The organism is Alteromonas sp. G4i13 (assembly GCF_054960505.1).
In genome coordinates this window covers 57,672-110,284 of record NZ_JBHNYX010000014.1, presented here as the reverse complement: position 1 = coordinate 110,284, position 52,613 = coordinate 57,672, and the positions used below count along the sequence as shown (strand labels likewise).

41 protein-coding genes (1 of these 41 only partly in view) are annotated in these 52,613 nt (G+C 46.1%); 31 read left to right on the top strand and 10 right to left on the bottom strand.

Annotated features, from left to right (window positions below):
- Window positions 1-61: 61 nt before the first annotated feature.
- The 4 genes from ruvX to ACFI6J_RS09120 form a co-directional block, all read right to left on the bottom strand.
- Window positions 62-493, bottom strand: coding sequence for a Holliday junction resolvase RuvX (gene ruvX / locus ACFI6J_RS09135; protein ID WP_014980071.1), 432 nt, complete (start codon window positions 491-493; stop codon window positions 62-64).
- A complete protein-coding gene (locus ACFI6J_RS09130) occupies window positions 486-1,052 on the bottom strand; it encodes a YqgE/AlgH family protein (RefSeq protein ID WP_014950460.1) in 567 nt (188 codons plus the stop codon). Before ACFI6J_RS09130 ends, ruvX begins: the two co-directional genes overlap by 8 nt.
- Window positions 1,053-1,180: 128 nt before the next feature.
- The gene (gshB, locus tag ACFI6J_RS09125) at window positions 1,181-2,134 is read right to left on the bottom strand and encodes a glutathione synthase (RefSeq protein ID WP_014950459.1); all 954 of its coding nucleotides are present in this window, start codon (window positions 2,132-2,134) and stop codon (window positions 1,181-1,183) included.
- Window positions 2,135-2,272: 138 nt separating this feature from the next.
- Window positions 2,273-3,001: a 16S rRNA (uracil(1498)-N(3))-methyltransferase gene (locus ACFI6J_RS09120; RefSeq protein WP_348671034.1), complete on the bottom strand. Its 729-nt coding sequence runs from the start codon at window positions 2,999-3,001 to the stop codon at window positions 2,273-2,275.
- 908 nt (window positions 3,002-3,909) lie between these two features.
- Here ACFI6J_RS09120 and ACFI6J_RS09115 point away from each other — a divergent pair.
- Complete coding sequence (locus ACFI6J_RS09115) at window positions 3,910-4,752, top strand: mechanosensitive ion channel family protein (RefSeq protein ID WP_014950457.1); 843 nt, start codon at window positions 3,910-3,912, stop codon at window positions 4,750-4,752.
- A 145-nt stretch (window positions 4,753-4,897) separates the two neighbouring features.
- Here ACFI6J_RS09115 and ACFI6J_RS09110 read toward each other — a convergent pair whose 3' ends face one another.
- Window positions 4,898-5,695, bottom strand: a complete 798-nt coding sequence (locus tag ACFI6J_RS09110; RefSeq protein WP_014950456.1) for a M48 family metallopeptidase — start codon at window positions 5,693-5,695, stop codon at window positions 4,898-4,900.
- Between the two features lie 501 nt (window positions 5,696-6,196).
- On the opposite strand from ACFI6J_RS09110, the gene ACFI6J_RS09105 reads away from it, so the two are divergent.
- From ACFI6J_RS09105 to prsR, 4 genes are all read left to right on the top strand, one after another.
- Window positions 6,197-7,999 (top strand): choice-of-anchor I family protein, encoded by a 1,803-nt coding sequence (locus ACFI6J_RS09105; RefSeq protein WP_014950455.1) that lies wholly within the window; start codon window positions 6,197-6,199, stop codon window positions 7,997-7,999.
- Window positions 8,000-8,406: 407 nt separating this feature from the next.
- Window positions 8,407-9,531 (top strand): beta-ketoacyl-ACP synthase III, encoded by a 1,125-nt coding sequence (locus ACFI6J_RS09100; protein WP_348671035.1) that lies wholly within the window; start codon window positions 8,407-8,409, stop codon window positions 9,529-9,531.
- Between the two features lie 146 nt (window positions 9,532-9,677).
- Window positions 9,678-11,729: an XrtA/PEP-CTERM system histidine kinase PrsK gene (prsK, locus tag ACFI6J_RS09095; protein WP_462556196.1), complete on the top strand. Its 2,052-nt coding sequence runs from the start codon at window positions 9,678-9,680 to the stop codon at window positions 11,727-11,729.
- A gap of 75 nt (window positions 11,730-11,804) precedes the next feature.
- On the top strand, window positions 11,805-13,166 hold the full coding sequence (prsR, locus tag ACFI6J_RS09090) for a PEP-CTERM-box response regulator transcription factor (protein ID WP_014950451.1): 1,362 nt from the start codon (window positions 11,805-11,807) through the stop codon (window positions 13,164-13,166).
- A 93-nt stretch (window positions 13,167-13,259) separates the two neighbouring features.
- Here prsR and ACFI6J_RS09085 read toward each other — a convergent pair whose 3' ends face one another.
- From ACFI6J_RS09085 to ACFI6J_RS09070, 4 genes are all read right to left on the bottom strand, one after another.
- Complete coding sequence (locus ACFI6J_RS09085) at window positions 13,260-13,577, bottom strand: GFA family protein (protein ID WP_039227925.1); 318 nt, start codon at window positions 13,575-13,577, stop codon at window positions 13,260-13,262.
- Window positions 13,578-13,595: 18 nt separating this feature from the next.
- A complete protein-coding gene (locus tag ACFI6J_RS09080) occupies window positions 13,596-15,728 on the bottom strand; it encodes a GGDEF domain-containing protein (protein WP_156086819.1) in 2,133 nt (710 codons plus the stop codon).
- 128 nt (window positions 15,729-15,856) lie between these two features.
- The gene (locus ACFI6J_RS09075) at window positions 15,857-16,180 is read right to left on the bottom strand and encodes a hypothetical protein (RefSeq protein ID WP_014950448.1); all 324 of its coding nucleotides are present in this window, start codon (window positions 16,178-16,180) and stop codon (window positions 15,857-15,859) included.
- Window positions 16,140-16,835: an AAA family ATPase gene (locus ACFI6J_RS09070; protein WP_156086818.1), complete on the bottom strand. Its 696-nt coding sequence runs from the start codon at window positions 16,833-16,835 to the stop codon at window positions 16,140-16,142. The genes ACFI6J_RS09075 and ACFI6J_RS09070 overlap by 41 nt, the downstream gene beginning before the upstream one ends.
- A gap of 225 nt (window positions 16,836-17,060) precedes the next feature.
- On the opposite strand from ACFI6J_RS09070, the gene ACFI6J_RS09065 reads away from it, so the two are divergent.
- The 6 genes from ACFI6J_RS09065 to ACFI6J_RS09040 all read left to right on the top strand — a co-directional run bounded on the left by ACFI6J_RS09065 (window position 17,061) and on the right by ACFI6J_RS09040 (window position 26,281).
- Window positions 17,061-17,801: a glutathione peroxidase gene (locus ACFI6J_RS09065; RefSeq protein ID WP_014950446.1), complete on the top strand. Its 741-nt coding sequence runs from the start codon at window positions 17,061-17,063 to the stop codon at window positions 17,799-17,801.
- Window positions 17,802-17,885: 84 nt separating this feature from the next.
- Window positions 17,886-18,971, top strand: coding sequence for an alpha/beta fold hydrolase (locus ACFI6J_RS09060; protein ID WP_348670408.1), 1,086 nt, complete (start codon window positions 17,886-17,888; stop codon window positions 18,969-18,971).
- A 104-nt stretch (window positions 18,972-19,075) separates the two neighbouring features.
- Window positions 19,076-19,489: a hypothetical protein gene (locus tag ACFI6J_RS09055; RefSeq protein WP_231506555.1), complete on the top strand. Its 414-nt coding sequence runs from the start codon at window positions 19,076-19,078 to the stop codon at window positions 19,487-19,489.
- 363 nt (window positions 19,490-19,852) lie between these two features.
- Window positions 19,853-21,274, top strand: coding sequence for a TolC family protein (locus tag ACFI6J_RS09050; protein WP_061486413.1), 1,422 nt, complete (start codon window positions 19,853-19,855; stop codon window positions 21,272-21,274).
- 5 nt (window positions 21,275-21,279) lie between these two features.
- Window positions 21,280-23,025, top strand: coding sequence for an efflux RND transporter periplasmic adaptor subunit (locus tag ACFI6J_RS09045; protein ID WP_348670406.1), 1,746 nt, complete (start codon window positions 21,280-21,282; stop codon window positions 23,023-23,025).
- Window positions 23,018-26,281, top strand: a complete 3,264-nt coding sequence (locus ACFI6J_RS09040) for an efflux RND transporter permease subunit (RefSeq protein ID WP_462556184.1) — start codon at window positions 23,018-23,020, stop codon at window positions 26,279-26,281. Before ACFI6J_RS09045 ends, ACFI6J_RS09040 begins: the two co-directional genes overlap by 8 nt.
- Before the next feature lie 85 nt (window positions 26,282-26,366).
- On the opposite strand, the gene ACFI6J_RS09035 is transcribed toward ACFI6J_RS09040, so the two are convergent.
- Window positions 26,367-27,593 (bottom strand): dipeptidase, encoded by a 1,227-nt coding sequence (locus ACFI6J_RS09035; RefSeq protein WP_348670403.1) that lies wholly within the window; start codon window positions 27,591-27,593, stop codon window positions 26,367-26,369.
- Window positions 27,594-27,985: 392 nt separating this feature from the next.
- Here ACFI6J_RS09035 and ACFI6J_RS09030 point away from each other — a divergent pair, with 392 nt between their 5' ends.
- From ACFI6J_RS09030 to secA, 20 genes are all read left to right on the top strand, one after another.
- Window positions 27,986-28,756 carry a SapC family protein gene (locus ACFI6J_RS09030; protein ID WP_014950439.1) on the top strand — a complete coding sequence of 257 codons (771 nt, stop codon included), beginning with the start codon at window positions 27,986-27,988 and terminating at the stop codon, window positions 28,754-28,756.
- A 158-nt stretch (window positions 28,757-28,914) separates the two neighbouring features.
- Window positions 28,915-29,739 (top strand): putative porin, encoded by an 825-nt coding sequence (locus ACFI6J_RS09025; protein WP_061486408.1) that lies wholly within the window; start codon window positions 28,915-28,917, stop codon window positions 29,737-29,739.
- A 491-nt stretch (window positions 29,740-30,230) separates the two neighbouring features.
- A complete protein-coding gene (mraZ, locus tag ACFI6J_RS09020) occupies window positions 30,231-30,689 on the top strand; it encodes a division/cell wall cluster transcriptional repressor MraZ (protein ID WP_012519465.1) in 459 nt (152 codons plus the stop codon).
- Complete coding sequence (rsmH, locus tag ACFI6J_RS09015) at window positions 30,686-31,627, top strand: 16S rRNA (cytosine(1402)-N(4))-methyltransferase RsmH (RefSeq protein ID WP_014950437.1); 942 nt, start codon at window positions 30,686-30,688, stop codon at window positions 31,625-31,627. The genes mraZ and rsmH overlap by 4 nt, the downstream gene beginning before the upstream one ends.
- Window positions 31,624-31,959: a cell division protein FtsL gene (gene ftsL, locus ACFI6J_RS09010; protein ID WP_131138155.1), complete on the top strand. Its 336-nt coding sequence runs from the start codon at window positions 31,624-31,626 to the stop codon at window positions 31,957-31,959. The genes rsmH and ftsL overlap by 4 nt, the downstream gene beginning before the upstream one ends.
- Complete coding sequence (locus ACFI6J_RS09005; RefSeq protein ID WP_014977227.1) at window positions 31,956-33,731, top strand: peptidoglycan glycosyltransferase FtsI; 1,776 nt, start codon at window positions 31,956-31,958, stop codon at window positions 33,729-33,731. The genes ftsL and ACFI6J_RS09005 overlap by 4 nt, the downstream gene beginning before the upstream one ends.
- A complete protein-coding gene (locus ACFI6J_RS09000; protein WP_462556174.1) occupies window positions 33,721-35,286 on the top strand; it encodes a UDP-N-acetylmuramoyl-L-alanyl-D-glutamate--2,6-diaminopimelate ligase in 1,566 nt (521 codons plus the stop codon). Before ACFI6J_RS09005 ends, ACFI6J_RS09000 begins: the two co-directional genes overlap by 11 nt.
- Window positions 35,283-36,692, top strand: coding sequence for a UDP-N-acetylmuramoyl-tripeptide--D-alanyl-D-alanine ligase (locus tag ACFI6J_RS08995; protein ID WP_014977225.1), 1,410 nt, complete (start codon window positions 35,283-35,285; stop codon window positions 36,690-36,692). The genes ACFI6J_RS09000 and ACFI6J_RS08995 overlap by 4 nt, the downstream gene beginning before the upstream one ends.
- Window positions 36,686-37,768 (top strand): phospho-N-acetylmuramoyl-pentapeptide-transferase, encoded by a 1,083-nt coding sequence (mraY, locus tag ACFI6J_RS08990; protein ID WP_014950432.1) that lies wholly within the window; start codon window positions 36,686-36,688, stop codon window positions 37,766-37,768. Before ACFI6J_RS08995 ends, mraY begins: the two co-directional genes overlap by 7 nt.
- Window positions 37,769-37,789: 21 nt before the next feature.
- Window positions 37,790-39,334, top strand: a complete 1,545-nt coding sequence (gene murD, locus ACFI6J_RS08985; protein WP_462556170.1) for a UDP-N-acetylmuramoyl-L-alanine--D-glutamate ligase — start codon at window positions 37,790-37,792, stop codon at window positions 39,332-39,334.
- Window positions 39,331-40,752, top strand: coding sequence for a cell division protein FtsW (ftsW, locus tag ACFI6J_RS08980; protein WP_039227951.1), 1,422 nt, complete (start codon window positions 39,331-39,333; stop codon window positions 40,750-40,752). The genes murD and ftsW overlap by 4 nt, the downstream gene beginning before the upstream one ends.
- Entirely contained in the window at window positions 40,745-41,863 is a 1,119-nt protein-coding gene (gene murG / locus ACFI6J_RS08975) for an undecaprenyldiphospho-muramoylpentapeptide beta-N-acetylglucosaminyltransferase (protein ID WP_462556167.1), read from the top strand. The genes ftsW and murG overlap by 8 nt, the downstream gene beginning before the upstream one ends.
- Window positions 41,863-43,308: a UDP-N-acetylmuramate--L-alanine ligase gene (gene murC, locus ACFI6J_RS08970; protein WP_014950428.1), complete on the top strand. Its 1,446-nt coding sequence runs from the start codon at window positions 41,863-41,865 to the stop codon at window positions 43,306-43,308. The genes murG and murC overlap by 1 nt, the downstream gene beginning before the upstream one ends.
- Before the next feature lies 1 nt (window position 43,309).
- Window positions 43,310-44,293, top strand: coding sequence for a D-alanine--D-alanine ligase (locus tag ACFI6J_RS08965; protein WP_014950427.1), 984 nt, complete (start codon window positions 43,310-43,312; stop codon window positions 44,291-44,293).
- 2 nt (window positions 44,294-44,295) lie between these two features.
- Complete coding sequence (locus ACFI6J_RS08960) at window positions 44,296-45,066, top strand: cell division protein FtsQ/DivIB (RefSeq protein WP_014977223.1); 771 nt, start codon at window positions 44,296-44,298, stop codon at window positions 45,064-45,066.
- A gap of 7 nt (window positions 45,067-45,073) precedes the next feature.
- Window positions 45,074-46,303 carry a cell division protein FtsA gene (gene ftsA / locus ACFI6J_RS08955; RefSeq protein ID WP_071815699.1) on the top strand — a complete coding sequence of 410 codons (1,230 nt, stop codon included), beginning with the start codon at window positions 45,074-45,076 and terminating at the stop codon, window positions 46,301-46,303.
- Window positions 46,304-46,411: 108 nt separating this feature from the next.
- Window positions 46,412-47,578, top strand: coding sequence for a cell division protein FtsZ (gene ftsZ / locus ACFI6J_RS08950; RefSeq protein ID WP_462556159.1), 1,167 nt, complete (start codon window positions 46,412-46,414; stop codon window positions 47,576-47,578).
- 214 nt (window positions 47,579-47,792) lie between these two features.
- Complete coding sequence (gene lpxC, locus ACFI6J_RS08945) at window positions 47,793-48,704, top strand: UDP-3-O-acyl-N-acetylglucosamine deacetylase (protein ID WP_014980041.1); 912 nt, start codon at window positions 47,793-47,795, stop codon at window positions 48,702-48,704.
- A gap of 208 nt (window positions 48,705-48,912) precedes the next feature.
- On the top strand, window positions 48,913-49,791 hold the full coding sequence (locus tag ACFI6J_RS08940) for a M23 family metallopeptidase (protein ID WP_014950422.1): 879 nt from the start codon (window positions 48,913-48,915) through the stop codon (window positions 49,789-49,791).
- A 181-nt stretch (window positions 49,792-49,972) separates the two neighbouring features.
- Window positions 49,973-52,613, top strand: the 5' portion of a protein-coding gene (gene secA, locus ACFI6J_RS08935) for a preprotein translocase subunit SecA (RefSeq protein WP_462556154.1). It continues 68 nt past the right edge of the window; 2,641 of the gene's 2,709 nt are visible here — the first part of the coding sequence; the start codon lies at window positions 49,973-49,975; its stop codon lies beyond the right edge, outside the window.

Sequence of the window (52,613 nt, the reverse complement as noted above, 5' to 3'; positions counted from 1 at the left end):
CGATTAAAAGGCTTCCATTTAGACCAAAATTCGTACACCAAAGGTCAACAGGCCCTAACAATTATTCGTACTGACTCTCGCTCCAGCTAGCGAATATTACACAGGCCGACACACTATCAACCTTATCTTTAGTCAGTTTCTTATAGCCACCTAACTCAAACAGCATGGCTTTAGCGTCTGTGGTAGTCAGTCGCTCATCACAGGTGTCAACGGCCACTTTAAAACGCCCATGTAGACGGTTTGCAAATTTGCGGGCGCGTTGAGTCATCTCCTGCTCAGTACCATCCATATTAAGCGGTAAACCCACCACCACGATATGCGGTTGCCATTCTTCGTAAAGCTTTTCTATTAACGTCCAGTCAGGAATACCGTCTCGTGCCTTCAGCGCTGCAAGAGGGGAAGCCGTACCGGTAATTTCCTGACCTACCGCCACGCCAATGCTTTTGGTACCAAAATCAAACGCAAGTACCGTACGATTTCCTATATCAGGCATGTCCCGCTCCCGGTGCTAGCTGCCATACATCCACACCGAGTTTATTTACTGTTGCTTGCCATTTCTTGTGCATAGGCGTGTTAAACAGAATTTCTTCGTCAGCTTCGATGGTGAGCCATGCGTTTTCCTGCATTTCCTTCTCAAGCTGACCGGCTGTCCAGCCCGCGTACCCCAAAGCAATCAAAACGTCTTCAGGGCCTTCATCATTGGCAATAGCAGTCAAAATGTCCTTGGAGGTGGTCACCATAACCCCTGGTGCAAGCTTTAAGCTAGATGCCCACTCTCTTTGCGACGAGTGCAGCACAAATCCTCGCTCTTGGCTTACAGGACCGCCAGCCAGCACGATTTGCTCTGCTTTGTCGTCAGACACAGTGAGTTCTTTATCAGTCTGTTCAAGAAGCTGCTTCACGTTCATGGTAGAGGGTTGATTTACTACAATACCCATAGCACCTTCAGCGTTGTGTTCACAAATATAAATGAGTGAGCGAGAAAAATACGGATCGTCCAAACTAGGCATCGCGACCAGAAAATGATTTTGTAGGCTTTTTAATTCCGTCATAGTTTGTCTTTTATCTACTATCTTTTGCTCTGTGAGGGCCTTTACACTATTGAAGCTAAAGGCGCTCTATCCACTCATATTTGCTTTTTACGATACGAACTGCACTGTGTTACCAATACAACCTTACTTTATTTACTGGCTAAGCGCTTTTCAATGGCGTCAAACAGCGCACCCATTATATTAACATCGTAAGCTGCTTCTATTTCTCTTACGCAAGTTGGGCTAGTAATGTTTATTTCAGTAATTTTGCTGCCAATAACATCAAGTCCTACAAATAAAATGTTATTTTCCTTGAGCGTTGGCGCGATGGCTTCGGCTAGGGCGCGGTCAGAATCTGAGATTGGCTGAGGGCGTCCTGTACCGCCAGCGGCTAGGTTACCTCTGGTTTCCCCTTTTGTAGGCAGTCGCGCTAAGCAGTACGGCATGACTTCACCATCAACGATGAGTACGCGCTTATCGCCGTCTTTAATCTCTGGAAGGTACTCTTGTACCATCATGTAGCGCGTGCCTAACTTGGTTAGGGTTTCAATAATAACGCCTAAGTTATTGCCATCAGGCTTCACTCTAAAGATAGACGCGCCACCCATACCGTCTAAGGGTTTGCAAATAATGTCTTGGTGCTTGGCGTGAAACTCACGGATAAGCGCTTGGTTGTTCGTGACTAAGGTATTGGGAATGTGTTCTGGGAAGTACGACGTAAACAGCTTCTCGTTGTAGTCGCGAAGCGCTTGAGGGTTATTTACAACTAGCGCTCCCGCGTCCTGCGCAAGCGACAGCACCTGAGTCGCATACAAAAACTCGCTGTCAAAGGGTGGATCTTTGCGCATGAGTAACACATCAATGTCGCCTAAATGCAAGGTCGACTCGTCTTCAATGGTGTAGAAATCTGTAGCTTGATCCTTGACCGATACGGTTTTACCTAAACCCATAGGCTTACCATTGTCTAAATACAGGTCTTTTAATTCAAAATATACAACCTTTGCACCGCGGCGCTGAGCTTCAAGCATCATCGCAAAGCTTGTATCTTTATGTGGCTTAATGCTCGCGATGGGGTCCATAATTACGCCAACGGTATATTGCATAATGTTTTCACCTTGAATGTTGATAAAATGCCGGCTCAGATGGCCCAGCTGATTGTAATCATATATGGGGGCACACCTGAATTCTTCAAGTTACTGAGCTAGCACTATGCTTGCTATATAGCTGCCTAAAATACTGACTTAGAAGTCGCCGTGCTGAGCTTGAAGAATACTTAGGCTTGTAATTGCCGCTGTCTCGGTGCGCAAAATACGTGGGCCCAAACTTACCGACTGATAACCGTTTTCGTTTGCCTGATGAATTTCTGTTTCAGATAACCCACCTTCAGGGCCAATAAGCAAACGAAAGCCTTGAGCATTATAAGGTTGTCTTGCCAAGCTTTGCTCTGCGCCAGGTGCGAGAACTAATCTTGTGGTATTGGTTGAAGACGACAACCATTGATTAAGACTAACCGGGGCGTTGAGCGCGGGAATAATGTTGCGACCGCTTTGTTCACAGGCGCCAATAATGATCTTCTGCCATTGCTGAATTTTCTTTTCCCAGCGCGACTCGTCGAGTTTAACCGTACAGCGTTCAGTGATGACGGGCGTTATTTCTGATACGCCAAGTTCCACGCTTTTTTGTAGCACGGTATCCATTCTATCGCCTTTAGATACCCCTTGACCTAAGTGCAAATGAAGCGGGGACTCTTTCGCTAGCGATAAACAAGCGTCGGCTTCAACCGTCACTTTTTTTCTTTGAACGCTAATAATTTGCGCACTGTATTCATTGCCGTCGCCATTAAAAAGCACAATAGGGCGATTGGGCTTTATGCGCAGTACCGTCGCGATGTGATGACCGGCGTCTTCAGTTAACTCAAACTCTTGTTCTAACGGGACTGGGTTGGGGTAATAAACTCTTGGTATACGCATAACAAATCAGATGTGTAGTTTTAACGCGTATAATACGTGTGTGGATACAGGTTGCAATGCTGTCGACAACATCGCGTAAGTAAATATGCAAAAACTTACGCAAACGACAGCATGCTGCCTATTTAAGAATCACATGACTCACTCTCTAGGCCGCGGAAGGCGAAGAGTTTCTCGAAGTAGATTTCAACACGTTGGATGAAGACTTCGATTGGGCTGCTGGGCGGTAGTCCGCTCTTGCGTACTTAGTATGTTTTCCTTTATCGGTGCGCAGTGAATATAAAAATAAACACAAAACCACCGAAAACAGGGTTATGAGAAGCAACATGCGTTAATCCTTTACGTGACATAGTTTGCTAAAGCTCCTTCATGAAGTTGCTCAACACACACTGATGAGGCGTAGTGAACAGTCAACTTTCATGAGACTTTAGTCTAAAACTTTGAGGCTAAAAAATCATCAAAAAAAATGTCTTATAACTCGGTAACTTCCAAAAAATGGAAAAAAAACACAAAGCGCATTTAAGCTTCGTGCTGAAGGATGCGCTTGTTGAGTGACAAGCGTGTGACAAGCGAATATAAAGTGTTCATTTTTTGTTTTTTCATTCTAGCGCCTGTGTGCCACCTATACGGCATAGAAACTTGTCGATTTAGAGCCACTAAACCGTCAAACACCCGCCTTGCTTAGATGGCCAGCAAACCGCTGCAAAAATGTACAAGAAAGGACAGTGGATCCTAAAGTAAAACAAATGAACTTCCTCTACTTTTGTATAATGCTAACGCTTTTAAATACCCATGTAGCTTAGACTTTAGAGCAAATTTACTGTGTTTGAGCCCATATTATATTGGTCTTAAATCAAATAGCTGCTACCGTATTTCAGCAATTATCAACTAACCATGACAAGGACCATATTATGGAAGAAAAACTTTCGCTTTTTTCTGCAAGCGATGTTGAAAGGTACATAAACGATTACGCCATCCCGTGGGGGATTAACATTCTGATGGCAATCGCGATTTATGTAATAGGTAGGATCGTAGTTGGTTTCATTTTATCTGTATTTAGACGCCTAATGGCCAAGTCTAAATACGACAACATGCTAGTGGACTTCCTGGAAGCTATCCTTAGCGCCATTCTAATGCTGTTTGTTATTGTCGCTTCGCTTGATCAGCTAGGCGTAGATACAACGTCATTAGTTGCTATATTAGGTGCTGCTGGTTTAGCTATTGGTTTGTCATTGCAAGACTCGCTTAAGAACTTTGCAGCTGGCGTAATGCTTCTGGTTTTCAAACCATTTAAAGCGGGTGATTTTGTCGAAGCTGCAGGTACTGCTGGTTCGATTGTTAAGATTGGTATTTTCACTACAACAATGAACACACCAGACAACAAAGAAATTATTGTTCCAAATGGCAATATTTACGGTGGCAACATCACTAACTATTCAGCAAGAGACACGCGTCGCGTAGACATGGTTGTTGGTATTGGTTACGACGCTGACCTTCTCAAAGCGAAAAGAATTCTTGAAGAAATGGTGGCGGCTGATGAGCGTATTCTTGCAGAGCCAGCGCCTAAAATTGCAGTATCTGAACTGGCGGACAGCAGCGTGAACTTTATTGTTCGTCCATGGGTGAATTCTGCCGATTTCTGGGGTGTTAAATTCGACTTCACTGAAAACGTTAAACTGCGTTTTGATGAAGAGGGTATTTCAATTCCATTCCCACAAATGGATGTACATCTTCACAAAGCAGACAGCGAATAATTTCGTTGGTTTCAAACAAAAAACGCTGCATTTCGCAGCGTTTTTTTTATTCTAAGATTAAGTGCGACGTAACACGCCGCGATTACGAACGTTTTAACTCTCGCTGAGCGGGGTAATGGCCTATGCGGAATAGCATTACATACTTTTAGCGACAGTTCGGGCGGTAAGCAGTAGCTTGATAGTCTGCATAGGCGTTAGGCATGTTCGCTTGTAAATTATCAATTCTGGTTTGAGGTGCTGGGTGAGTCGACAAAAGTTCCATTGGGCGGTTGCCGCCGCTTGCTGCGTCCATGTTTTGCCACAAGTTTACAGATTGTCTTGGGTCAAACCCAGACTTCGCCATTAGCTGAAGACCAATGACATCGGCTTCAGATTCATGAGTTCGGCTAAAAGGAAGTTGGACACCGACTTGAACACCTAATCCGATCGCAGCCATGATGGGACCCGACTGAGGCACTTCATTCGCGGCTAAAACTTGGCCTACCGCCTGACTGCCCATATTTATCAATGTTGACTGCGACATTCTCTCATTACCATGCTCTGCAATAACATGACCTACTTCATGGCCAATGACAGCAGCAAGTTGATGCTGGTTTTCTGCAACGTTGAGCAAGCCTGTATAGACACCAATTTTTCCACCGGGTAGCGCAAATGCGTTAACTTGTTCATCGTCGAATACAACGACTTCCCATTGTCCATTGAATACCGTGGCTGGTACTTGAGCAGTGATGGCATTTGCAACGCATTCTACGTAAGAATTTTGAACCGCTTTATTCGAAATTTTTAATTCTTCTTTCATGCCCGTGAATGCCTGATCACCCATTTGCGCGAGCTGAGTTTCAGAATAGAGCAACACTTGATTTCTACCCGTAGGAGATGTTGCACAGGCTGTTAAAGTAAGCGCTGCGGCAATAACTGCCGAAGCTGTGAATTTCAATTTCATGGTTAATCCTTTTTAATAACTGAATGTTCTCGCTTCGCTCACTTTTGCGCGCTAAAGCACTATCCCATTCAGTTTATACGTCTATTTGGCAATATTAGTATCAGATAGTGCTTATAAATAAAACTATACCTTTGAAAAAGCGAAGCGTGTTCCGCTGTTAAGCTAAACCGTTTTTCCTTACACGCCGAGGGATCTTGAAATATATGCTTACAATTGCATGAGCGAAGTGTGATTACTTTGAGCCTACTGCTCCGTGCTGTCCATATTTAAAGCGGCGTGTGTGCCATCTATTGTTATAGAAAAGTTACGCGCTTTTGCCTATTTAATATTTGTGTCATAAACTGATTCTAATTTATACATAGAAGTTACATAAAATTTCTGGTGTACTAAGGTTAGGGATCCCTGTTTTCTTCCTTCGCTTTGCGAGAACAAGGTGGAAAAATCCTTGGGTTTCTCGAGCCTCATAACGTACGACAAAAATACAAATAAAAAGGAAATCAAATGGCAGTGCGTAATAAGTTTAAATACGGGTTACTTGCATTTTTAGTATCAGCGGCGCTCACGGGATGTGGCCTTGACGGTGACGACGGTGCGCAGGGCGAAACAGGAGCTCAAGGACCTCAGGGTGAACAAGGTGACCCAGGGACAGACGGAAGTGATGGTACCGATGCGTCAATCGGCATTGCAATGGATATCGTTGGTCGTGCTTTCTTAGGCAATCAAACGGCCGCAGAAATTGTTCAGTACCATGCTGAGACCAATACGATTTACGCGACAAACGGCGAGACGAATACAATAGCAGTTATTGATGCCTCTAGCGTAAGCACGGCTACTATGGCTGATCCGATAAACACCACTACGCTAACGCTTACCACTATCGCACTGCCTGCCGATATAAATGGTGTGACTTTAGGTAGCTTAACAAGCATTGCGGTTAGCGGTGACCTTATGGCTGTTGCCGTACCTGCAGACGTTAAAACTGATAACGGTTATGTGTTGTTCTACAACGGGCTAGACAGTTCTGCTCCAGCCTTTTTAGATTCTGTCGAGGTTGGCGCCCTACCGGATATGGTCACTTTTACGCCAGATGGTGGCAAAGTGTTGGTAGCGAACGAGGGTGAGCCTTCTGATGACTACACCATTGACCCTGAAGGTTCTGTTAGCGTCATTAATATTCTTGCAAGTGGTGAGCCAGAAGAAACGGGGACGACCGTTGGCTTTACTGCTCTAAACGGTACTGAAGCAGACTTGATGGCGCAGGGAATGATGTTTCCTAACCCAGCAGGACGCACGATTAACGGCACGGCGATTACCTCAACGGTAGCGAAAGATCTGGAACCAGAATACATCACCGCTACTAACGACGTTGCATACGTTAGTCTTCAGGAAAACAATGGCCTTGCGATTATTGACTTGGAAGAGTTAACGGTAGATGTCGTCGGCCTAGGAACTAAGTCTTGGGCTGGACTTAATATTGATATCCAAGAAAATGATGCGGTGAGTTTTGGTCAGTACACAGGTATTTATGGTGTATACCAGCCTGATACCATTGCTAACTTTACATGGAAGGATGCGACTTTCATTCTTACCGCTAACGAAGGCGATGCCCGTGAGTACTTCTTTGACGCTGCTGATGAGGCGGCATGTACTGCTGCAGGTGGTGTTGATTTTGACGAAGATGATGGCTGTCTAGCTTATACAGACGAAGTTAAAGTAGAAGATCTTACCGCTGCCGCCAACTCTGAATTAGCTATGCTACAGGCGACAGGTGAAGCGGACGACTTACGTGTAACTTCAGCTATGGGTGATGCTGACGGAAACGGCGAGTACGATGCAGCGTACGCTTACGGTGCACGTTCATTCACAATCTGGGATCAAAACGGTTTAGTGGTTTATGACTCGGGTGATGATTTTGAACGTATTACAGCGTCGGTTCATGGGGCGCAGTTCAACAATGGTGACGATGAAAATGCAAGCGACTCGCGCTCAGAGAATAAAGGTCCAGAGCCAGAAGCGTTAACCGTGGGTCAAGTTGGCGATCGCACTTACGCGTTTATCGGCACAGAGCGCATGGGCGGTATTTTCGTATACGACGTTACTAACCCTTATGACGTTCAATTTGCAGAATATGTAATTAACCGTGACCTAACCGAAGGTTTGACAAGCGACGATGTCATTGGTGACTTAGCGCCAGAAAGCCTGGTTTTTGTTAGCGCTGAAGACAGCCCAAGCGGTGTGCCTCTTCTTGTTGTAGGCAACGAAGTTAGCGGCACAGTAACGGTGTGGCAAATCAACCAGCTGTAAGCTCCCGCATTGATTACATGAAACCCCGCTTTGAAGCGGGGTTTTTTATTGGTAGCTTGCCAGACCTTCCCGAAGGGCGAGTTTTAAATGTCCTTACTCTTTGTTGTGTCACCTTGATGTAGAGCCACTATACCTGCGAAAACACGCCATGATTACGAACATTTTAAGTCTCGCTGAGTGGGTAATTATCTATGCGGACTGGTATTAAAAGGAGGAATAGAGCTTTCCTTGCGTTCACAATGGTTACACCGTTTAAGGATTAAGGTAAGCTATAACCCATAAAACGCAGTCGTATTTTTTAAGGTAAATACGATTAGGCTCAATTGCACTGGTATAGATGCGTTTAGGACACAGAGTAACGCAATGCTCAATACCGCCATAGTGCTATCAAATAATAGAGAATGCCTATGTCTCAGCAAGTTGTGATTAGTGGTGTGGGTGTATGGCACCCTAAAGACAGTATAACTAACGAAGAGCTAGTAGATAGCTACAATGCTTACGTAGATGCGTTTAACGAAGAAAATAAAGCGCAAATCGAATCAGGTGATGTAGCAGCAATGCCTTATTCAAGTGCAGAGTTCATCGAAAAAGCATCAGGAATTAAAAGTCGCTACATCTATCAAAAAGAGGGTGCGCTAGACATCACTCGAATGAAGCCTAAGATTGCCCCTCGAGCAGATGACGAACTTTCTCACCAAGCTGAAATTGCCGTCGAAGCAGCCAAGTTAGCTCTGGCATCCGCCAATGTTACGGCCGATGAAATTGATGCTGTGATTGTGTCGTGTGCATACACCCAGCGTGCTTATCCTGCGATTGCAATTGAAGTACAAGAAGCTCTTAATATTGAAGGGTTTGGTTTCGATATGCTAGTTGCTTGTTCTGCAGCAACGTTCGGTATGCATCGCGCCTATGAAATGCTGAGCGCGAAAAATGCGACTCGCGTGTTGGTTATTAACCCTGAGTTGGTCTCACCGCAAATTAACTACGCTGATCGCGACAGTCACTTTATTTTTGGCGATGTGGCTACGGCGACGGTGCTTGAGCTTGCTGAAACCGCCAAAAGTGAGCACGTGTACGACGTGCTAAGCACCAAAGCATTGACGAAATTCTCAAACAATATTCGTTCTAATTTTGGTTACATGACACGTGCCGAAGACGTTGATCCGTATGGACCTGATAAGCTGTTCCATCAAGCGGGTCGCAAAGTTTTCAAGGAAGTGTGTCCATTGGCAGCAGCGCATATTGAAGCGCATTTAGCGAGTCACGACATTACGCCAGAAGGCGTCAAGCGTTGGTGGCTTCACCAAGCTAATATCAATATGAACACCTTGATTTGCAAACGCCTGTTAGGTCGCGATGCTGACCGTACCGAAGCGCCAATTGTGTTAGACGAGTTTGCCAACACTGCTTCTGCGGGTTCTGTGATTGCGTTTGGTTTACACCATGAAGACCTGGTTGCCGGTGACGTGGGAGTACTTTGCTCTTTCGGTGCAGGGTATTCAATTGGCTCACTAGTGATCCGTAAACGATAGTTTTTATCATAGCGCGGGCGATGCCTGCGCACCGTACCTAGCTAAAAACGTTATGTGCTGTATATCGAAGGTTTCAGGGACGTTGCATCAATGCGCCTCCCTGTATTTCATCTCCTAAATAATGATAATAAAGGTGAGATAAAAGGATGATTTCAGATGTAGGCTATGGGTTAAATAGTCTGGCGCACTTAGCCCTTTTATTGCTGTTGTTAACGGTACGCAAACCCGGCGTAGCCAAGCATTTATTGGTATTGGCGACCGCAGCCACCTTTTTATGGTCCACAACCTTAATCACTTCGTTATTTGGACCTATCTCGCTAAGCTGGTTACTCAGTGCTGACGTACTTAAGCAGCTCGCATGGCTACTCTTTTTGGCTGGCTGTATACAGACCAGCTTTAGCAACATCTTCGACGTGCTAAAACGCCCTGTAACGTTAATTATTATTGCCCCCGCACTAGCAGCTTTGCTAGCTCCTTATCTATTGGTAGTAAATCCCGCGTGGAGCTTTCTTGTATTGATCGTGCTGTCATTAGAAGTGCTTGTTCTTCTAGAAGTTGTGTATCGACAGGCGGGGCGTGAGCAGTGGGCGTTTAAACCAATCATTATTTATCTGGGCGCAACCAACCTGTTTGAGTTCGTTACCTATGCAAACGCTACCATGGTTAACCAGGTGGAAATTGGCTACATAGCGGCACGAGGCTATATTTACTTCTTGTTAATGCCCTTACTCGTCATATCGATTCGACGAATTCATCACTGGGGCATTGATATCTTTATCTCGCGGGACGTGGTGTTGCACAGCTCTCTACTCTTAGTGGCGGGCGGTTATCTTTTTGTGATGGCTGTTGTCGGCTATGCCATAAATTATATGGGAGGCAACTGGGGAGCGACGGTTCAAATCATATTGGTTGTGATGTCATTTGCATTGCTCGCCACTGTATTCTTGTCCAACGGCTTTCGCACTAAGATAAAAGTATTTATCACTAAACATTTCTTTGCGAATCAGTTCGACTACCGCGTTGAATGGGTGAAATTAACGCAGTGGTTAACGCGTGCAGGGGATACCTCATCAGATGTTTACCACGCTGGCCTAACAGGAATGCTTAACGCCATTCAATATGAGTCAGGCCTGCTGTTTAAAGTAACGCAGAATGGCTACGAATGCGTGGCTAAGGCATCACCTATTACAAACACTGCGTCAACAGATTCGGAAGAAAACAACGCTACCTGTACAACGTTGGAAACGCTTGCAAGTTACAGCGACAAAAATGGCTGGATCATTGATACGGACGCCTACCTCGTCAAACCATTCGACTACGAAGGGTTAAAGCTAGATAGAGATGCACTAAAAGCATGGGGCTACCAACTCTTCGTGCCTTTCTTAAAAGAGGGGAAGCTGTGGGGATTTGCTGTTCTCGCGTCAGGAGACAATGAAAAAATCACTTTAAATTGGGAAGTGAAAGACTATCTAACCGCCGTTTCTGAGCAAGTAGGCACGTACATGCAGCACCACGAGGCGGCTCAGGTGGTAGCTGAAAACGCCCAGTTTGCGGCGTTCAATCGAATGTCTGCGTTCGTTTTACATGACTTAAAAAATGTACTTGCTCAAGTCGACCTTATTCTTGCCAATGCTCAACAGCATAAACACAACCCTGAATTTATCGAAGACACCTTCGAAACCTTGGAGCATACTAAGGCAAGAATGGAAAAAATGCTCAAACAGCTGACTGATAAGAAGGCCGTTGAAGAAGGTGTAAACTCAGAATTTTTGATTTCGGAGCTGGCCAAAGATGTGGTCAACAACCGCTGTTCAGGTTTACGTCCGCTACCAACAGTTCATGTGCTAAAAGAAACGGCCGTGACGGTTGATAAGGATAAGGTGGCAAACGTGCTTTATCACCTAATCAGCAACGCTCAGCAGGCAACCGCAGATAACGGAGAAGTCGACGTGGTGATTACTGGAAATTCTGACAACAAATCGCAGCTAGTTTTGATAGAAGATACAGGGTCAGGTATGGATAAAGCGTTTATTGAAGAGCGACTATTCAAGCCATTTGATACCACGAAAGGCAATGCTGGTATGGGGATTGGTGCATATGATGCAAAAACATATATCGAGTCTATCGGTGGCAAACTAACTGTTCAAAGTGAACCTGGACGCGGTAGCTGTTTTACGCTGCATTTTCCGATAGGATAGGGTGTATAACTAAAAAGTGGATATTATCAAATCCACTCCCTTTCGATGGATGAAGTAGAATAATAGGATGATGAAATGACCGATACCATTTTGGTAGTAGATGATGATTTAGGTATCCAAAAGCAACTTAAATGGAGTCTTACCGATTACAACGTTGTTTTTGCGGACGATCACACATCTGCCATAGCCCAGCTCCGTCGTTTTGAACCTAAGGTTGTTACCCTAGATTTAGGGCTTCCGCCAGATCCAGCGAATGCGTCGGAAGGTTTACGTATTCTTCACGATATCATTGCGCTAGCGCCTAGAACCAAAGTTATCGTTGTTACAGGTAATAACGATAAACAACACGCATTAAAAGCAATCGATTTTGGGGCATACGATTTTTATCAGAAGCCTATCGATTCAGATACCATCAAATTATTGGTGCACCGTGCGCTTAACCTGTCTAAGTTAGAGCATGAGAATAGCATTCTTGCCCGCACCCGTTCTGGCATGTCCAGAATAGTGGGTAACAGCGAAGCTATTCAAAAAGTGGTACGTCGCGCTGAGAAAATTGCCAATACCGACATAAGCACCCTGTTACTTGGTGAAAGTGGCACAGGTAAAGAAGTTTTCGCGCGCAGTATTCACGAACACAGCCCTAGAAAAGACAAACCTTTCGTTGCTATTAACTGTGCGTCTATCCCAGAGAACTTACTAGAAAGTGAATTGTTCGGTTACGAAAAAGGGGCGTTTACTGGCGCGAACAAAACCACCGTCGGCAAGATAGAAACAGCACAAGGCGGAACACTATTTTTAGATGAAATTGGTGATATGCCCATTGGTCTGCAAGCTAAGATGCTTCGGTTTTTGCAGGAACGCGTGATCGAGCGCGTTGGTGGACGCAATGAAATTCCCGTTGATATACGCGTAATTTGTGCAACACACCGCGATTTACAGGCTATGGTGGCGCAAGAAACATTCAGGGAAGACTTATATTACCGTGTGGGGGAAATGCCGATCATGATCCCTCCATTACGTGAACGAGACCAAGACATTATTTTACTTGCACGTACGTTCTTGAATATTTATCGCGAAGAATTCAAAGCTAAAGCGAAGAGCTTTTCAGAAACTGCAGTTAACGCCATGCTCGCCCATAAATGGCCGGGCAACATTCGAGAAATGCAAAACAAGCTAAAGTCGGCGGTTATTATGGCTGAAGGTACGGTAATTCAACCTGACGATTTAGGCTTGATGCCTGTAGATGCCCATGATGAGCCTGAAACGTTGAATCTGCGTGAAGTGCGAGAAATTGCTGAAAGTCGAGCTATTCGCCGAGCCTATCAAAAAGCAGATAAAAATATGTCGAAAACGGCAGAATTACTTGGCGTCACTCGTCCCACGTTGTATTCGCTCATTGATAAGTATCATATGGAAGACATCAAAAATAGCGACTAGGGTAGACATGACTACCAAACAGGTGAGAAATGTACTTCTCACTTGTTGATATCTGGGCGAACTCGCAGTTCGCCTTTATCCTTGTTTACTCACCTAAAAGACAAACTGGCAGTGAGACTCTGCTAAGACGTCATGACCGCTGAAGGTCACCTCAACCGACACTTGGTTAGAGCCACGCTCAACAAAGATAACGCTCCCACAAATGTTACACACGTGGTGGGTTTCGTCATTAGCCTCGTGTAGTTCCGCTAGCGCTGACGGTGCACAGTCAATAACCAGCTGCTCTTTTTCAATTGTAACGCGCAGTTCACTGGTATCTGAATGGCTTAGCGTTTCGTCATCGGCGTCAAGCTCTCCGATATGATCAATTTCATATTGAATTGCTTGGCAGCTGCAGCTTCCTCTGTACATATCTCTATTCCTCTACTGCTATTTCTCGAGGGTCTCCGGCCATTTGATACTTGCCACGTTGTTGAACGATGTGGCAATTCTCGAACCAGGAAAATTAAACTTCGTATCTAGTGGAGTGGGGTATTCCCTTGGAGTTTTAAGCGTTTCGATTACGCCAACCCATCCATTTCTCCCTGATAATTTGGTGGCATACAGCGCGTAATCGATAACGGCGAATGTGCGTTTCCACGCGGTATCAAAGTCTTCCTCTTTATCTGGAGGAAGCAGCGAAAAGCCAATGCTACAAGTAATATTGATTGGTTTTTCTAAGCCGATATCAAAAGGAGTGTTTGCGACCATTTCTCGGCAGCGCTCGGCAACCTCAGGGAGCTCTTCACGAGTAGATTGGCGACAAACCACCAAAAACTCCTCGCCTCCCCATCGAATAATTAAATCCGTTTGTCTGAACACCTCTTTGAGGACATTGGCAAACGCTGATAGCACTTTATCGCCGGCAATATGCCCATAGTCGTCATTGACGCGCTTAAAGTGGTCGATATCAATAAGTAAGCAAAGTAAGTCTTGTTTCGTCTTTCCTGTACTGGGGCTTTGTTTTGCCGAGAACTGGCTGCGCCTTATTTCACCGGGAAGCTGCGATTCGAGGTAGTGCCTATTGTACAAACCCGTTAACGGATCGCGCAGGCTTACCTCTTCTAGCGTTTTATAGGCTCTTTCCAGTTCTTGATTTTTTTCTTGAAGATTTAGTGTTTGCTGGCGTACTTCTCTGCGCAAAATAATCGTTTGCTGACGTTGTTTGTAGCGGCTCCACACTAAAAACGTCAATAGTAACGCTGCTAATGATATGCTCCAAAAAAGCGTCGTCTGCAGGTTTTCTCGCTCAGCTTGCGCTAACGCCAGCTGCTTGGACTCTTCCAGTTTCTCCAACGTCCTAGATTGCCTCACAAGCTCAATCTCAGCCTGCAGACCTTCAACGGCAGACTTGTTTTCTGAATCAAGTAGTACCTCACGCAGCTGCTGCATAACAGATTGAATATCTAAGGCTTTTTTGAATTCGCCTAGTGATACAAAGGCGCTTAGCTGTAACGAAAGAAAACTAAGTTGTCCTCTAAGGTCTCTATTTTTTCTCGCGTCAATGGTACCCGTGCGGGCCTCTTCTAAGGCTAATTCGAAACTCTGCTCTTTCATATAGGCTTGCGCTAAAGCGAGTCTGCCTTCTTTGACCAATTTTGCCTGGCCCGATGAATCAGCAAATTGCATGGCTTCTTGCAATAACTCTCGCCCTTTAGCCGTATCGCCGTTTTCAACCAATGCTCTTCCCAATAGCATTTCTGCTTCGGCTATGGCCCCTACATCAGAGGTGGATAGCAGGAGTTCAAGACCTTCGTTAATTGCTTTTATCGCTTGGTCTACAGAGCCTGTTTTGAGAGACAGGGCACCAATACGAGTTTTGATCACACCAAGTAATCGGGTTTCCTGTGTTTCCTCGATACTATTGAAAGCGTCTTGGTAGTAGGTATGAGCCAACGTTGCTTGGTTGAGCAAACTGTATATCTCACCGATGCGCAGCAACGTAACACTCATTTCATTGGCCATGTTATTTTCACGAAAATAACGTAGCGCTTGCTTTAACGGCTCCAAAGCGGTTTCAATTTCGCCTTGTTCTTGTTGAATTATGCCTAGCTCAAGGTTCAATTGAGCCTTAAGTAATTCATTACGCTCAATTTGAGCAATAGACATAGCGCGATGCACATAAGTCAATGCAATAGCATAATTTGAAAGGTGTCTTTCTGAGGTAGCTAGTTGTAATAGCGTTGACGCCATTTTGTTTAATTCACCATTTGTGGTGTAGCGCTCTAAGGCGGCATTAAAAATGGCTTTTGACACCTCAAAACGCGATGCGTTTTGAAGTAAGAGTCCCAGGGCAGAAAATGTATCAGCAGGCATTTGCTGCTGTTGTAGCGCTTGCTCTAAAAGCAACAGTGCCTTGCTATCGGCGTCAGCATATTGCTTGGCATTTAAAAGATTCTCGACATCAGCAATCTCCGTATTGAAAAGCTCGAACGCTTCTACCGTTTTTACCTGTGCGCCATGCACAGCAATTAGCAGGGCACACACCAGCACGCGCACGGTGCTAAATCCTTCACGGCCCATTCGATTGTATCTCCTATACACTGTCAGAACATGCTGTCGGTGAGTATCTCAGTAGGCTAACGCCAAGGCAACATCATTATTGTGAAGGATAAAACGAATGAAATACGTATTTGGATTTATACTTTAGTCTAATTTATGCTGTTATTTTCAATCCACTCTCGAATCAGTGCAGACTTGGCTTTACCTGTCTTTTGGGCAATGTTTGCAAGTTTTTCAATACATTGCGGTGTTAACGTAAAGGTAGCATGTCGCATACCTTCTGATTTTGCAGGCTTTCTTATCGGCACAACGCGGTCTGTACGAACGTCTTTTAGATCGTTTTTTGCCGCCGATGGTTGCTTTTTATCCACTTTACCTTGGGCATAAAGCAGCGCATCGTCGATAAAATCTTCTACAGTTCGTAGATTGGGCTTAGCTAACGGCTTCGACTTTTTGAGGTTGAGTAAACTCATAAGCATCCTCCACTTTCCCAGCTAATAGCTCTTCAAACAAGGTTCTTATTTCTGTGGCCGCTTTACCTTCTGGTTCACTCTCAATAACTGACTGCCCCGACTCTTCTGAATCGTCATACATGTTTCTACTGAAGGTAACAGAGTTTAGGACGGGAATACCAAATGAGCGACACACTTCTTTGGCCTCTAGAATACGGTTTGCCAGGCTAGGTAGAGAAGGGCACTGTGTGATAACGAATGCGGCGTTCATTTTCGGGTTAACCATTTTACAGGTAGATAAGATATCTTCCATGTGAGGTACCGTTTTGAGATCGCGACGTTTGGGTCTAAGTGGAATCAGTATATGGTCAGCAACAGCCATTGACGAGCGAAGCGCTAGGTTATCTTGTCCACCACAGTCTATTACAACGTAATCGTAATACTGACGCAGGCTAAGTAATTCGTTACGTATTTTACCGTATAACTGAACACAGTTAATTTCAGCGAGACGAGGGATAGCTTTACGCTCTTGGATCCAGTCTGAGGTCGTTCGCTGCGGGTCACAGTCGACCATTAACACCTTGGCACCTTTTTCAGTGCGAAGATACACTGCAATGTTTTGTGCCAGGCAGCTCTTTCCGCTACCGCCTTTTTCTCCACCAACCAAAATAATCATGGTGATAACCCTCGAATATCGCTTATGTTAAAATACTGAGCGTTACGGTGGGTCGTGAATGGTGTCACGACCGTACCTAACCTCCACTCAAAGCATAGGCAGGCTATCAGCTAGGTTCAGCATCAAAATCGATATTAACGAATGTAAGACAATACCTATTGATTTGTGCAAAAACTCATTCTAGTCTTCTTACTTTATAATTGAGATTACCGATAAGAGGTTGTTATGTCAGAAAGTCGCTTCACTTCCAAAGAAGGCCAAAAAGTACCTAGCGTTTCATTTCCGTGCAGAGAAGGTGAGACGTGGGTAACGAAAACGACAGATGAATTATTTTCTGGCAAAAATGTTGTGGTCTTCTCACTTCCAGGTGCTTTTACACCAACCTGTTCTTCTACCCACCTGCCTCGCTATAACGCTTTAGCGAAAAAGTTTGCGAAACACGGCATTGATGAGATTGTTTGTGTATCGGTAAACGATACTTTTGTTATGAATGCATGGGCCGCAGATCAAGAAGCCGCTAACATAACCGTTATTCCCGACGGTAACGGAGAATTTACCGATGGCATGGGTATGCTAGTCGATAAAGCGGATTTGGGTTTCGGCAAAAGAAGTTGGCGTTACTCGATGCTAGTGAAAGATGGCGTGGTAGACAAAATGTTTATTGAGCCTGATGTAGCTGGCGACCCGTTTGAAGTGTCGGATGCAGATACCATGCTGGCTTACATTGCGCCAGAAGAGCAAACTAACGCGCCTGTTTCTATTATCACAAAACCGGGTTGTCCTTTCTGTGCTAAAGCGAAAAAACTGCTTGATGAAAAAGGCTACGAGTACGAAGAAATCGTGTTGGGTAAAGATGCATCACTAACCAGCTTAACGGCGATTAGCGGTCGTGAGACTGTGCCGCAGGTCTTTATCGGTGGTAAACATATCGGTGGTTCTGACGATCTAGAGGTTTACTTTAGCTAACGTAATATACGTATTAATCGTCACAAGAAACGGGAGCATGGTAAACTGCTCCCGTTTTTTATTAATTATCCGTAGCGGAGAATAATAGTGTCATCGAAGTTTTTTGTAAAAATGCTCATAGGTATTGTTGCGCTTTTAGGTGTAAATATGGCTATAGCCGCAAATTTATCTATACCCGATACGAGCGAAATGAAAAGCAGAAGTTTTTCAGACCTTCAAAATCAGTTCAAAGCATTTTACGAAAAAGAGTGGGGCCAAACCCAGCCGTGTAGAGAAACGGCACTCAATCGTTTTTCGGTATGCAGCAACGTATTGCGCAATGAAGGCAATTCGCCTTTCATGCTGACCAACAAATCAAGCAGCAAGGTGGCAGTGCTTATCCACGGCTTAAGCGACTCACCTTTCTTTATGCGTGAAATCGCCAACATCTTATTTGAACAGGGTTTTACTGTAGTCGTGCCGCTTTTGCCTGGGCATGGTAAACGAGATGCCGATGATGACATGTCTGACTGGGATTTAGCTGAGCGCTGGCAGGGGCATGTTGATGAAGTCATTAAATTGGCTGATAGCATGGGTGATACTTTGCTTATAGGTGGCTTCTCTACAGGTGGTGCGCTGGCGGTTGAACATTATCTGGATAGTGCAGGAAGCGAAGTAAATAATATTGATGGTCTTATGCTATTTTCTGGCGCGCTGGCGCTGTCTGATAATGCTGAAAGTATGTCTCGAATTTGGGGCATTAAACTTTTAGCCAGAATTATTGATGGAACCTATCAAACTCATGGCCCCAACCCTTACAAGTATCCAAATGTGGCAGGTTTAGCAGGGTTGGAATTGATGGATTTAATAAACATCATTCGGGACAAAGTCGAGGAAGGACAGCAAATTGAAGTGCCACTATTTGCCGCTCACTCTCAAGCTGATGTAACCACGCCAATTCGCGGCATAGAGCAGTTAATGGACGCAAGTGAAGGTCCGAATACCTTTTTTGTTATTGATGAGTCTTATGCATTGTGCCACGCAGACTTAGTCGTTAGTCCTCGACTGCTTAAACAAATGAATTTCAATGCAAACATGGTTAATCAGCAAGAAGAGTGTGCGGTACCTAAAGCAAACCCCTTGTTCCCGACCATGAGCTTGATGTTGCAGGATTATTTGTCGCAATTCTAGAAGGTTGGAGCCAGTATGCGCTATAAGTGAGCTTTACTGGCTCTCGACAACAAGCTATTATTTAACCCATATTATCAATGACACAGAAACCCTTTGAGTAGCACTTGAGCAAGTTTCAGTTTGGTTTAGCGCCTAAATGGTATAAAGAATCTAACGTCAATTCGTTAGTTTTTATATTCTTCTTGATGATGTCCCTTGTGTCATCAGGTCGCGCCGTGTCTGTTGAACATACTTTCAACCACACTCATTCTGTATCTGCGATGGCAGAGAATTCTGTTTCGTCTCATGCTTCTCATTCAACTTATTTGTCAGATGCAGAGGGTAACACCTACGCAAAAAACGGTGTAATTAGAAAGCCTGCGGGACCATCCGAATTCTCGAATACACATTGCCAACATCAGGGAATGTCATCGCAAGATGCGGCATTAACTGCAAATAGCAATGCAAACACAATGAGTCAAGTCGGCGATGCAGCGTTTGATAGCGCAAATGAACAACATGCCTTGTTGCAAGGATGAGTGTAACTGTCCTGCCGATCACTGTTTAAATCTAAGCGCAACCGCGCTTTTACAGCCTACTTTCGAGACCGAAGTATTGGTAGCGAGAATGGCGGCCACTGCCCCTGTTTTAGGACAGTGCAAAACCCTTCATTTTGGGCAGTTTCGCCCACCTAAATCACTGCTCACAGCATAGATCTATCTTGCGGATTTGTTTCGCATAGGGATGTATTTTATCTAACGAAGTCCTTACTTCGATTTAAAGTGCCTCTAACCTTTTTATCTCTGTAACGCGTGGCACGCTTTTTTGCTAACTCCCTTTGTCAAAGGCAGCGAAAAGCAGACGAATTCAACACGCATTACGCTTGAAAAGTGATGTTACTCATGAGCATTTATTTGGTATCTAATAAAGAGGGCGTTAGCGCTGGTAGGCCCTGTAGCGCGAGCACAGTGTTTATCGTATTATTCGTGCTGACTTCTTTTCTCCTGTTTATAAAGCCTGCTAAGGCGCAACCGTTAAGCTTAGAACAAGCGCTGCAGCTAGCTATTCAATACGACCCTTTGCTTAAAGGGAATGCGCATCGAAAGGATCGCTTTAATGCAGAAGCTGAAGCGTCATCATATTGGGCAAACCCTCAGGTTTCAGCGTCTGTACAAAACTTGCCTACCGACGGCTTCGCATTTGACCAAGAGCCTATGACGCAATTTAAAGTTGGTTTGAAGCAGCAGTTACCGCGAGGCGATGAAAACCTCTACAGCCGGCAAAAGTATCAGGTTATGGCTGATCAAATGTCCGTAGAGAGCCAAGCGAGAAAGGCGTGGCTTAAACGTGAAGTTACCCTTACTTGGTTAGATTGGGTCTATGCAACACGTCGCATTGGATTATTGGACAAAGAGAAATCATTGCTTACTCAGCTACTCGATTTTACTGACTCCAGATACAGTCAAGGCGTTGGTGCAGCGGCGCAGCAAGACATACTGCAAGTGCGCTTGGCATTGTTGTCACTAGACGACAAATATGTGCAGGCCTACCAGCAAAAAAATGAAGCGAGATCGGCACTTTCAAAATGGTTTGGTGCGCCGCTAGATGACTCTGTAAGCGCACCGCTGGCTCAATCAACGCAAGAATCAACGCCTTCTTATCCAAAGCGTATCGAGCTCGATGCTATCTTAAACGACAGCAACCTCAGCCTTTCTTCGTTCTTAACGGTTATTGAGAGCAGTGAGCCTTTTTCAATACTACAGCATCATCCTGAGGCTATGCTGCTTCAAATTCAGACCCAGATAGAAGCGCAAAATGTGAACATAGCGCGAGAGCAAACTAAGTCTCAGTGGGCATTTGAAGCAAGTTATGGATACAGACAAGACGCGCAAAATGGCGCAAGCCGAGCTGATTTTGTGTCATTGGGTGTTCAAGTAGACCTTCCGTTTTTCAACAAATCTCGTCAAGACGCTTCAATAGCGGCGGCGGCTTCCAAAATGAGTGCGTCTGAAACGGACTTCCGCTTGAAAGTGAACGAGCTTGCCGCGAATGCAGAGGTGCTTAAATCACGCTTGTCAGCGCTAAGTGAGCGCAAAGCGCTTTATGAAACGGCGTTAATTGGTGAAACACAGCAACTTTCTGAAGCTGAACTGACAGCTTATACCACAGACACCGGTGATATTAGTGATGTTGTTAATGCCAATCTCAAGCAAGTACAGGTACAGGATGATTTACTCAAAATCGACATCGAGCGCGCCAGGACACTGGCGTCACTTGCTTATTTGTACCTGCCCACTCACGCCCATTTTTCGAATAAAGAGTAGTTAATATGACATCTTCAACTCCCCCTGCTCCAGATACAAAAAGCACACTATTAAAAGGTTTGCTAATAGGTCTGCTATTTGGCGGCCTGTTAGCGTACGGCTTGGCTTCATTATTATTGCCTGATTCATCAAAACACGGACATGGTGAAAGTGCCCACAGCGGAGTAAACACCCACAGCGACGAAACTGATAACAAAGCCCCTTTATATTGGGTAGCGCCTATGGATGACAGCTATCGCCGTGACAAACCGGGAAAGTCACCGATGGGAATGGACTTGGTGCCCGTATACGCCAATGACGAAGCAACATCTGCGAAAAGTAATGAGCGTACGCCTGGTACCGTAATGATTCCGCCAAATGTACAGCACAATATAGGGGTTAAAGTCGCGCCCGTTACCATAGGAGCACTTCAACAGACCGTAACGGCGGTGGGCAACGTTGCTTACGATGAAGAGAGTATTGTGCACATCCACCCTAGAGTGTCAGGTTGGGTCGACAGGCTTTTCATTAAATCTCAAGGTGAGCAAGTAGAAGAAGGACAGGCACTTTATACCCTGTATTCGCCAGAATTAGTTAGCGCACAAGAAGAATACGTTTTAGCTATTAAGCGAGGAGACGCACGTTTAATTGATGGCGCAGCCGAGCGCCTAAGAACTCTGGGGCTATCAAAAAGCGTTATTGAAGCATTGCAAAAAACTAGACGAGTAACACAAACCGTCACATTTAACGCGCCGCAAAGCGGTGTGGTAGAAGCGCTGAATATCAGGGAAGGATTTTACGTTCAGCCCGGGACAACCTTGATGAGCATTGCACAGCTAGATACGGTGTGGGTGATTGCCGAGGTGCCTGAAAAGTACGCGCAAATTATAGCGCCTCATAATAGCGCTGTGGTTACCCTTGATGAAATGGACCATGCGTCCGGAGCTAAATGGGAAAGCCACGTAGAGTATATTTATCCGTCTTTGTCAGAAACAACGCGAACCCTGAAAGTGCGCATACCGCTAAACAATAACAACCACACGTTAAAGCCCAATATGTTTGCCCACGTTGGAATAAAGCCTACTCAACGCAAGGCGGCATTACTGGTTCCTCGCAGTGCCGTTATTCGCACGACTGAGGGCGCAAAAGTGGTACTCAGTGATGGCGATGGCAACTTTAAGTCGGTACGCGTAACGCTGGGGCAAAGCGATAGTACACATTTTGAAGTCGTCGAAGGCTTGCTGCCAGAGGATGATGTGGTGGTATCAGCACAATTTTTGATTGATTCAGAGTCGTCGAAAAGCAGTGACTTTGAGCGAATGAAAGCGCCCGATCACCAGGCCACGACAACAGGTACAATTGAGGCAATTGAATTGCCAGCTGACACCGAAACGAATGGCGCTTCGAATAACGCAACGTTAGTAATCGCTCGCGGGCCGATTGAAAAATGGGGGCGGGGACCTGCGACAATGTCATTTGCGGTATCAAAGCATATTGACTTATCTCAGTTTAGTGAAGGTGACAACATCATGTTCACCTTTGTGACTGGCGAAGAGTTCACGGTTATTGATATGCGTAAACATAGTGAACATGCAATGGACAAGGGCATGGTGCATGACTCAGGTCACAGTAATCATAAACATGATGCGGGCGAGCGGAAGGGCAATGGAGAACAAAGCGATGCTCACGAGTCGATGGTTCATAAGTCAATGGTTCACAAGTCGGCAGAACAAAAATCGATAAATCATAAGGAGCATATGCACCATGATTGAATCGGTAATTCGCTGGTCGGTAAACAATAGAATACTGGTATTGCTGAGCGCTATTATGCTCAGTATTGCTGGTGTCTGGGCGGTGAAAAACACCCCCGTCGATGCTATCCCTGATTTATCTGATGTCCAAGTTATAGTGAAAGTAAACTATCCCGGTCAGTCGCCGCAAGTGGTGGAAGATCAGGTGACGTTTCCTCTCACCTCTGCGCTAATGTCAGTGCCTGGCGCACAGACGGTGCGAGGGTATTCATTCTTCGGCGATGCCTACGTATATATTATCTTTGATGACGATACAGACATGTACTGGGCTCGAAGCCGTGTTCTGGAATACCTAAGCCAGGCGTCTTCGCAACTTCCAGAAGGCGTGACACCTCAGTTAGGTCCAGATGCGACAGGGGTAGGTTGGGTTTACATTTATGCGTTGGAGAACGATGCTAGTCAGCCAAATGCGCTAGATGCTGGTGAGTTAAGGGCGTTGCAAGACTGGTTCTTGAAGTTTGAGCTTCAGTCAGTTGAAGGCGTATCTGAAGTGGCGTCTATTGGAGGGATGGTTAAACAATACCAAGTTATTGTCGACCCTGAAAAATTACGTGCCTACAACATTCAGCCATCCATGATAGAAATTGCCCTTAAACGGGGTAACCGCGCGTCAGGCGCTTCGGTTATTGAAATGGCCGAGGCAGAGTACATGGTTAGTGCGCAAAGCTACATTCAGGGCATTGACGACATACTGTCGTTGCCTACAGGCGTTATCAAGGACGGCGTTAGCATAACGATTAATGATGTAGCACAAGTGGTAGAAAGCCCGTTGATGCGCCGCGGTATTGCTGAACTAAACGGGAATGGCGAAACCGTGGGTGGCATTATAGTGATGCGCTATGGCGAAAACGCAAAAGCCACTATCGATGCGGTTAAAGCTAAGCTGGATTCATTAAAAGCGAGCTTGCCGGAAGGGGTGAATATCGTTCCCGTGTACGATCGCTCCACCCTTATTGATAAGTCCGTCGATACCCTCACCAATAAGTTGGTGGAGGAATTGCTGGTCGTTGGTTTGGTATGCGCTATCTTCTTGTTTCACTTACGCTCATCTATGGTTGCGCTAATCAGTTTGCCTATTGGTATTCTCGCCGCGTTTATCGTAATGAAGCTGCAGGGACTTAATGCCAACATCATGTCTTTAGGTGGCATTGCTATCGCTATTGGTGCAATGGTGGATGGCGCTATTGTTGTGGTTGAAAATTTACACAAGCACATTCATCAGCATGCTGTTTCATCAAGTCAGGGAGCCTCAGCGAGTCAAAGGGATTCAGCGAGTCAAAGGGATTCAGCAAGTCAGGTTGGGTCAGGGAGTGCCCAGTCGCAAACATCTATACCAACTTCTGCAAAGCTTTCGGCAGCCAAACGTTGGGAACTGGTGATTAAGTCGACCACCGAAGTTGGTCCAGCTTTATTCTTTGCGCTCCTAATTATAACCGTATCCTTTATTCCTGTTTTTGCATTGGAAGCGCAAGAAGGTCGTCTTTTTGCGCCTCTTGCCTTTACCAAAACCTATGCCATGGCAGCAGCTGCGGCGCTGGCAATTACTTTAGTTCCTGTGCTGGCGGGTTATTTCGTACGCGGAAAAATACGATCTGAAGCCCAGAACCCGGTAAATCGAGCTTTAGAACGTGTGTATCAGCCATTGCTAACGCGGCTGCTTAACTACCCACTGCTCACCTTGGCGGGGGCATTTTGCTTATTGCTTTCCATGTACTGGCCGTTAAACCAACTAGGTAGCGAATTTATGCCCGAACTGGACGAAGGCGATTTGATGTATATGCCTACTACCTATCCGGGTATTTCAGTGGGTAAAGCCAGAGAGCTTTTACAGCAGACGGACAAGCTTATTGCAACCTTGCCCGAGGTTGAAACGGTATTCGGGAAAATTGGACGCGCAGATACGGCCACAGACCCTGCACCATTGACGATGATTGAAACCTTCATTCAGCTTAAACCGAAAGCCCAGTGGAGGGCGGGCATGACCACTGAAAAGCTCAAAGAAGAGCTTAACGCTCTGGTGCAATTTCCAGGGCTGACCAATGCGTGGGTAATGCCAATTAAAACCCGTATCGACATGTTGGCAACCGGGATAAAAACCCCTGTTGGGATCAAGATTGCGGGGCCTGACCTAGCAGGCATTGAAGCCATAGGAAAGGATACTGAGATACTGCTTAAAGACCTGCCCAATACAGCATCAGTATACGCTGAGCGTGTGGTGGGTGGCCGTTACGTTTATATCGATATCGACAGGCAGTTGGCGGCGCGCTACGGCATGACGATAGACGATGTTCACGGTATTGTAGGCTCGGCAGTGGGCGGCAAAGTGGTTACACAATCAGTGGAAGGGCGTGAGCGTTTTCCTATTGCCATGCGCTTTTTACAGCACTACCGCGATACGCCTGAATCTTTAGCATCCATGCCTTTCGTCACACCAAGCGGTGTTCACATTACCCTTGGCGATGTGGCGACCGTGCGTATTGACGACGGGCCGGCTGGGATTAAAAGTGAAAATGCCCGATTAAACGGATGGGTATACATTGATATCTCGTCAGACTCAGCCACGGGTATTGACTTAGGGGGTTATGTAGATAGCGCAAAACGTCATTTGTCAGAGCAACTTGATTTACCCACTGGATACTCCATTACGTGGGCGGGGCAGTTTGCTTACCTTGAGCGCGCGAAAGCAAAACTGTCGGTGGTTATACCGCTAACGTTAGCCATTATCTGCCTTTTGCTTTATCTGGCATTTAAACGCCTTCGCGATGTGGCACTCATACTCGCGACCTTACCGTTGGCGCTGGTGGGCAGCGTATGGTTGCTTTATCTTCTTAACTTCAATCTGTCGGTGGCGGTAGGTGTTGGGTTTATTGCCTTAGCAGGTGTAGCGGTAGAAATAGGCGTTATCATGCTGGTCTATCTAAACCAATATGTATCAGATGCACTCACTAGCCACGAAACAGAAAATGGCAACACTAAAAAAGATGCGCTTGTGAAAAAGGCTATTGTCCATGCCGCCTCGGCAAGACTTCGCCCAGTTATGATGACATCGCTTTCAATTATTGTGGGCTTGTTGCCTGTGCTTTATGCCACTGGAACTGGTAGTGAAGTGATGCAGCGCATTGCGGCGCCTATGGTAGGCGGTATGGCGAGTGCACTGGTATTAACACTGTTGGTATTGCCAAGCGCGTTTTACTTAATTGTGTCACGCAAAAAATAATAGAGTTGAAAATACTATAGAGTAGATAAAGCATGGGGAAGCGATAACACGCTTCCCTACGCTTCATTTTTAAAGCATTGCGCGACTAGTGCGCTTTCGCATAGTCTTCCGCATATTCCTCAACTTGTTGCCAAACGCGCAAAAGGTTTCCGCTCAATATCTTTTCAATGTCGGTACGGCTATAACCTCTATCCAGCAATCCTTGTACTAGGTTTGGAAAACTCGCCACGTCTTTAAGCCCAATGGGGAGTGAGTCACCTACACCGTCATAGTCTGAACCAATACCCACGTGATCAACACCAATCAGTTTTACCACGTGATCGATATGGTCAAGCACTTCATCAAGGGTTGAATAAGGGTATGGCACTTCTTTGCGATAATTCTCTTCAAAGTTCTCTAGCTTAGGGCTGTCTTCGCCTTCTTTTTCAACCAAGGCTTTGCGCGCTGCAGTAAGGCCACTACGCCACTTGCCAGCTTCCTTAGAAACAAAACTAGAACCAAAGTTAATCATAATAACACCGCCATTTTCACCGAGTTTTTTGATCATCTCGTCGTCCATGTTGCGCTCAAAACCGGGGGTAAAGCGGCGCAGTGAAGAATGTGACGCTATAACTGGCACCTTTGTTAACTCAATAACTTGGTAAAAGGCGTCGTCAGACACATGGGAAATATCCAGCATAATACCAATGTTGTTCATTTCGCCCACTAAGGTTTTGCCAAACGGGCTAAGGCCTTTCCATTTTCTGCGCAGGTCATACGAAGAGTCAGAAATGTGGTTAGCTTGACTATGAGCAAGGGTGATGTAGCGAATCCCGCGCTCGTAAAAAGCCGTTAGATTCGCCAAGTCACCTTGAATAGGAGAACCATTTTCCATGCCCATTGGCAGTGAAATTAACCCTTTTTCAAATTGGGCTTTTACGTCAGAAGGGCTTTTAGCAATGGCAAATTTATCAGGTGCACGGGCAACAATGGCTTCTACTGAATCGATGAGCTCATGGGCAAGCTGCGTAGATTCTGGAGAGTTGTCTAAACTAGCAGGCACGTAAATACTCATAAAAGGGGCGTTCAAACCACCAGATACTGCACGAGGGTAGTCGAAGTCGCCGTCCTGCGTGGCTTTAGTGACATCAACCCACTTTTCCTTTACGCGATAAGGAACATCAATGTGTCCATCAACAATAATAGTTTCTTGTGCGATCTTGATAGCTTTTTCAGATGCTGAGTAAGTAGAGGTCTCAGCAAGTACATAGTGTGAAGCAAAAAGCGCAGAGACAAGTAATGCGCAAGATGAGAGTGGGAAGCGCCCCTTCATAGAAAATCCTTATTTTGTTTTTTATCGCTTAGGTCAACAACCGCTAACTTAATAGCAATACGAGACTAAAGGATAATGCGCACTGCGACAATAGGCTTTTACTTGCTATGCATTTACCCCAGATTGCTCTCACTAAGCCCTAAATTAGTCGATATTGCTCATTTTTAGAGCGCTTGTGCTTGTTTACTTCAAGTTTACATTGCAATAAAAATTTAAAACTTGTTATGGTGAAGACTGCGTGACTTCATTGCGCGAATACGGGATACTCCCAAGCGCTCCGCCAACTATCGATGACTACTATGCATCAGCGCGGCCGACGTAATTTTTTAGTGGCACCCGCTCTTCTCACATAATCAAGCCGGGGCCACAGCTAACAAGTATGAGAAATAAATATGGCTATTAATTTTGTACCGCTAGATAAAGAAAAGCATAAAGACCTAAAGGTTGCGGTAAATACATCTTTCAGCTTTGCGAAAAATACACACCTTGCAGCAGCAACGATCCGTGAATTTGCACAACTAGCTGCGACAATGCCGCTAGTGTTCATTGAAGACACTACATCAAAGCGTCACCACGTTGTGACTATGCTTGGTATGGAACAAGGTCAAAACCTTTTTCTAACTGGCGACAGCTGGAAAGGCCCTCACGTTCCAATGAACATCCTTCGCTATCCATTCGACGTGCGTCCAGACGGCGACAAGCTTGGCGTTTACATTGATGAAAACTCTGACCTTATTTCTGACGAAGGCCAAGCGCTATTCACTGAAGCTGGTGAAGCAAGCGAGTTCCTAGATAACCGTCAGAAATTCCTAGCAGACCTTGCGAATAGCGAAATGCTAACTCAGCGTTTTGTTGCGAAAGTCGTTGAACTGGACCTTCTTGATCCAATTCAAATTCGCCTTACTTACCAAGATGGTAAACAGCGCAATGTTACCGGCATGATGAGCATCAACGAGAAGAAGCTTCTTGAGCTGCCAGAAGAGCAGGTGCTTGAGCTACACAAGCAAGGCTTCCTAGGTGCTATCTACGCAGTAATGATGTCTGTTGGTCAGCTAAACCGCCTTGTTGAGCTTTCTAACGACACAGAAAACCCAATTCGCAGCATGCAGCTTTCTGCGGTTAAAGCAGAAGAAGCAGCACCTGAAGCGGCGCCAAACGCGTAATCGCTCCCTCATTTTGAAGTTTAAAAGCCCGCAAAGTTGCGGGTTTTTTTGTACCTAAAATTCACGTTCAGACTTCGTCACGTTTCGTTCAGAAACCGTTAAGTTTTAATGTCTTATCTTACACCTCGTTCCCAACACATTTTTTAAGGACAAAAGACATGAACACTAACACTAATAAGCTAAAAACTACGCTAACTGCACTATCACTTATCACGGCTTCAGTATTTACAGTCTCAGCAGCACATGCAGCTACACAAAACGAAGTACAGTTTACCGCTGTCGATCCTGAAGGATTCGATGACAACCTCTACGGTGCAAGGTATGTGCGCTACCTGGAAGAAGTTAGCGGAAACAGCGGCGCTTACCTTATAAACCCTTATCTTCAGCGTGTATCGAGTTTATCTGGTGGTTACGCCAATTTAGATGGTGCCGACTTTTTTAATCTTGGAGCGACGTTTTACATCGATGAAAACTTAATGTTAGCAATCGAAGGGGTTCATAGGAAATGGAACAATGGCTATGGCGAATCTGATAGCACCGACATAAATGCTAAGCTGGGTTACAACTTATCACGTGAGTGGCAAGTTGGCGCAGGTTTGACTTATCAGCACTTCAGCACTGAATATGCCTTCGAAGATGACGTGTTTGAAGCTAGCGGTAACGAATCTTCTGCATTAATTTTTACTCGTTACACAACTGTTGGAAAGGAGGGTAAAGGCTGGGACTTTATGGCCGAGTATATAGCTGAAAGTAATGACGTTTTTTATGGCTCAGCTCGTTACTTCTTCAATAAAGGTTTCAGTGTTGCTGGCTTGTTCACCTATTCAGATGCGCCAGACGGCTTTGTAAATGAAAAGGCTGTTGGAGTAGCACTCGATTATTGGGTCAATGAACAGTTTTCAATATCAGCAAGCTATGAAACGGATATTGATGGGGAAGAAAGCAGTGACGTTGCTTCACTTTCAGCATCCTATCGTTTCTAAGTAAGAACTCCCTGATTATTGCTATGCGTTAGCACGCGTTGATGTAAATGCAGTGAGTTAGCACTAGTCGTGTTAACTCACTCGTTTTTTAACGTGCTGATGTGGCGCAGCTGTTTGAATTACGACTCAGCATACGCGCAATACCGCTGAAAACAGCGTTAAACATAATCGTGAGATCTCGCCGCTTATTTACAGTCAAAAACAGCAGTTCATCGATTAATTACACCTTTATTTTTTCTCACCTGAATATTTTTTAATCTTTTTTACACGCCTAATCATACACTTCCTAAAAACACTGTATATCCAACCAGTTTAAACCCAGTGTTTATGCGGCCTTCACGCCTTTTTTCTACTTGACAGTGGGGATCATTGATACCTAAACTGTATCTCAGTGGGTAAATGTGGCGAATTGTGGATCAAATCATCATCACTTTGCAGATTAGTACTCAAAAAACAAGAAAACCAAGAGCAAATAATAAAAGGCTAGGGGAATGTTCCGCGGCGCTAACGCAATCAATCTGGATACAAAAGGCAGACTGGCTATACCGACGAAGTATCGTCAGTCGCTGCTGGATGATTGTCAGGGACAACTGGTCTGCACAGTCGATACACAACAAAGTTGTTTGCTACTTTACCCACTTCCCGAATGGGAAGAGATTGAGCTTAAACTCTCTAAACTTTCAAGCATGATCCCAGCCGAGCGTCGCTTGCAGCGATTGCTACTAGGTTATGCTTCTGAAGGTGAGATGGATAAAAGCGGGCGCATTCTTGTTCCTACTCCACTGCGAAGTTTCGCAAAACTCTCAAAAGAAGTCATGTTAGTTGGTCAGTTAAACAAATTCGAAATTTGGGATGCCGATATTTGGGCACAACAAGTTGAAGCTGATATAGACACCGAACGCAAAGGCGAATTTGAACTTACCGAACGATTACAGGACTTTTCTCTATGACGCAGCCTAGCGAATTTAAACATATTTCAGTATTGCTTGATGAATGCATTGAAGCCCTAGCGATTAAACCGAACGGTATCTACATTGACGCCACTTTCGGCCGTGGGGGGCACTCAGCACATATTTTGGATGCATTGGGCGAACACGGGCGTCTCATCGCCTTTGACCGTGATCCGCAAGCAATCAAAGCGGCAGAACGTTTCGCCGATGATAAGCGTTTTAGCATTATCCACTCACCATTTGGTGATATGGCAGAAGAAATCGAAGCGCTGGGACTAACCGGTAAGATTGACGGTGTGCTTATGGATTTGGGGGTGTCTTCACCTCAGCTAGATGATGCCGAGCGTGGTTTTAGCTTCCTTCGTGACGGCCCGCTGGATATGCGTATGGACACCTCACGTGGACAAAGTGCTGCAGACTGGTTGGCTAACGCCGAAGAACAAGACATTACGCAGGTTATTAAAGAGTTTGGCGAAGAGAAGTTCGGCAAACGCATAGCCCATGCCATTGTAAACACGCGAAAAGAAACACCCATTACGCGCACAGCTCAGCTAGCCAAAATTATCGACGAAGCGGTTCCTGTAAAGGATAAGTTTAAACATCCGGCAACCCGTGCATTCCAAGGTATTCGCATTTATATCAATGCGGAACTTGAGCAACTTCGTGTTGGCCTTAAAGCCGCGACACAGGTGTTGGCGAAAGAAGGACGTCTTGCCGTTATTTCGTTTCACTCTCTTGAAGACCGTTTAGTAAAACGCTTCATTAAGGATCAAAGTAAAGGGAAATCAGTACCGCACAACTTACCGATTACTCAGGCTGAAATAGATGCAGATAAAGTGTTAAAAGCCTTGGGCAAAGCGATAAAACCTTCAGAACAGGAGATTGCGAACAACGTTCGCTCTCGCAGTTCGGTATTACGTGTGGCAGAAAAGTTATGACCAAAGCCTCGCCAGACAAGGCCAGCACTAATTTTAAATTACTGCTAATAATTGTTTCAGATTTGACCCGCAACAAGTTGCGGGTTTTGTTGTATTTAATGGTTATCACAAGTGCCATGGCAGTGACACTAAGCAGTCATCACAACAGACAGCAGGTCATTGCCCTTGAAGACCTTATGCAAGAGAAAGATGAGCTTGATGTCGAGTGGCGTAACCTAGTGCTTGAGCAACGCGCGTTGACCGAGCATAACCGCATAGAAAACCTGGTTGAAAAACAGTTAGAAATGTACCGTCCAACCGCAGACGATGAAGTAGTGGTGAAGTTAAAATGAGTACAACAGCACTTTCTCGCCAACGTAAAAAAACCGGTGCAAAACAAAATGTCACGCCAAGCTTAGTGCACTGGCGCTTTGTCGTTGTGCTTGTTGTTATTATGCTAGTTTTCAGCGTGCTCGCCGCCCGTGCAGCCTATATTCAAGTTATTGAGCCAGACGAGCTAATTCAACAGGGCGACAACCGCACACTAAGAACCCGTGATATGCCAACCTATCGCGGGCTCATTACCGATAGAAATGGTGTTGAGCTGGCGGTGAGTGTGCCTGTTCGGGCCATCTACGCAGACCCTAAGGTTATCCATGAAAACAACGGCTTCGAGGAAGAACGCCGTTGGGAAGCGCTGGCAGATGTACTGCGCCAAGACGTCAATGAACTCAAAGAAAAAGTGGCAAACCCCAAACGCCGCTTTGTTTACTTGCAGCGTCAGGTGTCGCCTGCCATGGCAGAGTACGTTGATAAACTGGACATTCCAGGCATTTATCTTCGCCGTGAAAGCCGCCGCTACTATCCTACAGGTGAAGTTTCAGCGCAGTTAATCGGCGTAACCGATGTTGATGATACAGGCGTTGAAGGCTTGGAGCGCATGTATAACGAGTGGCTAACGGGCACGCCGGGTTCTCGTAAAATACGCCGCGATGCGAAAGGCCGTCAGGTAGAAATCTTGGAAACAAAGTCTGGCGAAAAAGCCGGCGACCTGCAGCTGACTATTGATCAGCGTATTCAGGCACTTGCTTATAAAGAAATTAAAGAAGCCATGATTTATTACCAATCAAGCTCGGCTTCCGCCATTGTCATCGATGTAAAAAGCGGTGATGTGTTAGCCATGGTGAATGCACCGTCGTTCAATCCGAATGATAGAAGCGATATTTCTGCGCACAGAATGCGTAACAGGGTTATTACCGATGCGTTCGAACCAGGCTCGGCGCTAAAACCGCTGGCCGTCCTTACTGCATTAGAGTTCGGTGAAGTGGAGCCTGAAGACTCAGTAAACACTCATCCAGGATGGATGCGATTAGGCGGCAGCCTAGTAAAAGATTCGCGCAACTACGGCGAACTAACGCTAGAAGAAATTATTCAGCATTCCTCAAATATGGGGACGTCGAAGCTGGCGCTTTCTGTGCCTAAACAGTTCCTGCTGGATACCTATTACAATATGGGCTTAATGAGCGATACCGGGCTGAATATGGCGGGTGAGAGTAGCGGTATCTTTCATGAGCGCAGTCGCTGGTCTGAATTTGAGCTAGCCACGCTGTCATTTGGATACGGCATTTCGGTTACCACTGCACAGTTGGGGCGTCTTTACGCAACGTTGGCGAACGGCGGTATTAAAACACCGCTTAATGTCATCAAGTCGCCAGAGCAACCTTCTTGGCAGGCTCAATCTGAGCGGGTGATCAGCGAAGAAAACGCTAACGCTATTGTTCAAATGATGGAAAGCGTAACCCAGCGTGGCGGCACAGCAACAAAAGCGTCGGTACCAGGTTATCGCGTTGCTGGGAAAACAGGAACAAGCCGAAAAGCGGTGGCCGGCGGGTACGGCGAAGAGTACGTCAACATTTTCGCCGGTATCGCACCTGTGTCTGACCCCAGGCTAGTAACTATTGTATTGATCAACGAACCTGGCGGTGATTTGTATCACGCGGGGGATACCGCTGCACCTGTCTTTTCATCAATTATGGGTGGCGCACTGCACATGTTAAACGTTACGCCCGATGACAAGCAGGTTACATCTAGCCGCTTATTGAAAGGAGGTCAAAGTGGTAGTTAGTGCCTTTATTCAAAGTATAAAAGCTTTATTGGCGAAATTTGGTGTAGACGCCCCAGATATCCGCATTGAAGGTTTAACGCTAGACAGCCGAGAAGTGAATACACGCTTAGCGTTCTTAGCAATTAAGGGCCACGAACGTGATGGTCGAGATTTTATACCCCAAGCAATAAGTTTAGGGGCCCGTGTAATTCTGGCGCAAACTGAAGACAGTAGTGCCCATGGTCAGATGGAAATGCGTGACCACAGCGTCATTATCTCGCTGTATGAATTACCACAAATGCTCTCTGCATTAGCTGCTGCATTTTACGACTACCCTGCTCAGAAAATGACGACGGTAGCAGTGACAGGGACAAACGGAAAAACCTCTACAGTTCAATTGCTTACCCAGCTTAAGGATGCGTTAGGTACACGTAGTGCAAGCATCGGAACTCTAGGGAGCAGTGTGTTTGAAGGCGATGAAACCCAGTGGTCGAACACGCCGGCAGCAAACACTACGCCCGATGCCATACGTATGCAGTATTTGTTGGCAGACTTTGTGCAAAGTGAAGTGCGCCATACGGCCTTCGAAGCAAGTTCTCACGCATTGGTTCAAGGTCGGCTTGGTACAGTAAAAACCGATATCGCTGTTTTCACCAACCTTACTCGAGATCATCTCGATTACCACGGCACCATGGAAGAGTACGGCAAAGCCAAGCGCTTGCTGCTTCAGCAGCCAGGTTTAAAGGCTGTGGTATTAAACGCTAATGATGATGAAAGTAAGAAGTGGGATGGTGCAGCAGATAAGTCGATTACACGCATCTGGACAGGTATAGACGAAAGTGGTCTGGATGGAAGCGGTGAAAGTGAATACTTGCGAGAGCATAACAATCCTCAAAGTCGCCATTGTTTCGCCACAAATGCTTCTTATCATGCAGGTGGATGTAGCTTTGAACTGGTGAGTTCGTGGGGAGGCGCTGCTATTTCGCTGCCACTATTCGGAAAGTTCAATATCAGTAATGTATTGAGTGCTATAGGTACGTTACTCGCTGAAGGTGAGCGTTTTGATGACGTGGTTAACGCGGTAAATGCGATCACGCCTGTACCCGGGCGAATGGAAGTTTTCTCTGTAACGGGTGCCGCTAACTTGGTGGTGGACTACGCGCATACACCAGACGCTCTGGAGAAAGTGCTGTTAAGCGCCAAATTCCATACGACGGGCAAAGTGTGGTGTGTGTTTGGCTGTGGCGGGGACAGAGACAAAGGCAAGCGACCGTTAATGGGGCAGGCTGCCGAGGTTGGTGCTGACGCTATTGTGATCACCACAGATAACAGTCGCAGTGAAAGCCCTGAATCTATCGCCGAGGATATCATTGCGGGTTTGAAAAACCGTGAGCTGGCAGTGTCTATTCCCGATCGCGAGCAAGCTATTCGTCATTGCCTTGAGCATGCGCATGAAAGCGACATCATCATCGTGGCCGGAAAAGGCCATGAAGATTACCAAATTATCGGTGACAAAAAGACTAACTATAACGAACGTGCAGTTGTGGCGCGACTGCAACAGGAGTACAGCAAATGATAACAACAACGCTGTCATGGATAGCCGAAAAGGTTAATGGAAAATTATTGAAAGGCGCTGCTGACGTTGAAGTGTCTGCAGTAAGTACCGATACCCGCACCCTAGAAGATGGCGCAGTTTACTTGGCCTTGAAAGGTCCGAATTTTAACGGCCATGATTTTATTTCAACGGCGGAGAAAGCGGGAGCAAGTGCGGTTATTGCCAGTGAAGACGTAGCAACCTCGTTACCTGTCATCATGGTTGAAGATACCAAAGAAGCACTTGGTCTATTAGGTGCGGCAGTAAAAGCTTATGTGGCACCCAAAACGATTGCGATTACCGGAAGCAGTGGCAAAACCACCGTAAAGGAAATGTGTGCCGCTATTTTGGAGCGAAGAGGCAATGTATTAGCCACAAACGGTAACTTCAATAATGATATCGGTGTGCCGCTAACCCTTCTACGCCTTGAACCTCAGCATGAATATGCAGTGATGGAGTTAGGCGCAAATCACATTGGTGAAATCGCCTATACCACGAACCTTGTTAAGCCGGACGTCGCGACTATCGTAAACGCCGCCGCTTCTCATCTAGAAGGCTTTGGAAGTTTGCTAGGTGTAGCGCGCGCCAAAAGTGAAATTTTTAAAGGCTTAGGCAGTGACGGCGTGGCGGTAGTCAATGTTGATAGCCAGTTTTCTGAATTTTGGCAAGGCAAACTTAAACAGACCAAAACGCTAACGTTTTCGCCCCAGCAGAAAAACGATGCTGATTTTAGAGCAGAAGATATCACCATTGGGCTAGATGGGTGCGCCGCATTCCACTTGGTTTGCCCGCAAGGAGATATGTCTATTCAGCTTACTATTCCTGGCGTTCACAACGTGGGGAATGCCCTTGTCGCTGCGGCATTAACGCTGCAAGTTGGCGCCACACTAGAAAACGTACGCGACGGCTTACTTGCCATGAAGCAGGTCAGCGGGCGCTTGAATGTAAAACAACTCACCGAACAGGTTCGCCTGTTAGATGACACCTACAACGCCAACGTGGCGTCTGTAAATGCGGCAATTGATACGCTAAGTAGCTTTTCAGGCATTCGCGTTCTTGTTCTAGGCGACATGAAAGAGTTGGGTGAAAAGGCGCGTTTTTACCACGAGCAGGTGGGGGAATACGCTAAACAAAAAGGAATTAATTACCTGTATACCATGGGTGTTTTGAGTCAATCAGCCAGTGCTGTGTTTAATGAAAATGGTGGCCATTTCAGCGATGTTGAAAGTTTGTTGGCCGCAATGGAGAGTGATTTGTTAGTGCAGCAGCGCGATATTTCAATTTTAGTTAAAGGTTCACGCAGTTCCAGAATGGAACGTGTGGTAGAGGCGGTAGAGGCCTCTGCGCTGGGAAAGCACGATAGCCGTCGGGAGCGAATAGCATGTTAATTTGGCTAGCCGACTGGCTGACACAATTCGATTCTGGGTTTAACGTATTTTCATACCTTACCCTTCGTGCAATTTTAAGCACGCTGACCGCATTACTTATTGCCATTCTTATTGGCCCTAAGATGATTCGTTATTTACAGCGTATGCAAATTGGTCAAACTGTACGAGACGATGGCCCGCAAAGCCATTTGTCAAAATCAGGCACACCCACTATGGGCGGGTTACTTATACTCGCAGCAATTGTAGTAAGCGGCCTGCTTTGGGCTGACCTGACTAACCGTTATGTGTTGGTAACCCTTACCGTGGTTGTGGCTTACGGTATTATTGGGTTTGTTGACGACTACAGAAAAGTGATCCGCAAAGATTCGAAGGGGCTTATCGCCCGTTGGAAGTATTTCTGGCAATCTGTGGTTGCGTTAGGCGTCGCATTCTATCTATACAGCAGTGCAACAATAAGCGCTGAAACCTCACTACTGGTGCCTTTCTTCAAAGAAGTGTTCCCGCAGCTAGGTGCGTTCTTCATCATTATTACCTACTTTGCCATTGTAGGCACAAGTAACGCGGTAAACCTTACCGATGGATTGGATGGACTTGCCATTGTGCCCACTATATTGGTGGCAGGCGCATTTGCCATTTTCGCCTATGTGACAGGTAATGCGAACTTTGCTGAATACCTGAATATTCCTCATATTCCGCTTACCAGCGAACTGGTGATTGTGTGTACTGCCATGGTCGGTGCAGGTTTAGGCTTTTTATGGTTTAACACGTATCCGGCACAAGTATTTATGGGTGACGTTGGCTCACTAGCGCTAGGCGGCACACTAGGTGTGTTAGCTGTATTAGTGCGCCAAGAACTCGTGTTAATCATCATGGGTGGTGTTTTTGTTATGGAAACCCTGTCGGTCATCCTTCAGGTAGGTTCTTACAAATTGCGTGGCCAGCGTATTTTTCGTATGGCGCCTATTCACCATCACTATGAATTGAAGGGCTGGCCAGAGCCGCGCGTAATAGTGCGTTTTTGGATCATTTCAATCATTTTGGTGTTGGTGGGTCTTGCTACCCTCAAACTTAGATAAGCGGTAAAGAGATAAATCGTAATGTCGTATAACGTACGTGAGCATAGTTATGTAGTCGGTGGCCTAGGTGTTACAGGTCAGGCTTGCGTGCGCTTTTTGTTGCAAAAGCAGGCAACGGTTAAAGCATTTGATACCCGTGCTAATTTTACTCTAGTTACCGACCCTGATTCTGATATTGATACTGACATGCAAGCGTTTATGGCAGAGAAGGTCACTTGCACTGCTCTAAGCGAAGATTACTTTGATGGTGTAGACACCTTGGTGTTAAGCCCGGGGCTTGCTCTGAATATTGAACAAGTGGCTTTAGCGAAAAAGTGTGGTGTTGAAGTGATCGGCGACGTGGAATTGTTCGCCCGTTTAAATGCCTCCACGAGTGGTGCTACGCCAGCTAAGCGCGTAGTAGGTATAACCGGCTCTAACGGTAAAACCACGGTTACTTTATTAGTGAACCATCTGCTCAAAAGCTGCGGCGTAAAAAGTATTGAAGCGGGTAACGTAGGTCGCCCTGTGCTTGAAGCGCTTCAAAGTGATGCAGACGTAGTGGTGATGGAGCTATCAAGTTTTCAACTTGAAACAACGTCTAGCTTGGTGCTCGAAGCTGCTACTGTCCTTAATATTTCCGATGATCACCTAGACCGTCACGGTACCCTTGAAGCCTATATCGATGCCAAGCATCGCATTTTTGATAACGCGAAATCCGCGGTTGTGTGGCGAGACGGTGAGTTTGTAGCACCTTACGAGCAGCTTATTACCGATGCTAAGGGGATTGCTGCATCAAATGCAGTATCTGATGGCGAATCTAATGCTGTATCTAATGCCGAATTTAATGAAGACGCGCTAGCGTCAAAAAATATCGTTGAATATGGACTGGGAGAGTCGACCACAGGGTTTGCGATTGCGTCTTTTGACCGTGACGATAGTGCTCGTGACGATGAACAAAGTCTATATATAACGTTTAAAGGCGAAAAGCTTATTGCCCTTAGCGATATTCATTTGGCGGGCATGCACAACGTACTAAACATCATGGCTGCATTGGGTATCTGCCTTCAGCTAGGTGTTTCGCCAGCGCTCGCGGTTAAACATCTACACAGTTTTAAAGCTGCACCACATCGGTGTGTGGAAATAGCCCGCGTAAACGACATCCGCTATATCGACGATTCCAAAGCAACCAACATTGGCGCCACGGTAGCTGCCCTTGAAGGGTTAGCCCCGACTATACAAGGGAAGCTCATTCTTATTGCAGGTGGTGACGCTAAAGGCGCTGATATAGCCAGCCTCTCGCCTTATCTAACTAAATATGTATCGCACGTGTTTGCTTTGGGCAAAGATGCACACCTGTTTGAAAAGAGTTTTGCGCATACTACCCGTGTGGCAACCATGAAAGACGCCGTAAAAGCAGCAACAAGACTTGCTGCACCTGGTGATGTAGTGCTGCTTTCGCCTGCGTGTGCAAGTTTAGATATGTTTAAGAACTACATGCATCGCGGTGACGTGTTTAAACAAGATGTACACGACCTACTTAATCTACACAGTAAGAACGACGACGCTGTGGAGGCCACATCATGATTGCTGCCTCTACCAAACTTAGCGCGTTATTTGCCGCGAAGCACGACGGACAACCTTCGGCAACGCACCCCTATGACGTGACGCTTATCTTAATTGCGCTCGCGCTAATGAGTATTGGCATTATTATCGTCACCTCGGCGTCGATGCCGGTGGCCGATAGGCTGCACGACAACCCCTTCTATTTTGCTATTCGCCACGGTATTTACATTGTTGGGGCGATCGTTGCCGCTATGGTAGTGCTGAATTTGCCCATGCAGTTTTGGCGCATGACCAATCCCTATCTTCTGCTCGCGGCCATCGCGCTATTGTTAGCAGTTCTGGTAGTGGGAAGAACTGTAAACGGGAGTACCCGTTGGTTGGCGATTGGGCCTATAACCATTCAAGCTGCCGAGCCTGCTAAGCTCTTTTTCTTTGCCTATTTGGCGGGTTATCTGGTTCGCCGCTACGAAGAAGTGACCGAAAATCTAAAAGGCTTCATAAAGCCCCTTGTGGTGTTCTTTGCACTTGCAATGTTGCTTTTGCTTCAGCCAGACTTAGGTACCGTCGTTGTGATGTTTGCAACCACGATTGGCTTACTGTTTTTAGCGGGTGCACGACTTTGGCAGTTCTTCGCTCTGGTGTTTGCAGGCATATTGGCGGTTGTAGCGCTTATCGTGTTTGAAGAATACCGAATGAAACGGGTTACCTCCTTTTTAGACCCTTGGGCTGATCCGTTTGGCGCTGGTTATCAGCTAACCCAGTCTTTGATGGCCTATGGCCGCGGTAACTGGTTTGGGCAAGGCCTAGGCAATAGTTTGCAAAAACTGGAATTCTTACCCGAAGCACACACTGACTTTGTTATGGCCATCTTAGCGGAAGAGTTAGGCTTCGTTGGTGTGCTTGCCGTACTCGGCCTTATTTTGTGGATGGTGTTGCGTGCACTGAGCATTGGAAATAAGGCACTTGAAAAAGGGCGAGCGTTTGATGGTTACATGGCTTACAGCATAGGCATCTGGTTCAGTTTCCAAACGGCGGTAAATATTGGTGCAAGCGCAGGTATTCTGCCAACAAAAGGGTTAACACTGCCGTTAGTTAGTTACGGCGGCTCGTCACTTATCATCATGTCAGTAGCAGTAGCCATATTACTTCGTATCGATTTTGAATTACGGGTTGATGGCGTACAGGCGATTGGCCGGGGCGACAGCAAATCCGGTAAGAGCAAGGCCCGCCGTAAAAAGCCTATTCCTACAAGCACGTCGCAAACTAAAGCGTCACAAGCTGAAGGTGAGGCAAGTGTAGAGAGCGGAGCCGATGAAGCGGATTTTTCTACAGCGACGGTTGAAGCTAAACCCACTAAAACATCAAGTGCGGAAGATGAAGGAAAAGCTGGCATTAAAGCTATACTCGCGCGGGTAGCGCAGGAGGCTGATAATGGCTAAGCGTTGCTTAATTATGGCTGGCGGTACAGGCGGGCATGTTTTCCCAGGCCTTGCAGTGGCAAACGCGCTTCGAAAGGAAGGTTGGGACATTCATTGGCTAGGCACCGCCGAGCGGATGGAAGCGCAAGTTGTGCCTAAGCACAACATACCTATTCACTTTATTCCGGTAAAAGGGCTTCGTGGCAAAGGTGTTACGGCACGTCTTCAAGGTGCTGTTGCGTTAGTTAAAAGCTTATTTTCTGCAAGACGAATTATAAAGCGCCTTCAACCTGATATCGTTGTTGGGTTTGGCGGTTACGCTAGCGGCCCTGGTGGGGTTGCTGCAAAAAGCTTAGGTATTCCCGTTATTGTGCATGAGCAAAATGCAGCGGCAGGCATGACCAATAAGCTTCTTAGTAAATTCGCAAGTCGCGTGCTTCTGGGCTTTGACGATGCCAAAGAACAATTTTCAGGTGGCGCTACTAAGGTGCATACTGTGGGTAATCCTGTTCGTGATGAAATTTGGCAGGTGAAGCCCAAATCTGTAGACATTGACACAGACGCTCGTGAAAACACCACAGAGCATAAACAAGGCCTTAATTTACTTGTTGTAGGCGGCAGTTTAGGCGCGCAAATTCTCAATGAAACCGTCCCAGAAACATGCGGTGTGCTAGAAGGTTTAACAATAAAACACCAGTGCGGTAAAGGTAACAGTGAAGGTGTCATTAAAGCCTACACGTCGGTGGGCGCAGATATGTCGAAAATCGATGTCAGTGACTTTATTGATGACATGGCCGCAGCTTATGAATGGGCAGATTTTGTTGTCTGTAGAGCCGGTGCGCTTACGGTAAGTGAAGTTGCAGCTGCCGGACGCGCGGCGATTTTCGTACCGCTACCTTTTGCGGTTGACGATCATCAAACAAAAAATGCGCAGTCGTTAGTAAAGCAAAATGCGGCACTGATGATTGCTCAATCTGTATTGAAAGAAAATTTAGGGCAGGCGGTGCGTCAGTGGTTACAACACCCTGAAGGCTGCTTAAAGATGGGTGCTGTTGCGAAAACATGTGCAAGCACTCATGCCACGGAAAATGTAGTAAGCCACGTTAAAAGCGTGGTAGGAGTAGGGGACTAATGGTTTTTAAAACCCCATTTGAAAGCCCGCAAATGCGCAGGGTGAAAAATATATTCTTTATTGGTATCGGCGGTGCCGGTATGGGTGGTATTGCCGAAGTATTACTGAACGAAGGTTATGCTATTGCTGGCTCTGACATTCAAGAAGGGCCAATGACACAGCGGCTAAGCGAATTAGGTGCTGATGTGAAAATAGGCCACCGTGCGGAAAATGTTGAAGGCATGGACGTTATTGTGGTGTCTAGCGCTATCAATGAGCAAAATCCAGAGATTATCGTGGCTCGTGAAAAGCGCATTCCGATTATTCGCCGTGCAGAAATGCTGGCAGAATTGATGCGATTCCGCCACGGTATTGCGGTGGCTGGTACGCACGGCAAAACTACCACAACCAGTTTGATTTCAACGATTTTCGCAGAAGCGGAGTATGATCCTACGTTTGTTATCGGTGGTTTGCTTAACAGCGCTGGTACGAATGCGCGACTAGGCAAAAGCCGTTATCTAATCGCAGAGGCTGACGAAAGCGATGCGTCCTTCCTTCACTTGCAGCCGATGGTTTCCGTGGTGACCAATATTGAAGCCGACCATATGGATACTTATGGTGGCGATTTCTCAAAGGTGAAAGATACCTTTGTTGATTTCTTGTCGAACCTACCCTTTTACGGGCAGGCCATCGTGTGCGGTGACGATGCAAATATTCAAGAGATTCGCCCTCGTATAGGCCGAAGTATTCTGACCTACGGTTTTGAATCTCACAATGACTATCGCGCAGAAAATGTTTCACTGTCATTCGGTAAAGCGAATTTTACGGTTATTCGCCCAGAACGCGAACCGTTAGATATAACGCTGAACCTCACCGGTAACCACAATGTGCTTAATGCGCTTGCCGCTATCGCTGTAGCAACGGATGAAGGTGTAGATGACGACGCTATCATTCGCGCACTAGCTAGTTTTGGCGGCATAGGTCGTCGTTTCGAGCAGCTAGGTACGTTTACTACCAGTAAGGGCGAGGTGTGTTTGGTGGATGACTATGGTCACCACCCAACCGAAGTAAGAGCGACTATCGCTGCGGCTCGTGCAAACTGGCCTGATAAGCGCTTGGTTATGGTTTATCAACCACATCGCTTTACGCGAACCCGCGACCTTTACGAAGACTTTGTTGAAGTACTGTCGAGTGTTGATGCCTTGTTGCTTCTGGATGTATATGCTGCCAGTGAACAACCTATTGAAGGGGCTGACAGTAAAGCGTTGTGCCGCTCCATTCGTCAGCGCGGTCAAATAGAGCCTGTGTACGTAGGTGACAAAGACGCCTTACCAGCTATTTTGGCGAATATCATGCAAGATGGCGACATCGTTATGACCCAAGGGGCGGGCAACATCGGACAAATTGCTAAGCTCTTAGCTCGTCACGCGCTAGAGCCGATCACACTTGCAAAGGAAGGGGAATAAGATGTTTACACCTTCAGTAAGTATTCACTCACAGAAAACCCACTCGCCGAACGAGTATGGCAAAGTAGCTGTGCTGCTCGGCGGTGACTCTGCTGAACGGGAAGTATCGCTTAATTCGGGCAATGCGGTGTTAAATGCATTGCTACGACAAGGCGTAGATGCGTTTGCGTTTGACCCCGCAGAGCGACCTCTGACCGACCTTATCGACCTTAACGTCGATAGAGCGCTCATTATGCTGCACGGTCGCGGTGGTGAAGATGGCTCTATGCAAGGAGCCCTTCAGTTCCTAAAAATCCCCTACACGGGAAGCCGAGTTTTAGGTTCTGCGCTGGCAATGGACAAAATTCATACTAAGCAAGTGTGGCAAAGTTTAGGCTTACCCACTGCAAAATATGAAATTGCTGATAAAAGGCACTTTGAAGCTGGTAAGTGCAGCGCTATAATGGATAAATTGGGGAATGAAGTCATGGTAAAACCGGCCAGAGAAGGGTCGAGTATTGGCATGGCGAGAGTGACAAGCGCTAAACAGCTCGAAACTGCCATTCAGGACGCCTTTAAATACGATAATCAAGTCCTGTTAGAGCAGTATATAGATGGCCCCGAATTCACTGTTTCTGTATTGCAGGGACAGGCGTTGCCGTCTATTCGCATGTCTACTCCACATACATTCTATGATTATGCTGCGAAATATCAGGATAATACAACAGAATACTATTGCCCAAGCGGCTTGTCTGAAGAGCAAGAAGCACAGCTAGCAAAACTAGCATCCCGTGCTTTTGATGCTATTTCTGGCAGCGGCTGGGGTAGAATTGACGTTATGCAGGACAACCAAAGGCAATTTTATCTGCTAGAGGCGAACACAGTGCCTGGCATGACAGAAAAAAGTTTGGTGCCTAAGGCAGCCAAAGTTGCAGGATTAACTTTTGATGAACTGGTATTAAGTATTCTTTCTACCAGTTTTGATGACGTTGCAAACAAGGCGTAAACGTGGCAGATACCAATACTAATCAAGGTAAGCCCGCTTCTGCAAAGAGCGGCAAAAGTAAAACGGCAGTGTGGGGCGGCGTCGCTTTCTTACTGTTTGTTATTGCAGGATTAGTGTTTGGTGGGCTTAAAGCAAACCAGTATTTGCAGGATGAGCAGCAAATGCCGGTTCAGGTTATCGATTTTTCTGGTGATTATCAGCACATCGATATTACCAAGCTAGAGCGGTTAATACGCAAGGCGCAGCCTGGAAGCTTTTTCGCTCTTGACGTCAATGAAGTATTTGAGCTTGTTGAAGCGCAGCCTTGGGTTTATCGCGCGTCAGTAAGAAAGAAGTGGCCAAATACGTTAAAAATTTATTTGGTTGAGCAGCAGCCGGTTGCGCAATGGAATGAAGATTTGTTGTTAAACCCTTATGGCGATACGTTTAACGACGAAGGCGTGAAGTTAGACTTACCGCGCCTTTACGGCCCGGGTGGCAGCGAAAAAACCGCCCTTGAAGGCTACAACGCCATGCACGCGTTGATTGCGACGACGGATATGACGTTAGACGAGCTGTCCTTAAGCGAGCGATTTGCATGGCAAGTGCAGTTGAAAAACGGCATTAAATTGAATTTAGGACGTCAGGAGTTTATCGATAGGCTACAACGCTTTATTGATGTTTATCCACTTCTGGCGCAACAAGAGAAGGCGGTGAAATACGTCGACCTTCGCTATGACACGGGCGTAGCAGTCGGATGGAAAGACGACAGCGCCACAGATGAAGAGAGTTAAGGAAACCATGTCAAAACCTGCTGAACGCAATTTGATTGTAGGACTAGATATCGGCACCAGCCAAGTAAAAGCTGTTGTGGGTGAATTACTAGAAGATGATCAAATCAGTATTGTTGGCGTGGGCACCCATGCATCGAAAGGCATGGATAAGGGCGGCGTTAACGATTTGAACCTGGTGGTGAAATCGGTCCAACGTGCAGTAAACGAGATGGAGCTAATGGCAGATTGCCGTGTGTCTTCAGTTTTTATGTCTATCTCGGGACGACACGTTAAGTGCCAAAATGAAAATGGAATGGTACCGATTAACAATCAGGAAGTAACACAAGAAGACGTAGATAACGTTATTCATGCAGCGCGCAGTGTGCCAATTGCAGCTGAACGTCGTCTACTACACGTGTTACCACAAGAATTTACTATTGATGTGCAGGAAGGGATTAAAAACCCTATTGGTATGTCAGGAGTAAGAATGGAAGCTGATGCTCACATTATTACCTGTGCCGACGATATGGCGAAAAACATGGTGAAATGTGTAGAGCGTTGTGAACTTAATGCCGATCAGTTGATCTTCTCTGCGTTGGCATCAAGTTATGCGGTTCTCACTGACGACGAGCGTGAACTTGGCGTATGCGTGGTTGATATCGGTGGCGGCACAATGGATATGGTTATATTCACAGATGGTGCCATTCGCCACACGGCGGTAATACCGGTTGCGGGTAATCAAATTACCAGCGACATTGCTAAAATATTTAGAACGCCTATTAGCAATGCAGAAGAAATTAAGGTGAATTACGCCTGTGCATTGAAAGATATGGTGAGTATGGAAGACAGCATTGAAGTACCTAGCGTGGGTGGACGCCCAGCTAGAGTGATGTCTCGCCATACGTTAGCTGAGGTCATAGAACCTCGCTATCAAGAGCTTTTTGAGCTGGTACATGATGAAATTCGTGCCAGCGGTCTGGAAGAGCAAATCGCTGCAGGCCTTGTGCTTACAGGCGGTACCGCTAAGATGGAAGGTGCCGTGGAATTTGCCGAAGAACTTTTCCAGATGCCCGTGCGCGTGGGCAAACCCATCAACGTAAAAGGCTTGTCCGAATATGTTGATGACGCTGGATTTGCGACAGTCGTAGGACTGCTGCAATATGGCAAAGTACAATCTGACAATAAGAAGTCCAGTACGCAGAAGACCGGTGAAAGCTTATTTCATCGAGTGCAAAGCTGGTTTAAAGGTGAATTTTAATTTTATTTTGGGGGCGCTATAGCTACGGCATCAAGGCTAGCAGGAAGCAATTAGCCTAAGGGAATGACCTGGCGTAGTGTTTAAAAGACGTACAACCGGAGAGTAAGTATGTTCGAATTAATGGATAGTCACGGCGAAGAAGCCGTAATCAAAGTCATCGGTGTCGGTGGCGGCGGCGGCAATGCCGTTGAGCACATGGTGTCTCAAAGCATTGAAGGCGTAGAATTTATTGCAGTTAACACAGATGCACAGGTGCTTCGCAGCTCAAGTGCAGACGTTACACTTCAAATTGGCTCAAGTGTAACAAAAGGGTTAGGTGCGGGTGCTGATCCGAACATTGGTCGAGAAGCAGCACAAGAAGACAGAGAAACCATTCGTCAGGCGCTAGACGGTGCAGACATGGTTTTCATTACTGCCGGTATGGGCGGTGGTACAGGAACGGGCGCAGCGCCAGAAGTGGCAAAGATTGCTCGTGAAATGGGCATTCTTACGGTAGCGGTAGTTACCAAGCCATTCCCATTTGAAGGTAAAAAACGCACCTCGTTTGCGGAACAGGGCATTGTTGAGTTGTCTAACAACGTTGACTCGCTAATTACCATTCCTAATGAAAAGCTGTTAAAAGTAATGGGGCCAGGCACGCCGCTTCTTCAAGCGTTTAGCGCAGCAAATGACGTATTACGCGGTGCAGTTCAAGGTATTGCTGAACTGATTACCCGTCCTGGTCTAATCAACGTTGACTTCGCAGACGTACGTACCGTTATGTCTGAGATGGGTAAAGCGATGATGGGTAGTGGCGCTGCAAGCGGTCCAGACCGTGCTGAAGAAGCTGCTGAAGCCGCGATTGCCAGTCCGCTTCTTGAAGATATCGACTTGTCAGGCGCGCGCGGTATTCTTGTAAATATCACTGCGGGTCCAGATTTCGCCATCGACGAGTTTGAGACTGTTGGTAACGCCGTTAAAGCGTTTGCCTCAGAGAATGCCACAGTGGTTGTGGGTACAGTGATCGATATGGAAATGACAGACGAGCTTCGCGTAACGGTTGTTGCAACCGGTATTGGCGCAGAGCGCAAGCCTGACATTTCGCTAGTAAGCTCTGAAGGCTCTCGTCTAACACAGCCTGCAAAAGAATACGGTAACACGCTATCAAGTGAACCACGTTCTGCAGTAGGCGGTACAGAGGGCAATCAGGCGCTGAAGGCCGACGACAGTGCACAGCCAGAAAATGATTTGGAATATTTAGATATTCCTGCATTTCTTCGTAAGCAGGCAGACTAATTTAGCTGCCTGAAACGGAAGGGAATTATTTCGCGTTTGTGATGTCTCACCTAGTAAGGTGTATTTATACAACGTGGAAAATTTCGCGTGGATAGGTTGATTAAATACGTAATCTGACAGAGTTAAATCCGTCAGAACGGGTGTTTTTTGACATGTGAGTAATAACTCACTATAATTCGCGCCCGCTTTTTTTAATAGGTAAAAGCTTAAGCAGATGATTAGACAACGTACAATCAAGCAATCGGTACAAGAGACCGGAATTGGGCTTCATAAAGGGGAAAAGGTCACAATGACTCTCCGACCTGCGCCAGCAAACACGGGTATCGTGTTTAGGCGTGTTGACCTTGAACCACATGTTGACATACCTTCGCGTGCGAACGCGGTAGGTAATACCATGCTGTGTACGTGCCTGAACAACGAAGACGGTGTGACTATCCAGACGGTAGAACACTTAGCGTCTGCGCTTGCAGGTTTAGGTATCGACAATATTATTGTTGAAGTAGACAGTAACGAGCTGCCAATTATGGACGGAAGTGCTAGCCCGTTCGTATTCTTGCTTCAATCTGCCGGTATCGAAGAGCTAAACGCGCCCAAGCAATTTATTCGTATTAAAAAGCCAGTTCGTGTAGAAGATGGCGATAAGTGGGCCGAATTAGTGCCTTATGACGGTTTCCGCGTTGATTTCCAAATTGACTTTGATCATCCTGTGATCAGTCAAACTCGTCAGCATATGGTGATGGATTTTGATTCATGCTCATATGTAAGCGAAGTTAGCCGTGCACGAACTTTTGGTTTTATGCGCGACTTAGAGTACATGAATGCTAACAACCTAGCGTTGGGTGGCAGCATGGAAAACGCAGTGGCGTTGGACGAATTCCGCGTACTCAACCCTGAAGGGTTGCGCTACGACGATGAGTTCTTAAAGCATAAGATTTTGGATGCTATCGGTGACTTATACCTTGGTGGCCATAGTCTAATTGGTGAATTGCGTGCGTACAAAACAGGCCATGGTCTGAATAACAAGTTATTAAATGCAGTACTTGCGCAAAAAGAGTGTTGGGAGTTCGTAACCTACGACTCGCAGGAAACAGCACCAATTCGTTATGCTCAGCCCGCATTAGCGTAAGAATTTTAAAAAGCCGCCTTACGGGCGGCTTTTTTTCGTATGGCAATTACTGAAATAAATGATACAGTAGCCGAATAATTAATATAAATTTCACCCATGTGACAAAAAAACGATAGGTCGAAGGTTGTCGCCTTTGGCTAAAAACACATTCATCGTGGTATGAAGTGGTATGAAAAGAGTGGCGTGAAACAGCAATTTTCTTCGTGGTATGAAACTAACAATTACACTCGCTGGTAAAAATAAACGCTATAGGCACAGTATTAGTGTCCGTACGCTTGTGAGCGCAACCGTGCTCTCGTCTATTTTTATGCTAGTGTCGAGCCGTTCAACAGAATCGGTATCAGAAGATATTGCACGAGTTCGTTTGGCACAGACTGAAGTCAACGAACGACAAAAAGACGTTGAAGCGTTAAAACAGCAAACAACGGTCAAATTACAAGCTTTGCTTTCTCACGTCGCAGAGTTATCTGCGCAGGCTACCTTGCTGGACGAGAAAGGTAAGCAAATCGCAACAGAATTAGGTATGTCAGCGGCTGACCTGGACGCTTTCGTACCGGTATCGATACCGGATAACCTTCAAGACGATCCCATCCTTCACGAAATAGCCAAACTAGAGCAATCACTCGATTTGAAGTCTCAACAGTTGTCTATGCTTGAAAGTTTGGTCAGGGGTCACCATATCCACGAACAGAGCCAATTATCTGGTCGTCCGATAGAGTCAGGGTGGTTGTCTTCTTATTATGGTATGCGGGCCGACCCGTTTACTGGCGAACCAACTATGCACAAAGGGCTAGATTTCGCTGGTAAGGCAGGGGAAAACGTAGTGGCAACTGCCGCAGGTATTGTGACCTGGGCTGGTGATCGCTACGGTTATGGCCAACTTGTAGAAATTGATCACGGTGATGGTTTTGTTACCCGCTATGGGCATAACGACACCCTTACTGTCTCAATAGGCGACGTGGTAACCAAAGGGGAACCTATCGCTAAAATGGGCAATACTGGGCGCTCAACTGGCGTTCATGTTCACTACGAAGTAATAAGAAACGGAAAACAAGTCGATCCTCTGCCTTTTGTCTACAAAAAGTAGCGTAGGTAGCAGCCAGGTAATTCTCGTAGACGGTGCCTTTACTTATTAAAAGTCATCTAAAACGAAGAAGCATAAATTTAGAACATCGCAAAACACAACGTGGTTACCGTTGTGTTTTATACGTTTAATTTAGCTGTGCACATTGTGCGGCGCCTCGACAAGTAGTGGAATAATAAAGCTAATGTTTTCAAGCATCCTTCGAAAAGTATTCGGTAGTAGAAACGACCGACTATTAAAAAAATTACGCAAAAACGTAGATGCCATCAATGCACTGGAAGCAGAATTTGAAAAGCTTTCCGATGAGGCGCTAAAGGCTAAGACAGACGAATTTAAAGCGCGCATTGGAAAGGGTGAAACCCTTGACGATATTCTTGTAGAAGCCTTCGCTACGGTGCGAGAAGCAAGTAAGCGCGTATACGGCATGCGTCACTTCGACGTTCAGATGCTAGGCGGTCAAGTACTTCACCAAGGTAAAATTTCAGAAATGCGCACGGGTGAAGGTAAGACGCTTACTGCCACCTTGCCAACTTACCTTAATGCTTTGTCTGGCAAAGGGGTTCACGTTGTTACTGTGAACGATTACCTTGCTCGTCGTGATGCTGAGTGGAGTAACCAGTTATTTACTTACCTAGGTATGCGTGTGGGCTGTAACGTGCCTGGTATGTCGCCGCAGCAAAAGCGTGAAGCTTATCAAGCTGACGTAACCTATGGTACGAATAACGAATTTGGTTTTGACTACCTTCGTGACAATATGGCATTTAGCCCACAAGACCGCGTACAGCGCCCGCTTAACTATGCGGTAGTGGATGAGGTAGACTCAATTCTTATCGACGAAGCCCGTACACCACTTATTATTTCTGGTCAGGCCGAAGATAGCTCAGAGCTGTATCGCCGCATCAACACCATTATTCCTAAACTTGTTCAGCAAGAAAAAGAGGATGAAGAAGGCCAAGAGGGCGATGGTGACTACACGATTGACCTTAAGGCAAAACAAATTCATCTTACCGAGCGCGGTCAAATTCACGTTGAGGAAATTCTTCAACAAGAGGGCATGCTGCCTGAAGGCGAGTCGCTGTTTGCTGCAGGTAATATTTCACTGCTTCATCATATTAACGCTGCGCTTCGTGCACACAAGTTGTTTGCTAAAGACGTAGACTACATCGTTAAAGAAGACCAAATCGTTATTGTTGACGAGCATACGGGTCGTACGATGGAAGGCCGTCGCTGGTCTGAAGGTCTGCACCAAGCTGTAGAAGCGAAAGAAGGGGTTCGTATTCAAAACGAAAACCAAACCCTTGCGTCAATTACCTTCCAGAATTATTTCCGCTTGTATAACAAGCTTGCGGGTATGACAGGTACAGCAGATACAGAAGCCTTCGAATTTAACCATATTTACGGCTTAGAAACGGTAGTTATCCCAACAAACCGTCCTATGCAGCGTAAAGATATGGCTGACCTTATCTACCTAACGGCAGAAGAAAAATACGAAGCCATTGTTGAAGACATTAAAGAGTGCGTTAAACGCGGTCAACCTACGCTTGTGGGTACTGTGTCTATCGAGAATTCAGAACTCATTTCTCGCATTCTTAAGAAGTCGAAAATTCCTCATAAAGTGCTTAACGCTAAGTTCCACGAACACGAAGCAGATATCGTCGCTCAGGCTGGTAAGCCAGGCGCGGTTACGATTGCGACTAACATGGCAGGTCGTGGTACCGATATCGTGTTAGGTGGTAACTGGCAGGCAGAAGTAGAAAAGATTGAAAATCCAACTGAAGCGCAAATCGAGAAGATCAAAGCTGAATGGAAAGAAAGCCATGACGCTGTGCTTGCCTCAGGTGGTTTACACATTATTGGTACAGAGCGTCACGAGTCTCGCCGTATTGATAACCAGCTTCGCGGTCGTTCGGGACGTCAGGGTGACCCGGGTTCAAGCCGTTTTTACCTTTCATTAGACGACGCACTTATGCGTATCTTTGCCTCTGAAAAAATGGGCAACATGATGAAGCGTTTAGGTATGGAGCGTGGTGAAGCCATTGAGCATCCGTGGGTAACTCGCGCCATCGAGAATGCACAGCGCAAAGTAGAAGGTCGTAACTTCGACATTCGTAAGCAGTTGCTTGAATACGATGATGTGGCCAACGACCAGCGTAAAGTCATCTACGAGCAGCGCAATGAGCTTCTTGATGAAGGCGATATTAGCGAGACTATCGCGGCTATTCGTGAAGACGTTATTTCAAGTGTTGTCGATGAGTACATTCCGCCACAGTCTCTAGAAGAAATGTGGGATGTAAGCGGACTTGAAGAGCGCATGCGTGCCGATTTCGCCGTAGACTTGCCAATCAAGACCTGGCTTGAAAATGACGACAAACTTTACGAAGAGAAGCTTCGCGAGCGCATTCTTGGCGAAGTCGTTGATGCTTATAAGCAGAAAGAAGCGGTAGTGGGCGAGCAGGTACTGCGCCAGTTTGAAAAAGCGGTAATGCTTCAAAACCTAGACAGCCATTGGAAAGAGCATTTGGCGGCAATGGATCACCTACGCCAAGGTATTCATTTACGCGGCTATGCGCAGAAAAACCCTAAACAAGAATACAAGCGTGAGTCGTTTGCTTTGTTCTCACAAATGTTAGAAGCGCTTAAAGTTGAAGTGATCACTATTCTTGCGCGTGTAAAAGTACAAGCTGAAGAAGACGTGCAAAAAGTAGAAGAACAACGTCGTCAAGCTGACGATGTGCCAAAGAACTTCGAGCACGAAGAAGCGAACGCAACGCCAGAAGAGGCAAGTGACAAAGTACGTACGCAAGTTCGCGAAGGTGCGAAAGTGG

Excerpts from the sequence above, each read along its gene's own strand:
- ACFI6J_RS08940 (WP_014950422.1), top strand. The coding sequence starts at position 48,913 with ATGAAACTAACAATTACACTCGCTGGTAAAAATAAACGCTATAGGCAC.
- murG (WP_462556167.1), top strand. The coding sequence starts at position 40,745 with ATGGCTAAGCGTTGCTTAATTATGGCTGGCGGTACAGGCGGGCATGTT.
- ACFI6J_RS09130 (WP_014950460.1), bottom strand. The coding sequence starts at position 1,052 with ATGACGGAATTAAAAAGCCTACAAAATCATTTTCTGGTCGCGATGCCT.
- ACFI6J_RS09120 (WP_348671034.1), bottom strand. The coding sequence starts at position 3,001 with ATGCGTATACCAAGAGTTTATTACCCCAACCCAGTCCCGTTAGAACAA.
- gshB (WP_014950459.1), bottom strand. The coding sequence starts at position 2,134 with ATGCAATATACCGTTGGCGTAATTATGGACCCCATCGCGAGCATTAAG.
- ACFI6J_RS09040 (WP_462556184.1), top strand. The coding sequence starts at position 23,018 with ATGATTGAATCGGTAATTCGCTGGTCGGTAAACAATAGAATACTGGTA.
- prsK (WP_462556196.1), top strand. The coding sequence starts at position 9,678 with ATGATTTCAGATGTAGGCTATGGGTTAAATAGTCTGGCGCACTTAGCC.
- ACFI6J_RS09070 (WP_156086818.1), bottom strand. The coding sequence starts at position 16,835 with ATGATTATTTTGGTTGGTGGAGAAAAAGGCGGTAGCGGAAAGAGCTGC.
- rsmH (WP_014950437.1), top strand. The coding sequence starts at position 30,686 with ATGACGCAGCCTAGCGAATTTAAACATATTTCAGTATTGCTTGATGAA.
- ACFI6J_RS09005 (WP_014977227.1), top strand. The coding sequence starts at position 31,956 with ATGAGTACAACAGCACTTTCTCGCCAACGTAAAAAAACCGGTGCAAAA.
- ACFI6J_RS09035 (WP_348670403.1), bottom strand. The coding sequence starts at position 27,593 with ATGAAGGGGCGCTTCCCACTCTCATCTTGCGCATTACTTGTCTCTGCG.
- ftsL (WP_131138155.1), top strand. The coding sequence starts at position 31,624 with ATGACCAAAGCCTCGCCAGACAAGGCCAGCACTAATTTTAAATTACTG.
- ACFI6J_RS09075 (WP_014950448.1), bottom strand. The coding sequence starts at position 16,180 with ATGAGTTTACTCAACCTCAAAAAGTCGAAGCCGTTAGCTAAGCCCAAT.
- ACFI6J_RS09115 (WP_014950457.1), top strand. The coding sequence starts at position 3,910 with ATGGAAGAAAAACTTTCGCTTTTTTCTGCAAGCGATGTTGAAAGGTAC.
- ACFI6J_RS08995 (WP_014977225.1), top strand. The coding sequence starts at position 35,283 with ATGATAACAACAACGCTGTCATGGATAGCCGAAAAGGTTAATGGAAAA.
- lpxC (WP_014980041.1), top strand. The coding sequence starts at position 47,793 with ATGATTAGACAACGTACAATCAAGCAATCGGTACAAGAGACCGGAATT.
- ACFI6J_RS09025 (WP_061486408.1), top strand. The coding sequence starts at position 28,915 with ATGAACACTAACACTAATAAGCTAAAAACTACGCTAACTGCACTATCA.
- ACFI6J_RS08965 (WP_014950427.1), top strand. The coding sequence starts at position 43,310 with ATGTTTACACCTTCAGTAAGTATTCACTCACAGAAAACCCACTCGCCG.
- prsR (WP_014950451.1), top strand. The coding sequence starts at position 11,805 with ATGACCGATACCATTTTGGTAGTAGATGATGATTTAGGTATCCAAAAG.
- ACFI6J_RS09080 (WP_156086819.1), bottom strand. The coding sequence starts at position 15,728 with ATGGGCCGTGAAGGATTTAGCACCGTGCGCGTGCTGGTGTGTGCCCTG.
- ACFI6J_RS09050 (WP_061486413.1), top strand. The coding sequence starts at position 19,853 with ATGAGCATTTATTTGGTATCTAATAAAGAGGGCGTTAGCGCTGGTAGG.
- ACFI6J_RS09085 (WP_039227925.1), bottom strand. The coding sequence starts at position 13,577 with ATGTACAGAGGAAGCTGCAGCTGCCAAGCAATTCAATATGAAATTGAT.
- ACFI6J_RS09045 (WP_348670406.1), top strand. The coding sequence starts at position 21,280 with ATGACATCTTCAACTCCCCCTGCTCCAGATACAAAAAGCACACTATTA.
- murC (WP_014950428.1), top strand. The coding sequence starts at position 41,863 with ATGGTTTTTAAAACCCCATTTGAAAGCCCGCAAATGCGCAGGGTGAAA.
- ACFI6J_RS09065 (WP_014950446.1), top strand. The coding sequence starts at position 17,061 with ATGTCAGAAAGTCGCTTCACTTCCAAAGAAGGCCAAAAAGTACCTAGC.
- ACFI6J_RS09110 (WP_014950456.1), bottom strand. The coding sequence starts at position 5,695 with ATGAAATTGAAATTCACAGCTTCGGCAGTTATTGCCGCAGCGCTTACT.
- ACFI6J_RS09030 (WP_014950439.1), top strand. The coding sequence starts at position 27,986 with ATGGCTATTAATTTTGTACCGCTAGATAAAGAAAAGCATAAAGACCTA.
- murD (WP_462556170.1), top strand. The coding sequence starts at position 37,790 with ATGTCGTATAACGTACGTGAGCATAGTTATGTAGTCGGTGGCCTAGGT.
- ruvX (WP_014980071.1), bottom strand. The coding sequence starts at position 493 with ATGCCTGATATAGGAAATCGTACGGTACTTGCGTTTGATTTTGGTACC.
- mraZ (WP_012519465.1), top strand. The coding sequence starts at position 30,231 with ATGTTCCGCGGCGCTAACGCAATCAATCTGGATACAAAAGGCAGACTG.
- ftsZ (WP_462556159.1), top strand. The coding sequence starts at position 46,412 with ATGTTCGAATTAATGGATAGTCACGGCGAAGAAGCCGTAATCAAAGTC.
- ftsW (WP_039227951.1), top strand. The coding sequence starts at position 39,331 with ATGATTGCTGCCTCTACCAAACTTAGCGCGTTATTTGCCGCGAAGCAC.
- ACFI6J_RS09100 (WP_348671035.1), top strand. The coding sequence starts at position 8,407 with ATGTCTCAGCAAGTTGTGATTAGTGGTGTGGGTGTATGGCACCCTAAA.
- mraY (WP_014950432.1), top strand. The coding sequence starts at position 36,686 with ATGTTAATTTGGCTAGCCGACTGGCTGACACAATTCGATTCTGGGTTT.
- ftsA (WP_071815699.1), top strand. The coding sequence starts at position 45,074 with ATGTCAAAACCTGCTGAACGCAATTTGATTGTAGGACTAGATATCGGC.
- ACFI6J_RS09105 (WP_014950455.1), top strand. The coding sequence starts at position 6,197 with ATGGCAGTGCGTAATAAGTTTAAATACGGGTTACTTGCATTTTTAGTA.